General features: G+C 70.3%; 47 protein-coding genes and 1 pseudogene (2 of these 48 only partly in view). 16 read left to right on the top strand and 32 right to left on the bottom strand.

Going from position 1 to position 57,671, the window contains the following annotated elements; all coding sequences use genetic code 11:
- The 4 genes and pseudogenes from IPJ17_11710 to IPJ17_11695 form a co-directional block, all read left to right on the top strand.
- A pseudogene (locus IPJ17_11710) lies at positions 1-1,672 on the top strand (heavy metal translocating P-type ATPase) (it extends 845 nt beyond the left edge of the window).
- Positions 1,673-1,717: 45 nt separating this feature from the next.
- On the top strand, positions 1,718-2,671 hold the full coding sequence (gene corA / locus IPJ17_11705; protein QQR72192.1) for a magnesium/cobalt transporter CorA: 954 nt from the start codon (positions 1,718-1,720) through the stop codon (positions 2,669-2,671).
- Positions 2,672-2,674: 3 nt separating this feature from the next.
- On the top strand, positions 2,675-3,208 hold the full coding sequence (locus IPJ17_11700) for a hypothetical protein (protein QQR72191.1): 534 nt from the start codon (positions 2,675-2,677) through the stop codon (positions 3,206-3,208).
- Complete coding sequence (locus IPJ17_11695; protein QQR72190.1) at positions 3,205-3,573, top strand: hypothetical protein; 369 nt, start codon at positions 3,205-3,207, stop codon at positions 3,571-3,573. The genes IPJ17_11700 and IPJ17_11695 overlap by 4 nt, the downstream gene beginning before the upstream one ends.
- Before the next feature lie 78 nt (positions 3,574-3,651).
- Here IPJ17_11695 and IPJ17_11690 read toward each other — a convergent pair whose 3' ends face one another.
- Positions 3,652-4,818 carry a SpoIIE family protein phosphatase gene (locus IPJ17_11690; GenBank protein QQR72189.1) on the bottom strand — a complete coding sequence of 389 codons (1,167 nt, stop codon included), beginning with the start codon at positions 4,816-4,818 and terminating at the stop codon, positions 3,652-3,654.
- Between the two features lie 59 nt (positions 4,819-4,877).
- On the opposite strand from IPJ17_11690, the gene IPJ17_11685 reads away from it, so the two are divergent.
- Entirely contained in the window at positions 4,878-6,482 is a 1,605-nt protein-coding gene (locus IPJ17_11685) for a glucose-6-phosphate isomerase (GenBank protein QQR72188.1), read from the top strand.
- Positions 6,483-6,492: 10 nt separating this feature from the next.
- On the opposite strand, the gene IPJ17_11680 is transcribed toward IPJ17_11685, so the two are convergent.
- The 3 genes from IPJ17_11680 to IPJ17_11670 form a co-directional block, all read right to left on the bottom strand.
- Positions 6,493-7,650, bottom strand: coding sequence for a hypothetical protein (locus IPJ17_11680; protein QQR72187.1), 1,158 nt, complete (start codon positions 7,648-7,650; stop codon positions 6,493-6,495).
- 80 nt (positions 7,651-7,730) lie between these two features.
- Positions 7,731-8,708, bottom strand: coding sequence for a SpoIIE family protein phosphatase (locus IPJ17_11675; protein QQR72186.1), 978 nt, complete (start codon positions 8,706-8,708; stop codon positions 7,731-7,733).
- A complete protein-coding gene (locus tag IPJ17_11670) occupies positions 8,705-9,199 on the bottom strand; it encodes a DinB family protein (protein QQR72185.1) in 495 nt (164 codons plus the stop codon). Before IPJ17_11670 ends, IPJ17_11675 begins: the two co-directional genes overlap by 4 nt.
- A gap of 89 nt (positions 9,200-9,288) precedes the next feature.
- Here IPJ17_11670 and IPJ17_11665 point away from each other — a divergent pair, with 89 nt between their 5' ends.
- Positions 9,289-9,915 (top strand): ABATE domain-containing protein, encoded by a 627-nt coding sequence (locus IPJ17_11665; GenBank protein ID QQR76150.1) that lies wholly within the window; start codon positions 9,289-9,291, stop codon positions 9,913-9,915.
- Positions 9,916-10,077: 162 nt separating this feature from the next.
- On the opposite strand, the gene IPJ17_11660 is transcribed toward IPJ17_11665, so the two are convergent.
- From IPJ17_11660 to IPJ17_11625, 8 genes are all read right to left on the bottom strand, one after another.
- Positions 10,078-10,725 carry a uracil-DNA glycosylase gene (locus tag IPJ17_11660; GenBank protein ID QQR72184.1) on the bottom strand — a complete coding sequence of 216 codons (648 nt, stop codon included), beginning with the start codon at positions 10,723-10,725 and terminating at the stop codon, positions 10,078-10,080.
- Positions 10,722-10,985: a hypothetical protein gene (locus IPJ17_11655; GenBank protein ID QQR72183.1), complete on the bottom strand. Its 264-nt coding sequence runs from the start codon at positions 10,983-10,985 to the stop codon at positions 10,722-10,724. Before IPJ17_11655 ends, IPJ17_11660 begins: the two co-directional genes overlap by 4 nt.
- Positions 10,986-10,994: 9 nt before the next feature.
- Positions 10,995-11,417, bottom strand: coding sequence for a nucleoside-diphosphate kinase (gene ndk / locus IPJ17_11650; GenBank protein QQR72182.1), 423 nt, complete (start codon positions 11,415-11,417; stop codon positions 10,995-10,997).
- Between the two features lie 303 nt (positions 11,418-11,720).
- Positions 11,721-12,245: a peroxiredoxin gene (locus tag IPJ17_11645; GenBank protein ID QQR72181.1), complete on the bottom strand. Its 525-nt coding sequence runs from the start codon at positions 12,243-12,245 to the stop codon at positions 11,721-11,723.
- 54 nt (positions 12,246-12,299) lie between these two features.
- The gene (locus tag IPJ17_11640; GenBank protein ID QQR72180.1) at positions 12,300-12,971 is read right to left on the bottom strand and encodes a Type 1 glutamine amidotransferase-like domain-containing protein; all 672 of its coding nucleotides are present in this window, start codon (positions 12,969-12,971) and stop codon (positions 12,300-12,302) included.
- 12 nt (positions 12,972-12,983) lie between these two features.
- Positions 12,984-13,856: a succinate--CoA ligase subunit alpha gene (gene sucD / locus IPJ17_11635; GenBank protein QQR72179.1), complete on the bottom strand. Its 873-nt coding sequence runs from the start codon at positions 13,854-13,856 to the stop codon at positions 12,984-12,986.
- Positions 13,856-15,034, bottom strand: coding sequence for an ADP-forming succinate--CoA ligase subunit beta (gene sucC / locus IPJ17_11630; GenBank protein QQR72178.1), 1,179 nt, complete (start codon positions 15,032-15,034; stop codon positions 13,856-13,858). Before sucC ends, sucD begins: the two co-directional genes overlap by 1 nt.
- Before the next feature lie 140 nt (positions 15,035-15,174).
- Positions 15,175-17,064: a hypothetical protein gene (locus tag IPJ17_11625; protein QQR72177.1), complete on the bottom strand. Its 1,890-nt coding sequence runs from the start codon at positions 17,062-17,064 to the stop codon at positions 15,175-15,177.
- A 741-nt stretch (positions 17,065-17,805) separates the two neighbouring features.
- Here IPJ17_11625 and IPJ17_11620 point away from each other — a divergent pair.
- From IPJ17_11620 to IPJ17_11610, 3 genes are all read left to right on the top strand, one after another.
- Positions 17,806-18,426: a PepSY domain-containing protein gene (locus IPJ17_11620; GenBank protein QQR72176.1), complete on the top strand. Its 621-nt coding sequence runs from the start codon at positions 17,806-17,808 to the stop codon at positions 18,424-18,426.
- A 111-nt stretch (positions 18,427-18,537) separates the two neighbouring features.
- Positions 18,538-18,783, top strand: coding sequence for a type II toxin-antitoxin system PrlF family antitoxin (locus IPJ17_11615; protein ID QQR72175.1), 246 nt, complete (start codon positions 18,538-18,540; stop codon positions 18,781-18,783).
- Positions 18,780-19,175 carry a type II toxin-antitoxin system VapC family toxin gene (locus IPJ17_11610; GenBank protein ID QQR72174.1) on the top strand — a complete coding sequence of 132 codons (396 nt, stop codon included), beginning with the start codon at positions 18,780-18,782 and terminating at the stop codon, positions 19,173-19,175. Before IPJ17_11615 ends, IPJ17_11610 begins: the two co-directional genes overlap by 4 nt.
- Before the next feature lie 33 nt (positions 19,176-19,208).
- Here IPJ17_11610 and IPJ17_11605 read toward each other — a convergent pair whose 3' ends face one another.
- Positions 19,209-20,288 carry a M20/M25/M40 family metallo-hydrolase gene (locus IPJ17_11605; GenBank protein QQR72173.1) on the bottom strand — a complete coding sequence of 360 codons (1,080 nt, stop codon included), beginning with the start codon at positions 20,286-20,288 and terminating at the stop codon, positions 19,209-19,211.
- 99 nt (positions 20,289-20,387) lie between these two features.
- On the bottom strand, positions 20,388-21,479 hold the full coding sequence (locus IPJ17_11600; protein ID QQR72172.1) for a hypothetical protein: 1,092 nt from the start codon (positions 21,477-21,479) through the stop codon (positions 20,388-20,390).
- A 175-nt stretch (positions 21,480-21,654) separates the two neighbouring features.
- Between IPJ17_11600 and IPJ17_11595 the strand changes: the two genes are divergently transcribed.
- From IPJ17_11595 to IPJ17_11585, 3 genes are read left to right on the top strand one after another with little or no spacing between them, the layout of a single operon-like run.
- A complete protein-coding gene (locus IPJ17_11595; protein ID QQR72171.1) occupies positions 21,655-22,191 on the top strand; it encodes a DUF1697 domain-containing protein in 537 nt (178 codons plus the stop codon).
- A gap of 33 nt (positions 22,192-22,224) precedes the next feature.
- On the top strand, positions 22,225-22,722 hold the full coding sequence (locus tag IPJ17_11590; protein ID QQR72170.1) for a hypothetical protein: 498 nt from the start codon (positions 22,225-22,227) through the stop codon (positions 22,720-22,722).
- Entirely contained in the window at positions 22,719-23,525 is an 807-nt protein-coding gene (locus IPJ17_11585) for an MBL fold metallo-hydrolase (protein QQR72169.1), read from the top strand. Before IPJ17_11590 ends, IPJ17_11585 begins: the two co-directional genes overlap by 4 nt.
- A gap of 17 nt (positions 23,526-23,542) precedes the next feature.
- Here the strand turns inward: IPJ17_11585 and IPJ17_11580 are convergent, their stop codons facing one another.
- From IPJ17_11580 to IPJ17_11570, 3 genes are all read right to left on the bottom strand, one after another.
- Positions 23,543-24,367 carry an SDR family oxidoreductase gene (locus IPJ17_11580; protein ID QQR72168.1) on the bottom strand — a complete coding sequence of 275 codons (825 nt, stop codon included), beginning with the start codon at positions 24,365-24,367 and terminating at the stop codon, positions 23,543-23,545.
- 40 nt (positions 24,368-24,407) lie between these two features.
- Positions 24,408-25,979, bottom strand: coding sequence for an HD-GYP domain-containing protein (locus IPJ17_11575; GenBank protein ID QQR72167.1), 1,572 nt, complete (start codon positions 25,977-25,979; stop codon positions 24,408-24,410).
- Between the two features lie 162 nt (positions 25,980-26,141).
- Positions 26,142-28,562, bottom strand: coding sequence for a SpoIIE family protein phosphatase (locus IPJ17_11570; GenBank protein ID QQR72166.1), 2,421 nt, complete (start codon positions 28,560-28,562; stop codon positions 26,142-26,144).
- A 78-nt stretch (positions 28,563-28,640) separates the two neighbouring features.
- Here IPJ17_11570 and IPJ17_11565 point away from each other — a divergent pair, with 78 nt between their 5' ends.
- The gene (locus IPJ17_11565) at positions 28,641-29,036 is read left to right on the top strand and encodes a cytidine deaminase (GenBank protein QQR72165.1); all 396 of its coding nucleotides are present in this window, start codon (positions 28,641-28,643) and stop codon (positions 29,034-29,036) included.
- Positions 29,037-29,053: 17 nt separating this feature from the next.
- On the opposite strand, the gene IPJ17_11560 is transcribed toward IPJ17_11565, so the two are convergent.
- From IPJ17_11560 to IPJ17_11550, 3 genes are read right to left on the bottom strand one after another with little or no spacing between them, the layout of a single operon-like run.
- Positions 29,054-30,994 (bottom strand): hypothetical protein, encoded by a 1,941-nt coding sequence (locus IPJ17_11560; protein ID QQR72164.1) that lies wholly within the window; start codon positions 30,992-30,994, stop codon positions 29,054-29,056.
- Between the two features lie 49 nt (positions 30,995-31,043).
- A complete protein-coding gene (locus IPJ17_11555; GenBank protein QQR72163.1) occupies positions 31,044-31,745 on the bottom strand; it encodes an HAD-IA family hydrolase in 702 nt (233 codons plus the stop codon).
- Positions 31,742-32,584, bottom strand: coding sequence for an ABC transporter substrate-binding protein (locus tag IPJ17_11550; protein QQR72162.1), 843 nt, complete (start codon positions 32,582-32,584; stop codon positions 31,742-31,744). Before IPJ17_11550 ends, IPJ17_11555 begins: the two co-directional genes overlap by 4 nt.
- A gap of 168 nt (positions 32,585-32,752) precedes the next feature.
- Here IPJ17_11550 and IPJ17_11545 point away from each other — a divergent pair, with 168 nt between their 5' ends.
- On the top strand, positions 32,753-33,556 hold the full coding sequence (locus IPJ17_11545) for a hypothetical protein (protein QQR72161.1): 804 nt from the start codon (positions 32,753-32,755) through the stop codon (positions 33,554-33,556).
- A gap of 271 nt (positions 33,557-33,827) precedes the next feature.
- On the opposite strand, the gene IPJ17_11540 is transcribed toward IPJ17_11545, so the two are convergent.
- From IPJ17_11540 to IPJ17_11500, 9 genes are all read right to left on the bottom strand, one after another.
- Entirely contained in the window at positions 33,828-35,441 is a 1,614-nt protein-coding gene (locus tag IPJ17_11540; GenBank protein ID QQR72160.1) for a trypsin-like serine protease, read from the bottom strand.
- An 86-nt stretch (positions 35,442-35,527) separates the two neighbouring features.
- Positions 35,528-36,538 (bottom strand): D-alanine--D-alanine ligase, encoded by a 1,011-nt coding sequence (locus IPJ17_11535; GenBank protein ID QQR72159.1) that lies wholly within the window; start codon positions 36,536-36,538, stop codon positions 35,528-35,530.
- The gene (locus IPJ17_11530) at positions 36,535-37,974 is read right to left on the bottom strand and encodes an FAD-binding protein (protein QQR72158.1); all 1,440 of its coding nucleotides are present in this window, start codon (positions 37,972-37,974) and stop codon (positions 36,535-36,537) included. The genes IPJ17_11535 and IPJ17_11530 overlap by 4 nt, the downstream gene beginning before the upstream one ends.
- Positions 37,975-38,089: 115 nt before the next feature.
- Positions 38,090-39,118, bottom strand: coding sequence for an asparaginase (locus IPJ17_11525; GenBank protein QQR72157.1), 1,029 nt, complete (start codon positions 39,116-39,118; stop codon positions 38,090-38,092).
- A gap of 33 nt (positions 39,119-39,151) precedes the next feature.
- Positions 39,152-39,490 (bottom strand): STAS domain-containing protein, encoded by a 339-nt coding sequence (locus IPJ17_11520; protein QQR72156.1) that lies wholly within the window; start codon positions 39,488-39,490, stop codon positions 39,152-39,154.
- Positions 39,487-41,418 (bottom strand): hypothetical protein, encoded by a 1,932-nt coding sequence (locus IPJ17_11515; GenBank protein QQR72155.1) that lies wholly within the window; start codon positions 41,416-41,418, stop codon positions 39,487-39,489. Before IPJ17_11515 ends, IPJ17_11520 begins: the two co-directional genes overlap by 4 nt.
- 13 nt (positions 41,419-41,431) lie before the next feature.
- Entirely contained in the window at positions 41,432-43,807 is a 2,376-nt protein-coding gene (locus IPJ17_11510) for a von Willebrand factor type A domain-containing protein (protein ID QQR72154.1), read from the bottom strand.
- Complete coding sequence (locus tag IPJ17_11505; GenBank protein QQR72153.1) at positions 43,804-44,403, bottom strand: RNA polymerase sigma factor; 600 nt, start codon at positions 44,401-44,403, stop codon at positions 43,804-43,806. The genes IPJ17_11510 and IPJ17_11505 overlap by 4 nt, the downstream gene beginning before the upstream one ends.
- Positions 44,404-44,476: 73 nt before the next feature.
- Positions 44,477-44,842, bottom strand: a complete 366-nt coding sequence (locus IPJ17_11500; GenBank protein QQR72152.1) for a hypothetical protein — start codon at positions 44,840-44,842, stop codon at positions 44,477-44,479.
- A 249-nt stretch (positions 44,843-45,091) separates the two neighbouring features.
- Between IPJ17_11500 and IPJ17_11495 the strand changes: the two genes are divergently transcribed.
- Together IPJ17_11495 and IPJ17_11490 are read left to right on the top strand one after the other, a co-directional pair.
- Complete coding sequence (locus tag IPJ17_11495) at positions 45,092-45,499, top strand: hypothetical protein (GenBank protein ID QQR72151.1); 408 nt, start codon at positions 45,092-45,094, stop codon at positions 45,497-45,499.
- 114 nt (positions 45,500-45,613) lie between these two features.
- Positions 45,614-49,210 (top strand): hypothetical protein, encoded by a 3,597-nt coding sequence (locus IPJ17_11490; protein ID QQR72150.1) that lies wholly within the window; start codon positions 45,614-45,616, stop codon positions 49,208-49,210.
- Between the two features lie 141 nt (positions 49,211-49,351).
- Here the strand turns inward: IPJ17_11490 and IPJ17_11485 are convergent, their stop codons facing one another.
- From IPJ17_11485 to IPJ17_11475, 3 genes are all read right to left on the bottom strand, one after another.
- A complete protein-coding gene (locus IPJ17_11485; GenBank protein QQR72149.1) occupies positions 49,352-52,594 on the bottom strand; it encodes a diguanylate cyclase in 3,243 nt (1,080 codons plus the stop codon).
- Between the two features lie 59 nt (positions 52,595-52,653).
- A complete protein-coding gene (locus IPJ17_11480; protein QQR72148.1) occupies positions 52,654-54,660 on the bottom strand; it encodes an aconitate hydratase in 2,007 nt (668 codons plus the stop codon).
- Between the two features lie 184 nt (positions 54,661-54,844).
- Positions 54,845-57,671, bottom strand: the 3' portion of a protein-coding gene (locus IPJ17_11475) for a S8 family serine peptidase (protein ID QQR72147.1). 674 nt of this gene lie beyond the right edge of the window; 2,827 of the gene's 3,501 nt are visible here — the last part of the coding sequence; its start codon lies off the right edge, out of view; the stop codon is at positions 54,845-54,847.

Below are 57,671 nucleotides of genomic sequence, written 5' to 3'. Positions count from 1 at the left end.
CTACTTCGAGACCGCGGCGGCGATCCTCACCCTGATCAAGGTCGGCAAGCTCCTCGAGGCGAAGGCGCGCGGGCGCACCAGCTCGGCGCTGCGAGCGCTGCTCGACCTGAGACCGAAGACCGCCCGGCGGATCGACGACGGGGGCGACGTCGAGGTTCCTCTCGCCGCCGTGCGTCCCGGCGACCGGCTGCGGGTGAGACCGGGCGAACAGATTCCCACCGACGGCGTCGTCGTCTCCGGCCAGTCTGCGGTCGACGAGGCGCTGCTTTCGGGCGAGAGTCTGCCGGTCGACCGCGGACCGGGGGACCGCGTCGTCGGCGGCACGGTCAACCGCGAAGGGATGCTGGTGATCGAGGCGCGCGAGGTCGGCGCCGACACGGTGTTGGCGCGGATCGTCCGACTCGTCGAGCAGGCACAGGGAAGCCGGGCACCGATCCAGCGACTGGCCGATCGCGTCGCCGGGATCTTCGTCCCGACAGTGATCGCCATCGCCCTGGCGTCGTTCCTCTTCTGGTGGCTTGTCGCGGGAGCCGGCTTCACCGCGGCGCTTCTGCGTCTCGTCGCGGTTCTGGTCATCGCCTGCCCTTGCGCCCTCGGGCTCGCGACGCCGACCGCGATCATGGTCGGCACCGGCCGCGGCGCCGAGGCGGGCCTGCTGTTTCGCGACGCCGAGGCGGTCGAGCGCGCCGAACGGGTACGGACCGTCGTCCTCGACAAGACCGGTACCGTCACGACGGGGCAGGCCGCGGTCGAGCAGATCGTTCCGGCCCGCGGTTGGCATCTCGACCGTCTGCTCGCACTCGCCGCGGCGGCCGAATCCGGGAGCGAGCATCCGCTGGCCCGCGCGCTGGTCCGGGCTGCCGAAGCACACGGATTGTCGCTCGCCGCGCCGCAGGAGCTGCGCGCCGTGCCCGGCGCAGGCGTGGTCGCGCGGGTCGACGGGCGGCGGATCACGATCGGCAGCGAGCGCTTCCTGGCCGAACAAGGGACGGCCACGGAGGAGCTCCGGGCAGAGGCGGCCGCCTTCGAGGCCGCGGCGCGGACGTTGCTCTGGATTGCCGTCGACGGCGAGCTCGCCGGGCTCGTCGCGATGCACGATCCGGTCAAGCCGGGGGCGAAGGAGGCCATCGCGCGACTGGTGGAACGGGGCCTCGCGCTCGTCCTGCTCTCCGGGGACCGCACGGCGGTGGCCCGTGCCGTCGCCGCCGAGGTCGGGATCACCGAGGTCCTCGCCGAGGTGCGGCCCGAGGGGAAGGCCGAGGCGATCCGCTCGCTGCAACGGGACGGCCGCGGGCCAGTGGCGATGGTCGGCGACGGCGTCAACGACGCGCCGGCCCTCTCCAGCGCCGAGGTCGGCTTCGCCATCGGCAGCGGCGCCGACGTGGCGAAGGAGGCGGCCGACGTGACCCTCCTCGCCGCCGACCTCGCGGGTGTCGGCAAGGCGCTGGCACTCTCGCGCGCGACGATGCGGACGATCCGGCAGAACCTCTTCTGGGCGTTCTTCTACAACGTCCTGCTGATTCCGGTGGCCGCCGGGGCCCTGCATGGCATGACGGGCCTCCCGTCGGTGTTGCGCGACCTCCACCCGGCGTTCGCCGCCCTGGCGATGGCGACGAGCAGCGTCAGCGTGGTGGGCAACAGCCTGCGGCTGCGCCATCTCCGCCTCGACTGACGACGGCGCCCACGCCGCACCTGGGCTATATTGCGCCAGACTCCGATGCGCATCGTCCTCTCGCACCCCCCGGCTCCGGAGAGCGTCTCCGTCGAAGAGCTGCGCGCCCTGCTCGCCGACCCCGAGCGCGTCCTCTGGGTCGATCTCACCGGACCCGAGACCGAGCATCTCGAGTTGATGGAGAAGGTCTTCGGCTTCCATCCGCTGGCGATCGAGGACACCCGCAACCAGCGCCAGCGCCCCAAGGTCGACGAGTACGAAGGGCATCTGTTCCTCATCCTCAACCCGGTGGTCCGCGATGGCGCGGAGACGACCTTCCGCGAGCTCGACGTCTTCATCGGCCCCAACTACGTGGTCACCGTCCACCCGGAGCAGGAGTCGGTGGTCGCCGAAGTCGAGCTCCGGCTGCAGCGCCACTCGAACGGACGACCGCTCACCCCGGGGTTCCTGCTCTACGCCCTGGTCGACACGGTCGTCGACGGCTACTTTCCGGTCCTCGACACGATCGACGAGGAGCTCTCGGCGCTCGAAGACGAGCTGTTGGCGTCTCCGCGCGAGGCGATCCTCGAACGTCTCCTCGCTCTCAAGCGCTCGCTCATCGAAGTGCGACGCGTCGTCGGCCCGCAGCGCGACATGTTCAACGTCTTGACGCGCCGCGACCTCGGGCTGATCGACCCGGAGTTGATGCGGTTCCACTTCCGCGACGTCTACGACCACCTGCTGCGGATCACCGACACGGTCGACACCTTCCGCGATCTGCTGACCAGCATGGTGGACCTCTACATGTCGGCGATCTCGAACCGGCTGAACGTCGTGGTGAACCGGCTCACCCGGGTCACCGTGGTGATCGGCGCCTTCGCGGTGATCACCGGTTTCTACGGGATGAACTTCAACCACACCTGGCCGCGGCTCGACAGCCCCTGGGGGACGGGGTTCACCCTCGCGTTGATGGGCGCCGTCGCCTTCGGCCTGCACCGCTTCTTCTTGCGCGAGCGCTGAGCGATGCCACCGCGAAGGGGAGGGCCGCGCCGGGCGCTCGGGCTCCTGCTGCTGTGCGGCCTGGCGCTGGCCGGCTGCGACCTGGCTTCGCCGCCGAGCCGCGGCGAGCGGCGCTCGTCGGCGACGTCGGCTCGGGGCGAGGGCGGCGGTCTCGCCTACGACCTGGCGGCCGACGAGCGCGACGGCGGCCACACGCTGGCGCGCCACGTCGGTCGTTCGCCGGCCGATCTCGCCGACCGCCTGGCGCAGGAGCGCGGCGTCCGCACCGCGTCGACTTTCTCGGATCGCGCGACGGCCGAGCGCGCGGTCGGCCTCGCCCTCGATCGTTTTCGCGAGCGGATCGACAGCTGGTGTGCCCGCGGCCCACGGCGGCCGAACCTGGCCTTGACCGTGCGATCGCCCGACGGACGGCCGTTCGGCCTTTCTCTCTCCCGCGGCGACCGCTCACCGCGCGAGGCCTTCGCGGCGCGCGTCGTCCTCCGCGCCCGCGGCGACGGGTTCATCGTGCTGACGGCCTATCCCACGGAGGAGCGATGAGCGACTCGTCCCGCGACCGCCGAACGGAGGCGCGCCACGCCGCAGCCAGCCTCGACGCCGAAGCCTGCCCGGCGCTCGCCGCCTTCGCCGGAGGTTACCTGCACGAAGATCTCGCCCTCGACTATGGGTCGGCCGCCGAGGCGGCCTGGGCCTTCTGCCATGACGTCGAGCTCGACGAGGTCGCCGCGTTGGCGCGCGAGTGGGAGCTCCTCGAATCGATCGCCCGCCACCTGCCGATTCCCGAGGTGGCGGAACTGCTCGCTGCCCGCTTCGGCGCCGCCTGGCAACCCGTCAGCTTCGCCGAGATCAGCGCCGTCACGGCCGAGCTGCACGCCGTGCTGGCCGATCCTCTCGACGCCGACTAGGCCGGTGAGGCTTCGTTCCCCCCGCCAGCGCCGGCCGGGAACCGATCGGGAAGTGCCTCTCTGGTGGAGCGAGGCCTTTCAGGCCGAGGGGCTCTCCGCTTCGCGCGCCATGACCACCAGCGTCAGGTCGTCGGCCGGAGCCTCCGTGCCGTGGCGCGTGTCGAAGGCGGCGAGAATCCGCGCGTGGATCGCCTCGACCGTGCCGCCGAGCGCGACGAGCTCGCGCAGCCGCTCGAAGCCGAAGGCCTGACCGTCCCGTCCCACCCCTTCCGGCAGACCGTCGCTGTAGAACACCAGCACGTCGCCGTCTTCGAGAACGGCCTGCTCGGCGGCCAGCGGCAGGGTCGAACGCAGGCCGAGCGGCAGGCCGCCGCGGCCCAGCTCGACGAGCTCTCCGGTGCGGCGGCGCAACAGCGGGAACGGGTGGCCGGCGTCGACGTACTCGAGCGCGCCGCTCGCCGGGTCGAGCAGGCCGACGAAGAGGCTCATGAACGAACGCGCCCCCCCGGTCCGCGCCAGCACGTGATTGACCGTGCGGGCGACCGCCACCGGGCTCGGGTCGAGCTCGACCGCCGTCCGGATCGCCGCGCTCGCCAGCGCCATCACCAGCCCGGCGGCCATGCCGTGACCGCTGGCGTCGCCGACGACCACCGCGATGCGGCCGCCCTCGACCGGCAGGAAGTCGTAGTAGTCGCCGCCCACCTCGTTGGCGGTGCGATAGCCGTGCGCCACGCGAAAGCCGGGGATCTCGACCGTTCCACGCGGCAGCAACTCCGCCTGCACCGACCGCGCGACTTCGAGCTCGTCGCGCACCAGCACGCGGTCGGCGAGCTCGACTGCGAGCAGGTAGACGAGAAAGCTGACGCTGGCGAGCATCCAGAATGGCGACGCGTCCGCAACGACCCGGATCCCCTCCTCCGGCGAACCGAACTGCACGCGATGCGCGGTCAGGGCGAAGAACGCGAAGAGCAGGGCGAGAACGAAGAGCAGCCGCCGCGGCGGCGAGAGCTTGAAGGCGATGCCGCGAAAGAGGACCCAGGCGCGGTGCAGCCAGCGCTTCAGACCGTTCCGGGGCTCTTCCCCGACGGCGCGGTCGCGAGCCAGCACCGCATAGGCCTGGGCCGCATCCCGCTTGAACAGGCGCTGGACGTCCTCGGTCCGCAGACCGTCGGTGAACTCGCGGACGAAGTGCCCCAGTCGATCGAACGACGAGGGGCGGGGGGGCGGCGGGACGTTGGCGGACAAGGGGTCTCTCCCGCTTAGAATACGCTGGTCGTCGTCGAAGGTTCCCCCGGGAGGAATCCATGTCCCAGCCGTTTGCCGCCGCCTCTGCCGCCGCGCTCGCTGCACTCGATCGCGACCGCGTCCTTTCGCGCCTCTGGGACCGCGACCACACCGTCTGGAGAGAGGATCCGACCGAGATCGCCAACCGCCTCGGCTGGCTCGATCTGCCGCAGACGATGCGCGACCACCTGCCCGAGCTCGACGAGGTGGCGCGGGAGACACGCGACGAGAACGTCCAGGACGTCGTGCTCTGCGGCATGGGCGGATCGAGCCTCGGCGCCGAGGTCCTGCGCGCCGTGGCCGGACGTGGCCCGGGATTCCCCCGTCTCTTCGTCGTCGACAGCACGGTGCCCGACTGGGTCCGTCGCGTCCGCAGCATGATCGACCCGGCACGATCGCTCTTCCTGATCTCCAGCAAGTCCGGCGGCACGGCGGAGGTCTCGTCGCTGTTTCGCTACTTCTGGGCCGAGACGTTCGCGGCGGTAGGGCCGCGCGAGGCCGGCCAGCGCTTCCTCGCCATCACCGACCCCGGCTCGTCGCTCGCCACGCTGGCGGGTGAACGGGGTTTCCGCCACCTCTTTCTCAACCCACCCGACGTCGGCGGGCGGTTCAGCGTCCTCTCCCTGTTCGGTCTGGTTCCCGCCGCACTGCTCGGACTCGACCTGCGACAGCTGCTCGCCCGGGCGGGAGCGATGGCCGTCGCCTGCGGTCCGGAGCTTGCCGCCGAGAAGAACCCGGGAGCCGCGCTGGGAGTCGCGATGGCCGCCGGAGCCCAGACCGGCAGGCCGTTCCTCACGCTCCTCGCCGACGCCCGGCTCGCGCCGTTCGGCCTCTGGGCCGAGCAGCTGGTCGCCGAGAGCCTGGGCAAGGAGGGGGTGGGCGTCGTCCCGATCTGCGGCGAACCGCTGCGCGATGCCGACAGCTATCCCGACGACCGCGTCTTCGTGCGCCTCCGCCTCGCCGGGGAACGCGAGCTCGAGCTCGACCGCCTCGCCGCGGCGCTCGCCAACGACGGCCGGCCGGTGATCGAGATCGCTCTGCCCGCGCCCGAAGCGCTCGGCGCCGAGTTCTTCCGTTGGGAGTACGCGACGGCGGTCGCCGGACACCTGCTCGGCGTCCATCCGTTCGATCAGCCGAACGTCGAGGAGACCAAACGCGAGACGCGGAAGCTCCTCGACACCTTCCGCACCGCCGGCGCACTGCCGGGAGTCACCGCCCCCGACGACCTGCGGGCGATGCTGCTCGCCTCGCCGGCCCCGACCTACGTTGCCCTGCTCGTCTACACCGACGAAACCGACAGCGACACCGCGCTCCTCCAGGAGATCCGCTGGCGGATCGGCCGCGAGCTCGGCGTGCCGACGACTCTCGGCTTCGGTCCGCGCTACCTCCATTCGACCGGACAGATGCACAAGGGCGGGCCGGACGGAGGCCTCTTCGTGCAGATCGTCGGGCTGGGAGACGACCTCGAGATCCCCGGCGAGCCGTTCGGCTTCGCCACTCTGGCGCGCGCTCAGGCCGACGGCGACCTGCTGGCGCTCCAGGGGCAAGGCCGGCGTTGCGTGCGGCTCGAGCTCGGCGACGACGTCGCCTACCGGCTGGCGGCGATCCACCAGTCGCTCGACTGATCCTCGCCGCTCAGGCGAAGAGCTCGGGCACGTACTCGCCCTCGCGCATCAGCGCGAGGCGCTCCCCGCTCTCGAGGAGCAGGTCGGCGCTCGCCACCGCGACCCGGGGCTGGCACTCCCGCACGTAGACCCGGTCGATGTGCACGACCGCCTCGGGTCCACTGAAATGGCGCGGCGCCACCTGCCCCCCGAAGTGATCGCTGCGACCGAAAGCGATGTGCAATCCGAGCTTCTCGTCGAGCAGGAGCTCGCCGATCGGTCGCACGCCGAAGGCGGCGAGCACCCCGAGGCCGAGCTCGGCGAGATTGCCGTAGGCCGGCTCACGCTCGAGCCGTCGGGCCTCGTCGTCCGCCACCGCGCCGCCGGGAGCGACGGCAACCGCGCGGTTGGCCTCGATCCGGTAGAGCACGACCTCTTCCCCGAACTGCACCGGCAGCCACCCGTGGCTCCGGCTCGGCTCGCCTTCCCGCTCTCCCTCGTAGGGAACGATGTAAGCCTCTCCCGACGGCAGATTCCCCGCCACGCCCGGCTCGGGGAGCATTCCGCCGGAGGCGTGCGCCGAACGGAAACGCAGGTCGAGGTGGAGCACCGCCTCGCCACCGGGATGGCGAAAGCGAAGGTCGGCCCCGCGCGCACGATCGAGCAGCGACTTCAGCCGATCGACGCGACGATTGACCTCGCCGTAGTCGAGACGCAGGGCCGGGATCATCTCGGCCGAGAAGCCGGGCATCGTCGCCGCGCGGATCGGGAAGCTGCGCGCCGCGACCTTGAGCGGCGCGGTCGCGGAGAACTCGGTGACGGCGATCAGGATCGAGCACTGGGCATAGATCTCGGGGAACGATCGCCGGCCTGCGGGGTCGAGAGCCGAGGCGTCGTCGGGGAGCGAACCGCTGTCGACGATCCAGGCACCTGCGGGAAGATCGCCGTTGTTCGTGTGGACGTTGCCGTACACGATCAAATCGGTCCGCAGGCCGAGCGCCTCGCGTTGAGCACCGAGCTCGGCCGCCCACTCGGCGGCGATCGCCCGGCGCGCCGCCCAGGCCGGATGGTCCGGCACGGTTGCGTCGGGGAGATCGACGAGGATGGCGAGCCCCGTCTCCTCCGGTCGCGGCCGGAAGACTCGCCGCACCAAAGCCACCAACTCCTCACCGCTCATCCGCTCACCCATGGCGACCTCCGGCGAGATTGTCTTCCGAGTGGCACGGATCTGTCGAGCGCTGCGCGCCGGAACGACTCGACCGGTACGACTCAACCGATCCGTCGCACCGCTACCAGAGTGAGATCGTCGCCGCGTCGCGAGCCGGCAAGGAACTGTTCGACGTCGCTCCGACAAGCGGCAAGGAGCTCGGGCAGGGGTCGATCCGCCGCACGCCGAAGCGCCGCCGCTGCCCGGCCGATGCCGTACTCCTCTCCCGCGCGCTCCGCTTCGATCCAGCCGTCGGTGAAGAAGAGCAACGTCTCACCGGGCGAAAGACGGAGCTCGCGGCGCGAGTACGTCGCCTCGCCGAAGAGTCCGAGAGGGAGACCTGCGCCTTCGACCGGGCGCACGCCCCGGGCATCGGCGAAGAGCGGCCGAGGATGTCCCGCATTGGCGAGCTCGGCCCTCCCGTCCGGATGCAGACGAAGCGCCGCCAGCGTCGCGTAGCTGGCCGCCGCGGTCGCCTCGGAGAACAGCCGATTGGCGCGACCGACGAGCTCGACGAGCGGCATCTCGTTCGGACCGAGAGCGCGGAAGAGCGCATGCAGGTGCGATTGAAGCAGCGAGGCAGCCACACCCTTGCCGGCCACGTCACCGAGCAGCAGATGCAGCGACTCTTCTCCATGGCGCGGCAGGAGAATGTCGACATGGTCCCCGGAAACTGCTCCGAGCGGCTCCCAGAGGAACGCGATCTCCCAGCCGCTGTGTCGCACCTGGGTTTCGGGCAACAGGGCGCGTTGGACGCGCGCTGCGCTCTCGAGGTCGCGTTCGAGCTCCCGCCGGCCCGCTTCGGGCAGGCACTCGAGGCAGACGGTCACCAATGGATCGGCGGCCAGTCGATCGGCCGCGATCGGCGCACGGCAGACCGCACAGATCCCCCAGGTTCCGCTCTCGATGGCGCCCAACGCCGAATCGACGCGGCGCATCAGTTCCACCAGGCGCTCCTCCTCGCGGTGTTCCGCCAACTCGGCAAGCTCGGTCCGTCGGGCCAGCAAGCGGTCCCGCGCACGCATCGCACCCGCGGTCACGGTTGTCTCCCTTCCTCGAGCGCCTTACGCAGCAGGACGATCTGCCCCGCGTGATAGGCGTTGTGCTGCAACAGCCCGAAGAGCAACCCGCGGACCGTCGGATCGCTGCCGGCGACGGCATCGTCGAGCCGCTCGTCGTCGAGCGCCGAGACGGCAGCCACCAATCCCCGATGCGCCGCCTCGAGAGCAGCCACCGCTCCGTTCCAGTCCTCGTCGGTCTTCCCCGCGGGATGCGGCCAGTCCTCTGCCGGATCGAGGGCCGCGGCCTTCTCTCCAGCCAAGCGTCGCCGGGCGCCTTCGATCCAGAAGCCAACATGGCCGATCACCTCGGCGATGGTGTGAGCCGAGCCGAGCGGACGCTGGCCGGAGCTCGCCCCGTCAAGTGCGTCGATGGCCTCGACGAGCGCCGGCCCATGCCATGCGCCGCCCCGGAAGGAGCGCTCGAGCTGGTCGGCCAGGTAGCGGCATTCAGGGTTCCGAGCTTCCTCCATTTCTAACCTCCATGAATTATCTGTACGGTTAGATTAGCCCCGCCTCACTAACCTGTCAAGCCCTTCGAACGGGTTAAGATGAGGTCGTGATCCCCGGCTTCCCAACGAATTCGCCTGGTCCTTTCGAGCTCTCCGGAGGGGCCCTGTGTCTCGATTTCGCCAACACCTGGAGCAACCGGGGGAATCCGACGACCGACCACCTGGGGAGCTATGGCGACCTTCTGGCCTTCTCCAGGCAGGCGGGAGCTCTCGATCGACCGCTGCTCGAACGACTCGCCCGGGTCGCCGAAACCCGATCCGAGGAGGCAGTTGCAGCACTGGAAGAGGCAAGGGGAATTCGCGAGAGCCTCTTCCGGATCCTCTCTGCACGCGCGGTCAGCCGGCCGATCGAGGCCAGCGACCTCTCCAGGCTCGACAGCGCCCTGCGGGACGCCCATCTCCATCTGCGACTCGTCGAGGCAGCGCCTGCATTCGTCTGGAGCTGGGAGGACAGCGAGGTGTCCCTGCGGGCACCGCTCTGGCCGATCTCCCGATCGGCCGCTGCGCTGATGACCTCGACGGACCTCGCGCGCGTCCGCGAGTGCGCCGGCACTTCGTGTACGTGGCTGTTCCTCGACCGGAGCCGCGGCCGGTCCCGCCGCTGGTGCTCGATGGAGAGCTGTGGGAACCGCGCCAAGGCGAGCCGTCACTACCTGCGCAACAGGTCAGGCGGGTAGTCGTTCGAAACGCCCCGTTCGGCGCCAACCCGCACCGTGACCGCTCGACGCCCACCACGCTTCGAACCTCACCTCGGAGCGGCACACGAGCCGCGGCTCGTCGAAGCGGCTGCCGCGCCGAGGCCACGGAACACTGAGCGTCCGGCCTTTGCGAAGGGCATTTCAGGAAGAACGCGCGGGTGAGCTGCCGAGGTCCGGGAACGCCGCACGGAATCCCGGGCTTTCGCGCAGGTGCGCGAGCGCCTGGTCCAGCAGCTCGGCGTGCGCCGGTCGCGCCAGCCAGGTGCTGCGACCGCTCGGATGTGGCAGGGGGATCAGCTCGAAGCGAATCCCGGACCGGGAGAGGGAGAAGCGCTGGCCCACGAGGTCGGCGAGCGGTGCGGCAGGGACGAACTGCTCGATGGCGAGCTTGCCGACCGCCAGGACGGTGCGAGGCCTGATCAGGGCGAGCTCGCGATCGAGGTGGGGTCGGCAGCGGGCGATCTCGTGCTCGCCGGGTACGCGGTCACCGCCCGGAACGCGCCCGGGGAAACAGCGCAAGGTCGCCGCCATCCAGGCTCGTTCCCGGAAGCGCTCCTCGCTCAAGCCGATGCGCCCGAACCAGGTGAAGAGCCGCTGCCCGGCCGTGTGCGCGAAGAGGCGCCCGCGCCCCTCCTCCCGGGGGCCCGGAGCCTGACCGAGAAGGAGGAGCGGCGCCGGTCGAGGCGGCACGGCGACGACCGGTCGACCGGCCACCTCCGGGCAGAGCCGACACGCTCGCAGCGTCTCGGCGTGGGTCTCGAGCTCGGCGAGGAGCTCCGCGGGCCTCAACTTGCCGCAGGCGCCGGCGGAGGCGGCGGGAGGACCTCGACGGCGTCTTCCCACCAGGCAGCCCCCACTTCGAACGGCTCCCCTTCGTGCGAGCAGGTGGCCGAGATGTGGTCCTTGCCGAGCATCGGCTTGCCGGCGTGACGCGAGGCGTGCCGCGAGTAGACGCTGTCGCAGGTGTGGCAGAACCGCCCGAGGACCGCCCCACGCCGATCAGCGGGGACGCGACTCTGCGGCGCGGCGGAGGGCACTCGGAAGGTCATTGCCGCTCCTCAGCGCGCGGCGATCAGCTCGGTCTGCGCGAAGAAGAAGGCGAGCTCCTTCTGCGCGTTCTCGAGCGAGTCGCTGCCGTGAATCGCATTGCGCTCGATCGACGTGCCGTAGAGATTGCGGATCGTTCCCGCCGCGGCCTTGGCGACGTCGGTCGCGCCCATCACCTCGCGCAGGCCGAGCACGGCGTTGTCGCGCTCGAGCGCCACCGGGACACACGGCCCACTGGTCATGAACTCGACGAGGCTGCCGTAGAACGGGCGCTCCTTGTGAACCGCGTAGAAACCGCCCGCCTGCTCGGCGGTGAGGTGGATCATCCGCAGGCCGCGGATCGTGAAACCGGCCTTCTCGAGGTGAGCCAGGATGGCGCCGGTGTGGCCCGCCGCGACGGCATCCGGCTTGATGATGGTGAGGGTCATTTCCATGGCGTGAGGTCCTTTTCGGTTCGAGCGAGCTCGTTGAGGTGGAACGATGTCGATTCGGGGCCGACCTCGCCCCGGCCTCGCGATCCGATCCACCGCACCCGCAGACGGGCGGCGCCGTACGGCGGAGGCGCGAAGGCCTGGACTGGGATCGCGGGCAGGAGGTCGCCGGCGCAGGCGAATCCTAGCGCAGAGAGCCGGCGGCTTCATCCGTGCGCGACAGGGACCTCCGGCGCGAGCCCGGAAAAAGCGAACGGCCGCCGAAACCACCGGCGGCCGCGGGGTCCTGCCGATCCTGCGCGAGGGTCACAGGGTCTTGATCGCCTCGAGCACGTCGGCGGCCTGCTTCTCGGTCGATGCGGCGAGATCGCGCCAGACGAGCTTGCCGTCCTTGAACAGGAAGGCCTGGCGCTTGGCGTAACCTGCGGTGGTCGGCACGCCGAAGGCCGCCGTGACCTTCTTGTCGGAATCGGCGAGGAGCTCGAACGGCAGCTTGTACTTCAGTTGGAACGCCTTCTGCGCGGCGACGTCGTCGGTCGATACGCCGAAGACGCGGACCCCCTTCTCGCCGAGCTGCGCGTAAGCGTCACGCAGGCTGCACGCCTGCTTGGTGCAACCCGGAGTGTCCGCCTTCGGGTAGAAGTAGACGAGGGTGAACCCTTTTCCGGCCGCTTCGGCGAGCTGGATCGCCTTGCCGTCCTGGTCCGGGGCGGTCACGTCGGGGAGCGACGCTCCCAGGTCGAGCTCGGCGGCTCCGGAAATGGCCGAGAAGGCGAGAGAGCCGGCGAAAGCCAGACCGACCGTAGCGAGACTGAACAGTTTTCCGATCATTTTCACGAGATCCTCCAGTCTCTCTACGCTTCGCCGGGCGAGGCCGGATGAGGGTCACTCCGACTCGAGCTCCTCGAGCTCACCGTCAGGCGACGAAAGCAGGAAAACGGAGCCGACGGTCTCGAAGACCCCGTCCGGACCGAGCAGCAGGGCCCCCTCGGCCGGAATCCCCACGGCCCACTCTACCCCGCCGGACTGCAGGAGGCTGCGAAGCCGCCGGTCATGGTCGGGATCGAAGTTCGCCTCGACCGCCCCCCCCGGCAACCAGCCGAGACCGGGAATGGTCCGCCCTCCCGCGATCCCCCGGGTCGCCGCGCCGAGCGCCTGGGCCGCCGCAGCGATCGCCACCACGACGCCGCCGCCGCTCAGGCTGGCCTCGAGAGCGGCGAGCGCCGGACTGCCCGCGAGCGTGTCGATCAGGTGATCGGAGACCCCGCCGCCGAGGTAGACCGCCGCACAGGCGGCGACCCGCTCGGCGTTGCGCCCACGACGCGCGTCGCGCGGCCGGTAGAGCGGGAGCGTCTCGACCTCGCGCTCGAAGGCCTCCTGGAGGTACTCGGCGAAATGCTGCGGGTACTCTTCCGAGCCGCTGGCCGCCGGAACGAATCCGACGACCCCCGGCGGCGTCTTCTCCAGCCAGGCTGCGTCGGCCTCCTCGGTCTCGCCGAAGGAGAACTCGCCGCCGCCGAGCAGGGCCAGCCAGCCACCGCCGGGGAATCGTCGCATCGCGACTCCCGCCTACCGCCCGAGGGCGCGGGCGACCGTGGAGCCGAGGTCGCCCGGCGACTCGCAGACGTGAATGCCGGCGGCCTTCATCGCTTCCATCTTCTCCTTCGCCGTCCCCTTGCCGCCGGCGATGATGGCGCCGGCATGCCCCATGCGACGTCCCGGAGGCGCCGTGCGACCGGCGATGAAGCCGACCACCGGGCGGTCGAACTCGGCCTTGATCCACGCCGCGGCCTCTTCCTCGGCGCTGCCGCCGATCTCGCCGATCATCACCACCGCCTCGGTCTCCGCGTCGTCCTTGTACGCCGCGAGGACGTCGAGGAAGTTGGTCCCGTTGACCGGGTCGCCGCCGATGCCGACGCAGGTCGACTGGCCGAGACCGAGGTTGGTGAGCTGCCAGACCGCCTCGTAGGTGAGCGTTCCGGAGCGGGAGACGACGCCGACACGGCCCGGGCGGTGGATGTGGCCCGGCATGATGCCGATCTTGCCCTTGCCCGGCGAGATGATGCCCGGACAGTTCGGGCCGATCAGCCGCGTCGGATGGTCGCGCAGGAAGGCCTTGACCTTGAGCATGTCGTCGACCGGCACGCCCTCGGTGATCGCGACGACGAGCTCGATGCCCGCGCCCGCGGCCTCCATGATCGCGTCGGCGGCGAACGGCGGCGGCACGAAGATCATCGCCGCGTTGGCCCCGGTCTGCTGGCGGGCCTCCTCGACGGAGTCGAACACCGGGATCCCCTCGACCACCTCGCCGCCCTTGCCGGGCGTCACGCCGGCGACGACCTGGGTGCCGTAGTCGCGGCAGCCGAGGGCGTGGAACTTGCCCTCCTTGCCGGTGATGCCCTGGACCAGGAGGCGGGTCTTTTCGTTCAGCCAGATCGCCATCACGCACCTCCCTTGGCAGCCTGCACCGCCGCGACGACCTTCTGTGCCGCGTCGGCCATCGTCTCGGCGACGAGGAAATGGAACTCGCTCTCGCGCAGGATCGCGCGGCCCTGCTCGACGTTCGTCCCTTCGAGGCGCACGACCACCGGGATCTTCACCCCGCCGAGCGAGCGCAGCGCAGCGACGACTCCGGCGGCGATCCGGTCGGTGCGGGCGATGCCGCCGAAGATGTTGATCAGCACGGCCTTGACGCTCTCGTCGGAGATCAGGATGCGGAAGGCGTTCTCGACCGCTTCCTGCGAGGCGGAGCCGCCGACGTCGAGGAAGTTCGCCGGCTCGGAGCCGTAGAGCTTGATGATGTCCATCGTGGCCATCGCCAGCCCCGCGCCGTTGACCATGCAGCCGATCTCGCCGTCGAGCTTGATGTAGTTGAGGTTGAACTTCGAGGCCTCGACCTCGAGCGGGTTCTCCTCGGCGAGGTCGCGCATCTCCACCACGTCGCGGTGGCGGAAGAGGGCGTTGTCGTCGAAGTTCATCTTGGCGTCGAGGGCCAGCACGTCGCCGCCGCCGGTGATCATCAGCGGATTGATCTCGGCGAGCGAGCAGTCCATCTCGAGGAACGCCTTGACCAGGCCGCCGATCAGCTTGCCCGCCTTGGCCGCCGTGTCGCCCTTGAGACCGAGGCGGCGCGCGACCGTGCGCGCCTGGAAGGGCAGCAGGCCGAGAGCCGGGTCGATGTGGATGCGGGCGATGGCATCCGGGTCCTTGGCGGCGACTTCCTCGATCTCCATGCCGCCGGCGGCCGAGGCGATGAGCACCGGCTTGACCGCGGCGCGGTCGAGCGTGATCGCCACGTAGAGCTCCTTGGCGATGTCGAGCGCCTCTTCGATCAGGACCTTGCGGACCTTCTGCCCCTCCGGGCCGGTCTGATGAGTGATCAGCTGCATGCCGAGGATCTTGCCCGCCAGCGCCTCGGCCTCGGCCGGGTCCTTGGCGAGCTTCACGCCGCCGCCCTTGCCGCGTCCGCCCGCGTGGATCTGCGCCTTGACGACGCAGCGCCCGCCGAGCTCCTCGGCGATCGCCCGCGCCTCGCCGGCGGTCTCGGCGACCCGCCCGCGCGGCGTCACGACGCCGTAGCGGCGCAGGATCTCCTTCGCCTGGTATTCGTGGATCTTCAAGATTCCCTCCTCGAGTGGAACGTGGGTGGGAGCGCTGGGGCTCGCGACCGGGGCCCCGAGGGCCAAGTCTAGCGGAGCGGCGGCTCGGCCGCGATGCGCGGGATCGACGGGAGTCTGAAATCGCCGAGCTGCACTCGTCTTCAGGGAACCGCGAGCGAGCTCCGCGACCAGCGGCGCAGGTCGCCCCATTCGGACCCGTCCCGGAACGGCATACTCGGCTTCGGGTTGCTCAAATAGCCCACGACTCCGAAAGCGGTCGCTGTCACCACGTCCCGCCGCCGATCGCCGTCGAGATCCGCGAACAGGAGAGAGTCACGTTGGCCACTCGCAGGTGCCAGTAGGCCACTCCTCCAAATCTCATTCCCGGAGGCTCCGTCGAGGACGCGCAGCTGGCTCCGAAGAGATACGACGAAATCGCTCGCAGGGCTCCCGCTGACATCGCCGACGGCAAGCGCGTCCACTCTCGCTCCGAGGCTCAGAAGGATCGTCGTGGCGCCTCCCGCCACCGGGTCGACGACTCTGATCGTGCCGTCCTCGAGACCGACGAAGATCTCCTCCGCGAAACCCGGGCTGCGGGCCGCGACGTCCAAGGCGGTGATCGAAAGATCGAGCGGGACACGCGCAAGTTCGCCGCTTCGGCCATCGAGGAAGAAAAGGCCCTCCCCGGACTTGGCGACGACCAACTCCGAGCGGTCCGCCATCGCACGATGCCACGCCCGGAGGAGTGGGAGTTCTTCCCATGCACCTCCTAGCGCGGGAGACTGCCACTCGAGCTTGCCGGTCTCGCCATCAAAGCAGAAGACGGAGAGCTCCTTGGCTGAGGAGTTCCAGCTCCTCGCCCCGACGACGACCTCGGGACGGAGATCGCCGTCGATATCGCCGATCAGCATCGAGGCACCTGTCAGCCAGTCGGGCAGCGTGGCCTGCCATTGTTTCGCCCAGGAGAGTCCGTCGTAGCAGGTGATCAGGCCGCGGCGGCCCAACGTGTTGGCCAGGCAGAGCTCGTCCTGGCCATCTCCGTCCAGATTGCCTGAGGCGATTCTCGAGAGGAGTATCCAGGCGTCCGGGTAAGCTGGCGAACTGATCGGCACCGCTCGCTCCCGGTGGAGGTCGAAAGCCATCAGACCGCCTCGGGGGTCGCCATCGGGCGACGACCAGGCGGAGGCGAGGAGCGTCTTCTCGCCGTCGCCCTCGAGATCCGAGGCCGCAAGGGCACGGAACTCGCCTGTGGTTTCGCGGCTTCGCCACTCCACCGCGCGGGACGAGGAGTCGGCGACGATCAGCTTGCCAAAGCCGACCCCCGCTCCGCCGGAACCCCAGACAAGCTCGACATGTCCGTCACCATCCGTGTCCCCGGCCGCGACGCTCTGGATTCCCCAGTCGGGATTGGCCACGAACGACTCCTCCACGCCCGTCGATCCCGAGAGCACATGCAGTGCCCCCCAACCGACACCGCCGTAGATGACCTCCGCCTCGCCATCGCCATCGACATCGGCGACCTGCAGCGCGGTGACATCCACGCCGGGGACCTTCCAGAGCTGGCTCCCGGACTCGACGTCGAAGGCCCGGAGTCCCTCCCCTCCGGACCATCCCGTCACCAGCTCGGCGTGCGGGTCCGCGTCGAGGTTCCCGAATGCCACCGAGTCTCCGAGACCCTCTGTCCTTTCCCACTGAACGAGCAGTGAGCCCCCGTCGAGAACCCAGCCGGGAAGCCATCCGTTGATCACCGCGATCTCGAGGGGAGGATCGTCATCCGCCTGGCCTAGGCTCAGGGTGAACCCGCCGAATCCGTGCTTGACCGCTTCGAGCTCTTGACTTTCCAGGCCGTAGACGTAGAGGTCGTCGCGGTCGACCACCACCGCTTCCAACGCCCCGTCGGCGTCCACGTCGCCCACCGCAACGGCCATCGGCCAGACCGTCGTGATCGGGAAGCTCGCCTGGATCTGCCGCGTGAGCCCGTCGTGGATCTCCAGCAGGCCAGCCGCGGCCACGACGATCTCGAGCGCGCTGTCCTCGTCGGCCTGAGCCACGTCGATTCCGCCAAGACCGGTGGGGTAGAGCTCGGAGGCCCAGACCTGGTTGTAACCGAAGGCCGTCCACCGTAGGACCTGCCAGTGGCTCGACAGACCGTAGCTCGGAGTGCCGGCACCAGTCACCACGATCTCGTCGCGACCGTCGAGGTCGAGATCGGCCACCTCGAGACGCCGGGCGCCGATCGCGGACCCCATGCCTCTCCAGGTCCAGCGGCGCGGGAACGGCCCCAGATCCTCCGGCCCCAGACCGCCGCCGGCAGCCTCAGCCCCGGGAACCGACAAGGTGCTCGCAGTCCCGGTCGGCGACACGAGAGCCCCGCTCCCGGCCGTCGCGCGCGAAGCGGGTCCTCCGGTGCCTCTCGACGCCCGCTCCGCAGCTGCCGGGGTCGCAGGCGAGAGCGCTCCCTCGACCGCCTCCAGCGACCTCGGCAAGGAGCCGAGGATCGCGACTCCAACGATCAGCGCCATCGAAGCTCTTCGCATCACGCTCCCCCGCGGCATGAGCCGGGATGAGGACGGCCAACTTCCACGTTCTCGGAATCCTGCGGCGACCCGGCCGGTCACGCAAGCCCCTCTCGGCAGCGACTCGGGTACCATCCCCCCTTTCCCGGGAGGTCTTCCGATGAGCTGGCGCCGTCGCACCTACGTTCTCCACCGCTGGATCGGCTTGGCGGTCTCGCTGCAGCTCCTCGCATGGAGCGCCGGCGGGCTCTATTTCAGCCTCGTCATCCCGATACGGTGCACGGGAAAATCGACGCGCGCGAGCGCAAGCCGTCGCCACTCGACGCCTCGGGCGTGACGATCACTCCCGCCGAAGCGATCGACCGCCTGCGCCAGGCCGGGGGATCGGTCGACGGCGTTGGTGCGGTGACGCTGCGCGCCGGGCGCGACGGGGAGCCGCTCTACGAGCTGCGCCGCGAGGGCGACCCGATCGCGGTCGTCGACGCCCGGGACGGCACCGTGCGCCCGAGGGTGGACCGCAAGCTCGCCGAGGAGCTTGCCCTCGCCGACTTCGCGCAGCCGGTGAAGGTGGCCGCGGCCGTGCTGATCTCCGAGAACCCGCCGATCGAGGTTCGCGGCCGCCGCCTCCCCCTCTGGCGCGTCGAGCTCGATCACCCGCGGCATCCGCGCCTCTATCTCGACGCCATCACCGGCGAGGTCGTCGCCCGCCGCAACTCCTGGTGGCGGGTCTACGACTTCTTCTACATGCTCCACTTGATGGACTACACCGAGCGCGAGCGGATCCACCACCCGCTTCTGTCGATCGCCGCGGCGCTGGCGGTCCTCACTTCGCTCTCCGGCGTGGCGCTGTGGGGGTGGCGGGCACTTAGCCGGAGGCGCGCGCCAGCCGGCCGCTGACCGTGCGCCGCGGCCCGGGCCGATCGGGCCGACGAACCGTCGGCCTGCTCCTCCCGGATTGCCCGCGCGATGGGTCCCGGCTAGAGTAAGGACGAAAGTAAGGAGATCACCATGCCGGTCGCCACCCTCACCTCGAAAGGTCAGGTCACCATCCCGAAGGCGGTACGCGACGCACTGCAGTTGGCGACCGGCGACCAGCTCGAGTTCGCGCTCTCCCCTGGCGGTGGCGTCCACCTCGAAGTCCGGCGGCGCGACGCCCGCGAGCTCGCCGGGCTGCTCCACCGCAAGGGCGGACGGCGCCTCTCGCTCGCCGAGATGGACGTGGCGATCGCACGAGCGGCGGCCGGCGGACGATGAGGGGACTCGACACCAACGTCCTCGCCCGCTTCCTGTTGCGCGACGACGCGGCGCAGTTCCGGCGCGCCGAGCGGCTGGTCGCCGCACTCGCCACCGACGGCGAGGCGATCCACCTCGACGTCATCGTGCTCTGCGAGCTCGCCTGGGTGCTGCGGACAGGTTACGGTCGCGAGCGGCGAGAGATCGCCGACGCGCTCGACGCGCTGCTCGGAGCGGCGCCGTTCACCGTCGACGACCGCGAAGCGGTGCGCACAGCAATCGACCGCTACCGCGCCGGCCGTGGCGACTTCGCCGACTACCTGATCGCCCTGCGCAACCAGCGCGCCGGCTGCCGGGACACCGTGACCTTCGACCGCAAGCTGCGGCCGGAGGACGGCTTCACGACTCTCTGAGCCGCGCACCCGCAGCCGGGCCCTCCGGACGCCCTACCCCGCCGTGAGCCGGAAGATCTCGTGCAGCATGCGGACGGCTTTCTCCATGTCGGCGACGGCGATGTGCTCGGTGGTCGAGTGCTCGTCCTGGGCGCCGATGCCGACGACGGCCATTTCGATGCCGTGGTTGTTGTAGATCGAGGCGTCGGTGAATCCGGTCATGAACACGGCCTTGGCTTCGATGCCGACCTTGGCGAGGGCCTGCTTGGAGATCTGCACCGTCCAGGCCTCCTCGGGGATGACGCAGGCGCGGCACTTCTCGTCGACGACGATCTCGACCGTCGCGCCGGCCGCTTCGACCTCGCGACGGATGACGCCGACCATCTCCTCGGCGAGCGCGGCGGCCGTCGGATGGTCGGCCGAGCGGCACTCGGCGAGGAAGCTGCACGAGGCAGGTACGCCGTTGCGGATCATGCCGCCCTGGATGACGCCGACGTTGGCGGTGGTCTGGTGGTCGAGCCGTCCGAGACGGAGCGCCGCGATCGCCTTGGCCGCCGCGCGGATCGCGTTGATCCCCTTCTCCGGCTCCATCCCGGCGTGCGCCGAACGGCCAGTAACCGCGACATCGAGCGTGATGTAGGTCGGCCCGCCGATGATGATCGTGTCGAGCGTGTCGTTATCCATGAGGAAGCCGCGCTTCGCCCGGAGGCGCGCAAAGTCGAGCTGCTTGACGCCGAGCAGGCCGACCTCCTCCTGGCGACTCACCGCGAACTCGATCGGCGGCCGCACCGTCGCGGTGCGCAGCGCTTCGAGGACCTCGGCGATGCCGGCCTTGTCGTCGGCACCGAGGATGGTGTCGCCCCCGGAGCGGATGATCCCGTCCTCGCCGAGCCGCGGCTCGATCCCGACCCCGGGTCGCACCGTGTCGGCGTGACAGGAGAGCAGGATCGGCTCGGTCGCGGCTGACCCAAGCGGCGGGAACGAGGCGATCAGGTTGCCGTAGCTGTCGAGATCGGCCGTCGCACCCATCGAGCGCAGCTCACCCATCAACCACTCGAGGAAGCGGGCCTCGTTGCCCGACTCCGAGTCGATCCGCACCATCTGCATGAACTGCTCGATCATCCGCTGCGACACCGGTCACCTCCCTGCCCGACGTTGGGCCGGACCAGCGTAGGACGTCCCGGAGAGCGAGGCAAGCGCCCGCCGGCCGGCGCGAGCCCAGCTCGAAGCGTGTCAGCTCGCGCCGAGCCAGCAGGTGTCGACCGCTCCGTCCTCGAACGAGGCCCAGCCGAGCAATGGCACTCGCGCGATCGAGCGACCGCTCGACGGCGAGCTGCCGCCGTAGTTGGCCGACCAGAGCCAGCCGCGAGTCGCGGCGAGCCCGACGGGCGTGGCGTCCGGGCCGAGGACGGAGAAGGTGGCGTTCCCCCCGTCGCGCGGGATCTGCTCGAGCAGGTCGTTCGTGCCGTCGGCGGCGAAGAGGAACGGCCCGGCGGCGGCCAGCGCCGTGACGTCGAGAGGGTTGATCGCCGGCAGGTCGATCCAGCCGTCGAGGGCGAGGACGCGCCCGAGGCAAGGCCCCCCTGGCGTCCCACCCGAGACACGGTAGCGCAGCAGCCGGCGCGCCGCCCGGTCGCCCACCCAGAGGTACGGTGAGCTCCAGAACAGGCTGCGGGCGTCGGTCACGACCCCCAGGTCGATCGTCTCGACGAGTAGGGGCGACCCGTCGCCCGCCACGCCGAGCTCGTAGAGACGATCGCTCGGTCCGTTGAGCGCCCAGAGACAGATCCCGTCCCAGGCGAGCTGCTGCACGCCGCCCGCCGAGTCGGTGAGGTCGAGCGTTCGCACGCCGCTGCCGTCGCTCGCCAGGAAGCGGGTCACCTCGTTGGTCAACCGGTTGCTCACCCAGAGGTGCGTGCCGTCGAAGGCGAGGCCGCTCGCCTCCGAGCCCACGTCGGTCTGGTAGGTCACGACGGCATCGGCGCGACGCACGCGGAACACGCCGCCGTCGCCCTGGCTGGCCACCCAGACATTCTCGCCTTCGAGCACGAGGTCGCGTCCGTCGAGGATCGGCGGCCCACCGGCCACGGTCGTGTCGAGGAGGATCGCCGCGCTCACCGGATCGAGCGCCAACAGCCGGTCCCCCTGGAAATCGGTCGCCCAGAGCCGGGCTCCGTCGAACGCCAGGGCAAACGGGCGGACCCCGGAGAGCGGGATCTCCGCGGGCGTCGAGGTCGACGGACAGGGCGCCGCCGCGACCACGCCGGCCAGGGCGAGAACACCGAGGCCGGCAGAGAGCAGCCTCGGAGCAGGGGAGATTCGCATCGGCAAGACCCTCGCTGTCGTCGGTTGGCTCGCGGCGACACGCCGCGACCCCTTCACTCTACGCGGCCCGGCGCCACAGGTTGCCGTTCGTTCCTTGTGGCAGCTGCGACCGCCGGTCTCGTCGCCGGTCGGCTTCCGCACTAGACTCGCCACGTCCGAATCGGAGCCTCCCGTCATGCCCCGCTACGTCGCCTTCCTGCGCGCCATCAACGTCGGCGGTCATACGGTCAAGATGGCAACCCTTCGGGGGCTCTTCGAGCAGGCGGGGCTCACCGGGGCCGAGACGGTCATCGCCAGCGGCAACGTCCTCTTCGAGTCGGCGTCGCGCGACACCCCCGCCCTCGAGCGGCGGATCGAGGCGTTTCTCCGCAAGGGGTTGGGGTACGAGGTCGCGACCTTCGTGCGCACCCCCGCCGAGCTCGCAGCGATCGCTCGCGCGGAACCCTTCGCCGACGCGGCTGCCGGTGCGGTTCACGCCATCTACGTCGGCTTCCTGCCGAACGCCCCCGACGCCGAGACGATCCGCCGCTTCGAGGCGTCCGGCACACCCGACGATCTGCTGCGCGTCGTCGGGCGCGAGGCCTGGTGGCTCTGTCGGAAGCGCTTCTCCGAGTCGACGCTGTCCGGCGCCCACCTCGAAAAGACGCTCGGCATGCCGGCGACGGTGCGCAACCGGACGACCGTGACCAAGCTCGCGGCGCGTTTCACCTGACCCTCCGCCGAAGACGAACGGGAGACCTACGCCATGGAACGAGAGGTCGATCGATCGCACCGTGTCGCCGGCAGTCGGTGGGGAGTGGTCTTGGCCCTCGCCCTGCTCGCTGCGCTCGCCATCGGCCCGATCGTCGCCGAGGAGGCCGACGCCGACCTGCTCGCCTACTTCGCCGGACACTACGAGCTGATCGGCCGCGCCCCCGGCGGCGGAGCGGCCTACTCGGGAGCGATGGAGGTGGCCGTCGACGGCGGTCGCCTGCGACTCGTCCGGACGATCGGCGCCGCGCGTTCGACCGGGACGGCGCGAATCGAGGAGCGCACCGCCGACCGGATCCGCATTCTGACGGTCGACCTCGAAGGAGGTCCGACCAGCGACAGACCCCTCGAGGCCTGGTGCGCCATCGGCTCGGACCTCGACAACGGCCCGCGCCTGACCTGCCTCGTCCGGCCGCGCGGCGTCGAGACGGCCCAGCCAGGGCTCGAGGCCTGGTTCTGGTCCGACACCCCACCGCGAAAGGGCGCCTCGTGACCGCTCTCGCGCCCTGCCGGATCACCCTGATCGGCGCGGCGACCACCCTGATCGACATCGGACCGTTCCGCCTGCTGACCGACCCGGTCTTCGACCCGCCCGGCGGGCGATACGTCCTGCGCGCGCTCGGCCTCGTCCCCCTGGTCATGACCAAGACCACGGCACCGGCGATCCCGATCGAGCGGATCGGCCCGCTCTCCGCCGTGCTGCTCAGTCACGACGAGCACCAGGACAACCTCGACACCGCCGGACGCGCCCTGCTCGGCCAGGTGCCAGCCATCTTCACGACGCCGGTTGGTGCGCGCCGGCTCGGCGGTTCGGCTCGCGGCCTCGCCACCTGGGAGCAGGCCGAGCTGCGCGCCGACGACGGCACGACGCTGCGGATCACTGCGACGCCGGCGCGTCATGGCCCACCCGGCAGCCTGCCGCTCGTCGGCGCGGTGACCGGCTTCTTCCTCGAGTGGGACGGTCAGCGCGACGGCGGGCTCTGGGTCAGCGGCGACACGGTGCGCTTCCGCGGTCTCGACGAGATCGGCCGGCGACTGCGGGTGCACACCGCGCTCCTCCACCTCGGTGGTGCCCGCTTCGCCCTCTCCGGACCGGTGCGCTACACGATGCGCGCCCGTCAGGTCGCGCGCGTCGCCATCGCCGTGGGTGCGAAGGTGGTCGTGCCGATCCACTACGAGGGCTGGGGGCACTTCTCCGAGCCGCCGGCGACGGCCCGCGCGACGCTCGCCACGGGCGAGTTGCCGTGCGACGTCCGCTGGGTGCTTCCGGGCGAGACGATCGCCCTCGATCTCTGAGCGGCTGATCGCGCGGCTCAGCGGCGCGTCGCGCCCGGCCGCCGCATCATCCGGCGAGCCGCGAGCCGAACGCTCCACGAGTAGAGCCGGAACGGCAGCAGGCGCTTGCCCATCCAGGCGAGACGACCTTCGGGATGGGTGAGGATCCAGAAGTCGCCGCGCTCGACGCCGCGGAAGACCTGCTCGGCGACTTCGTCGGCGCTGCGGCGCGCCTTCGTCACCAGCTCACCGGTGAGGCCTTCCAGGCCGGCGTCCGCAGCCCGCATCGTCTCGGTCAGGCGGGTGCGGAAGAACGCCGGGCAGACGACCGACACCACGATGCGGTCCGCCGCCAGCTCGAGCCGCAGCGACTCGGAGAGCGCCACCACGCCGGCCTTCGTGGCGCAGTAGGCCGACATGAGCGGCGGGTGGACGAGCCCAGCCATCGAGGCGACGTTGACCAACTGCCCGCCGCCCTGTCGCCGCAGCCGCGGGACGAAGGCGCGGCAGCCGCGCACCACCCCGAGCAGGTTGATGTCGACGATCCACAGCCAGTCGGCGAGCGGCAGCGCCGCGATGTCGCCGGCAGCGGCGACGCCGGCGTTGTTGATCACCAGATCGACGCCCCCCCAGCTTGCCTCGAGCTCGGTGGCCGCCGCCTCGAGATCGCTCTCGTGCCGCACGTCACATCGCAAGAAGACGGCCTCGGCACCGAGGTGGTGCAGCGCGGAGAGCGCCTCGGCGCCGCGCTCCGCGTCGAAGTCGCCGATCGCCACCCGGCAGCCGGCGCGGGCATAGCGCTCGGCGAGAGCGCGCCCCAACCCCGAGGCGCCGCCGGTGATGAAGACACGCCGGGGCCTCACGGACGCCCTCGAGACCACCCGCCCACGAGCACCACCCGACCTACGCCCAGGACTGCTCGTCGAGTCCGCTCAGGAACGCCTCGATCACCCGCGGGTCGAACTGTCGACCGGTCTCGCGCCGGAGCTCGGCCACCGCGTCGCTGAACGAACGCTTCCGGCGATAGGGCCGGTCGGTGGTCATCGCATCGAAGGCGTCGACGACCGCGATGATCCTCGCGCCGAGCGGAATCTCCTCCCCGGCAAGCCCGTGGGGATAGCCCGGGAACTGCCCGTCCCGCCGCCCGTCGAAACGCTCCTGATGGTGCAGGACGAAGTCGGCGACCCGTTCCATCCCCGAAACGTTGGCGAGGATCCGCGCTCCGAGCTCGGCGTGACGCTCGATCGCCGCCCGCTCCTCCCCGTTCAGGGCTCCCGGCTTGTTCAAGACCTGCTCCGGCACGCCGATCTTCCCGACATCATGAAGAATGCTCGCCCAGCGAAGCGCCTGCTGCTCCGCCTCCGGCAGGGCCAGGCAACGGCCGACCGCCTCGGCATAGCGCTGCACCCTGCCGACGTGCCCCTCGGTATAGGCGTCCTTGGCCTCGATCGCCGCGGTCAGCGCGCGCACCGACCGCTCGAGGTCCTCCCGCAAGAGCCGATTGGCTCGCTCGAGCGAGCGGTTGAGCGCCAGCTCCCGGTCGCGCAGGGCACCGACGACGGCACCGAGCAGACAGAACATCAGCAGCGCCGGGAACAGCGCCATCGCCTCTTGATGCGACTGCCCAGCCTGTCCGCCCGGCACCAGCAGCGTGCGCGCGAAGACGAAGACCAGACCGACCAGCGAGCCGCCGTAGAGACCGCCCTGCAGGCCAGCCACCGCGGTGCCTCGCAGAATCGGGAAGACGAAGAGCAGATTGACCCAGGGCTCGGCCTGCGGCAGGGCGCGCACGGCGAAGAGCGCGACCGCGGTCACGGCAGACAACGCCAGGGCGCCGGCGACGATCTCCCGCGGCGAGGGCAGCGACGACACGGCCGAGCGCTCCGCGTCCGGCCCCGCGATTGCCGCGTGATCGGCGAGGAGACGAACCGCCCAGGGATGACGGATCCTGCCGGCGAAGGCCGCGACGGGAGGGACGATCAAGAGGATCCCGGTGGCGATCCCCGCGCTCCAGATCCAGCCGGCCTGCGGGTGCCAGAGGCCGAAGGTCACCCGCGTCGCCAGCCAGCCGGAAACGGCTCCGCCGACGATCGCCACGAGCGCCAACGCGAGGTAAGAACGAAGGTCCGGCAACCAGCGAGCCAGGCGCCTGCCGTGCGAGAAGACCAGGATCACCGCCACCGCCGGCAACGCCTCGGCGAGGGGTCCGAGCGAGGCCATCGGCCAGAGGCCGATGCCGCGGGAAAGCGCCACGGTGATCTCCGCGCCGAGGCTGCCGACGAGCCCGGCGATGCCGAAGAGATGCGCCAGCAAGACGTGGGTGGCCGTCGTCCAGTCGATGGCCGCGAGGGCACCGCTGGGGGCGACATGAAGACTGGCGAGGTTGGCGGCCAGGCTGGCCGCCGCGGAAAGGAGGAGGCGCAACAGGCGAACGGAGAGGTTCGTCTGGCCGATCGACGAGAACGAGATAGACATGGACTTCCGGCGGAAGCGCCGGCTGCGGTCCCCCCCCGAGCCGACCTCCGACAAGAGCCTACGACAACGGACCCCGATTCGGCTCGATTCTGCCGGATCGAAGTGCCAACTGGGCGCGCCGGGCCCTCTCCCCGGTGGTATCGGCTCGCCGGAGGCGGCGGATCAGGGGACGCGCAACACCAACAGGGTGAGGTCGTCTTCGCGCGGAGCGTCGCCCACGTGCCGGGCGAGGTCGGCGAGCAGACCGTTGCGCACCGCCCCGGCGCTCTTGCCGGCATGCCGGGCCAGGCTCTGCTCGAGCCGTTCGAACCCGTAGAGATCCTCGCTCGCCTCGGGACGCGCTTCGACCACTCCGTCGCTGAAGAGCACCACCAGGTCGCCCGCTTCGAGCCGCGCCATCCGCGGCGTAACCTCGATCGTCGGTCGCACGCCGAGCGGATAAGCGATCGACTCCAGTGCATCCACCTTCCCCACCGACGAGACGCGGTACGGGAAGAGGTGTCCGGCGCTGGCGAACTGCAGCTCACGCCGGCGCGGATCGAGCACCGCGTAGCAGAGCGTCGCGAGCAGCCGCTTGCGGGCGCTCTGGAAGACCATTCGATTGAGCGTGGCAAAGACTGCCGCCACTTCCGGATCGAAGGTCACCTGCACGGCCAGGGCCGACTTGGCCATCGACATCACCAGACCGCTCGACACGCCGTGCCCGGCGACGTCGCCCACCGCCAGCGCCAGCCGGCCGTCCTCGAGCGCCAGCACGTCGTAGAAGTCGCCGCCGACCTCGGTCGCGGGACGGTAGGCGTGGGCGATCTCGACTCCGTTGAGCTGCGGCGGCAGCTCCGGCAGGATCGAGCTCTGGATGTTGCGGGCCGTTTCGAGCTCCACGCGCTGACGCTCGCGATCGGCGATGCGGCGCACGTGCGGCGGTACGTCGTCCCAGCGATAGACGAATTCGACGCCGCTGCCGAGGTGCCGCAGCGACAACAACAGCGGCACGGCGCACGAGGCGAAGGCGAGCGCGCCCTGGAGCTCGAGCGACGGGTTCGCCGCGGAGAGGAACGGCATCGCCCCGAGAGCGACGCGCGCCGTGTAGCTCGCCACCATCGTCGTCAGCAGATCGAAACGCAGGAACAGGAAGGTGAGCGCACCGGCCCAGGCCAGCCAGAACGGCAGCGACCAGCCGAACGGCAGCACGGTGATCGGCGGGAAGAACAGCACCGCCGTGAGGACCGTGACCAGCAGACCGGCTCCAATCTTCCCCAGCCGCCGCGCGAAGGCCGAGAGCAGGAAGAGGCGGCCGAAGAGCTCGAAGTAGAGCGTGAACGCGACGGAGAAGAGCACCAGCGCCACACCGGGCAGACTGGCGTCGTCCCACCACGGGCCGAGCTGGAATCCGGAGGGCCCCGAGACGCCGAGCCGCTGGAGCGGGAGCTGACCGACCGTCGTCAGACCGGCCAGCACCAGTCCGGCCGCGAGGCCGCGCAGCGAGGCGTCGGCGACCGTGGCATTGCCCCACTGCCGCTGCCAGAGCGCGTCGAACGCGGCGAGCTTGGCGCCCCACCGCTCGCGGCAGAACGACTCGCCGACCGCCCAGCTCACCCCGCTGATCAGTCCCTGGGGCAGGAAGAAGACGAAGATCATCTGCGCGCCCCAGATCCAGGCCACCTGCGATCGGGAGAGCGCACCGAACTGGAAGCCCTGGGTCGCCGGGCCGAGGCAGATCGCCAGCATCGCCGCACTGGCGATCAGGCTGAGGACGAAGATCTGCACCGCCCGCTGCACGCCGACCTCGCCGGCGTGGTATCGCCGCATGAAGAAGAAGCCGATGACCGGCATCACCAGGAAGATCGAGAAGAAGTTCAGATTGGCGAAAAGCGTCGGCACCTGGAGGAGTTGCTCGAACGCCGACTTGTCGGGATCGTCGATCCAGCTGCCGAAGCCGGCGAGGCGGTCGCCGGCGAAGACGACGTCGATCCCGTAGCGGACGCGCGGACCCGCCGAGCGCTCGCGCATGGGATAGCGCAGCGTGCGATCGGTTCGCGCCGCGAGCTGCTCGCTCCGGACTTCCGGCTCCTCGAACGCCGTGAGATCGAACCCCTGGGCGCGCAGGAGCTCGTCGGCGCGAAGCCGAGCGGCTGCCGGATCGACCGCCTCGCCCTGCTGATCGCGCGGCAGTCGCAGGCGCATCTCCACCAGGCGCCCGTCCGACGCGACCCGCACGCGGTAGGTCCAGTCGTCCGGCCGCGCCGCCGGACGGTACACAGTCACTTCCCAGATCACCGCCTGGCGAGCCGGCCAACTCGCCAGGACCTCCTGGCGCGGGCGCTCCGCGAAGGCGAGAAAGAGCCGCCGGTCGACGAGCGGGTCGTCGTCGAGACGAGTGACGACGTACGGGTGATCCGGAAGCTCGCCGAGGTCGCGCAGTCGCTCGAGGGCGATCCCGGTCGCCTGGCTGCGGGAGATCGTCCAGTCCTGCGGGAAGAAGGGGTAGGCACGGGGGAAACCCCAGGCGAGAAGCAGGGCACCGACGACGCCGGCGAGCAGCCAGCCGGCAATCGGGCGCCACGAACGATCGGCCGTCGTCATATTGGGCACCTACGAGGTCTGCAGGCTCAAGGTTTTCGACCCTACCACGCGGTCATCCCCATGCTAGATTGACCGTTCATGGACTGGAAGCCGCTCCTCGACGCCGCCTTCGCCGCACGCCGCAACGCCCATGCCCCCTACAGCGGGTTCAAGGTGGGTGCCGCGCTGCTCTGCGAGGACGGCACCATCGTCGCCGGATGCAACGTCGAGAACCGCAGCTATGGCCTGACGATCTGCGCCGAGCGCAACGCCATCACCACCGCTGCGGCCACCGGACATCGCCGCTTCCGCGCCGTCGCCATCGTGGCCGACTCCGATCCGCTCACCCCGCCCTGCGGGATGTGTCGCGAGTCGCTCCAGGAGTTCTGCGACGACCTGCCGATCCTGCTCGCCAATCTCCGTGGCGAGCAGCGCGAAACGACGTTGCGAGTCATCTTCCCCGAGCCCTTCGTCTTCGCGCCGCCGGCAGGCTGAGACGGTCGCGCGCCCGGTCAGCGGCGCAGCAGGTAGAAGCCGTTGCGGCCGCTCTCCCGATCCGGACAGGAAATCACCTCGAGACGATGCTCCCCGGCAGGGAGCGGGAGATCGAGGATCGCCCCCTCGCCGAGGACCGCGCCGGACGAGCCGTTCAGCGCGACGACGCTTCGCCCGTCGACGTCGAGGGAGGCCGGGCCGTAGGGAGCGAGCTCCCACCTCGTCGTCCCGTCCGCCGGCACGTTCAGCGCGCCGACGAAGCGCGCGCAGGTGCCGGCGAGACCGATGCGGCCCGCGTCGACGAAGCCCTCGAGCTCGGCCGCGGCGCCCGGTGAGGCCCGGGGATAGGCCACCGCGATGCCTCCCGCCTCGGCCCCGAGCGGCGCGGCTGGACCCACCGACCAGTCGAGCAGGAACGCCCGGTTGCGGCCCCTGTGGACCCGGTAGAGCAGGTTGTATCCGGCGTAGACCCTCTCGAAGCGGGGGTCACCTTCGGCTCGCGCCCTCAACCGCGCCGGCGCCGCGAATCGCGAGAAGGCCAGATACTCCGAATCGAGGCCGAGGCGGATGGCGAGCGCCAGGTCCGGCTCGCGACCGGCGAAGAGCTCTCGCTCCAGCGCCGATTCGCGAGGGAATGGCATCGCCATCAGGATCGGATCGAGGAAGTTGAGGTAGCGCCCCTGCGGCGCGAACCAGAGGTAGGCCTCCGCCTGAGCCCAAGGGGCCGCGACCCGCACTCCCTCCGGGACGGCCCGTCCGAAGGCCGCCCATTCCAACTCGCGTGGCGGCCCCGGAGCCGAGCGGTCGAGGAAGTAGCGCCCCATCGCCACGGCAGAAGGCAGCGACACCACGAGGCACGACGCGAGAGCAACCCGAGTCGGGATCTTCCCCAACCCGATCGGCGAGAGATCTCGCGCCAACGGTCGCCGTGCGATGTCGCCGGCCAGCGCCAGGGTGGCGAAAGGAAAGAAGTAGACGCCGAAGCGCCACATCGCCACGTACATCAGGCCGAAGACCAGCGCCCCGACGGCAAACGGCGAGAATTCGTGCCGCGACGATTCCGGATCCTCCGCGGTCGTGCGGCCGCGCAGCGCAAGGACGAGCGCTGCGGCGAGCCACCATCCGAGGTTCTTCGTCAAGAGCTCCGCGGAGGTCGCCGAGCGCAGCTCCTGCCCCCCGGCGCCCAACTTCTCGACGAAACCGAAGAGGAAGACGTTCTGCACCGCCCAGAGCTCGAGGTTGCGCGGGAAGGCCGGATGCACCAGGAGACCCAGGCCCGTCCCCAGCCCCGCGTAGAGCGGTAGGGCCCAGCTCCATCGACGCGCGACCAGACCCCGCCAGAGGAACCAGAGGGCGACGAGCGCCAGCAGCAGGTGGAATGCGGTGTAGGAAAGCACGTAGAGGAAGGCGACCGCGCCGACGAGTCGGTCCCGTCCCCGGGCGGTGAGCTCGGCGGCCAGCAACAACAGGAGCAGCGACAGAAGCTCGGGTCGCAGCCGCATCAACCGATCCGGCACGTCGAGCGCGAGCAGGACGAGCGCGAAGGGGAGAGCCAAACCGACCGGACCGACGAGACGCCGCGCCGGCACGGCGATGGCCACCGCGATGGCAGCAGCCAGGAGGGCAAGACCCAGCCTGCCGCCGGCGGTCGACGGCCCCTCCCCGACCAAGGGGGCCAGGAGGAGATGGAACAGCGGCTCTTTGTCGGGAAAACCGCCCGGTGGACCGAGCAGACTGAGACGAGCCCAGCGGAACTCCGCCGGCCAGCCTTCGAATCGCAGGACGCGGGCGACGGCGAGGTGGTAGTACGAGTCGGTGTCGACGAGAACCGGCGCGCGCGCGGCGAAGAGCCAGGCCCCGAGAAGCGCCAGGAGAAAGACGGCAACGAGTGCCAGGCTTCGCCGCCATCCCGCCACGGCTTGGACGACGCCCACCGACCCTGGATCTCCGGTCTCCATCGAGCTCTCCCGACCTGCGCCCAGACGCTCCCCGCCCGGACCCTCGGGACTAGATGGCTCCGGCGCTGGCCACTCGCCGTTCGGCGAGCAGGCCGGTCAACTGCTCCGCCATCCGCTCCGGGTCGTCGAGACCGCCGAGCGCCCCGACCTCCTCCGCAGCCTGGTTGCGCCCGTATCCCCAACGAACGTGAACGAAAAGCGACCCGGCCTGCGCCGCGGCCTCGGCGTCGATCCGGCTGTCACCGACCATCAAGATCCGGTGCACCTCCACCCCCAACGAGCTCGCGACATGGCGCAGCGTCGCCGGGTCGGGCTTGCGCACCGCCAGCGAATCGCCACCGACCACGGTCGCAACGTACCGCCCCAAGCCGAGCGCCTCGACGATCCGCACGGCGAATCGCTCCGGCTTGTTGGTCAACACGGCGAGCGGACACTGAGCCGCCAGGGTCGCCAGCGCCGGCTCCACCCCCGGGTAGGGCCGCGTCGTCGCGAGGCAGAGCCGGTCGTAGTGCCGGAAGAACTCGTCGATCGCCGGGTCGAGGACCGACTTGCGGCGCTCGCCGCCCAGCGCCCGCTCGACGAGGAGGCGCGCCCCCTCCCCGACCATCGATTCGATCGCCCCGGGCGCGAGAGGGGGCAGGCCCAGGCCGGCGCGCACCGCGTCCACTGCGGCGGCGAGATCGCCGCGCGAATCGACGAGGGTACCGTCGAGGTCGAAGACGATCGCTTCGATGCCCCGCGTCGCGTTCACTCCGGGAGGAACTCGGCGGTGATCGCGTGCGGCAGCAGGCCGGCAGCATGGGCGCGGTCGAGCAGCGCCTGGACCGCAGCGCGGCCGGCGTCGCCGTACGCGCGCGTCCAGTCGTTGACGTACATGCCGACGAAGCGATCGCTGCGCTCCGGATCGGCCTCGAGCTCGCGGGCGTAGCGCACCGCGTAGGCCAGCGCCTCCTGGCGGTGCGCCAGGGCGTACTCGATGCTCTCGGTGAGCAGGCGGCAGAGCCGGAGCTTCAGCGGCTCGTCGAGGTCGCGACGGATGCCGTTGCAGCCGAGCGGCAGCGGCAGTCCGGTCTCGCTCTTCCACCAGGCCCCGAGGTCCGTCACGGCGGTCAACCCGGCTTCGGCGAAGGTGAGCTGTCCCTCGTGAATGACCACCCCGGCATCCACCTCGCCCGCGGCCACCACGTCGAGAATCCGGTCGAAGGGAACCAGGACCGTCTCGACGTCGCGCTGCCAGAGTCGCAGCGCGAGATGGGCGGTCGTCAACTCGCCGGGGATCGCCACCCGGGCTCCGGCCAGCGCTGCGCGCGTCGATGCCGTGCGCGACACGACGACCGGTCCGTAGCCGTCGCCGAAGCTCGCCCCCGAGGGCATGATCTGGTAGCGATCCGCCAAGCGGGCATACGCGTGGAACGACAGCGCGGTGACCTCGTAGGTCCCGGCGAAGGCCGCCTGATTCAGCGTTTCGATGTCGGTGAGCAGGTGGTCGATCTCGAGGCCTGCGATGTCGAGCCGCCCCTGGGTGAGGGCGTAGAACATGAAGGCGTCGTCGGAGTCGGGGCTGTGGGCGATGCGAATGCGGGTCGACATGGCGGAGGCGAAGGCTATCAGAGGGCACGGTACCGAGCGGGAAGTGCCTCCCTGCCTTGCACTTGAAGGACATCTTCCCTTACTCTCGGCGGCGACAACGGCAACCGGGCCCCCGCAGGCTGACTGCGCGGCAGGACCCCAGGACCTGTAAGGGAGCAGATACCGCCCATGAGAACGACCTCCTCCATCCTCGCCCTGGCGATCGTCGTCACCGCCGCGCCGCTCGCTGCCCAGGCGACCGTCGAACTGACCCAGAAGCCCGCCGAGATCGAATCGCAAGGGATCTCCACCTCGGCCAGCAGCAGCGTCGAACAGACCGTCGAGCTGGGTGGCGGAACGTCGGCTTCCGGCGGTGTGGTCTTCCAGCTCCCCGGCGAGTACCTGGTGACCGGATACAGCAACAACAACTGGCGCTACACCATGCGGTTCGACGGCGAGCAGACCTTCCGCAAGATCGTCATCGACTTCGACTTCGTGATGGGGCGCCGTGGTCCCGGCACCGACGAGAACTACGACTGGGGCAACCTCTACTACTCGATCTTCTGGCTCAACAACGGCAGTTCGTGGGACAACATGATCGCTTACCCGAACCTGCGGTCGAGCGACCATCTGTGGAACGAGACGAACGCCGGCGGGTACTGGAACCCCAATTACGGTGAGTACGGCCTCCAGGAGCAGGTCCCCTGTCACCTCTCCGAGGGCGGGCAGTACCACATCTACTTCATCTACGACACGGTCGACCGCTACCTCGAGATGAAGATCAGCCAGGGCAGCAGCGTGGTCTGCAACCTCAGCTCCGAGAACGGCATCGACCGGATCGACACGACCTGGATGTTCATCGAGTTCGGCACCTCCTACGCCGCCGAAGGACCCGAGGGCTGGACACTCGGCTGGCGCTACTCGAACTTCAAGATCCAGTTCCTCGGCTCCGAGCCGATCCCGCCTGCTGGGCGAATTCCCCGCCGTCGCTAGGCTCCGCTCGAACGAATCGAATCCCGGAACGGCGAGGGGCTCGCTCCCCTCGCCGTTTTCGTTTCTCGCCAGAACGGACCCGCTCCTCCCTCCTCGGATCATTCCGTCGTCCGATCGGACCCGCCGAAGCGAGGCGGTTCGTCGTCCCCGGCGGCCTCCCAGCGCGTCACGCTCCGCCGCCAGCGAGATCCCAGAAAGAGCACGGCGGAGAGGATCGCTCCTCTCCGCCGTGAAGAACCGCCCGCTCGCCTGCTGCGAGCGGAGCTCGCGGTCAGTTGCAGGCGAAGGCGTTGACGTCCTGCTGCGGCTGGGCCGGCGAGCCGTCGCGGTTGCTGTACGAACGCGACAGGCCGGTGAGCGTGTCGGTGATCTGCACCACGTACCCGACGTCGGTCCCGGCCGTCAGGTAGACCCAGAAGTGGTTGTTGGTCGTGCAGCCGTTGAGCACCTTGACGAGGAGCTCCGGATTGTCGGCACCGAAGAACCAGAAGAGGCCGCCGCGCGTGACGCCGAGCGAGTCGAGGGCGATCGCCTTGCCGGAACCGGAGAGCTGCCGCGGCGGCGAGGCGAACTCGACGGTGACGCGGAAGCGCTTGTCGCCCGCCGCGTCGTTGAGGCAGAGCGTGGTCGGCCCGGGAGTGCAGACCGTCGGACTGGTGTTGAACTCGGTCGAGACCAGCTGGTAGGTCCCCTCTCCTCGAGCGCGGGTCACCAGGACGTTCCAGGTGCCGGCGTCGGGGTTCTGGATCTCACAGAACTCGAGGAGTCCCGGACCGGCGCTCCTACAGTCGAACACGGACGTCGTCGGCTCACTACCGAAGCGCGCGTAGAGGTCGAAGTCCGGGTCGGGATCGCCGCTGAACTCGGTGCCGTTCATCGCCAGGCGCAGCAGCGCCGTGCCGGCCGGGACCACGATCGAATAGCGATCCTCCGGGTTGTTGGCGCCGAGCAGCGCGCTCGCCGCGTGAATGGTCGTCCCCGACTGGCCGGCCTGCGGCAGGAAGCCGCAGGTGGTCGCCGTCACGTCGTTGCCGGCCTTCGCTTCGATCCAGTTGCGATCGACGAAGACGTCGGTATTCCATGACTGGTCGGGAGCCGAGCAGTCGCCCTTCTCGCCCGACGACATGATCCCGGCAACCCGCACCCCCTGACCGAAGTCGACCAGCAGCGGACCGCCGGCGTCGCCGTTGCAGCTGTTGCTGTCGGTGCCCGGGGCGCCGATCGGATCCTCGTACTTGAAGCAAAGGTTCCGAGCGGCCGGCACCGTGGTGCAGGCGGCCGTCTTGACCAGGCCCGAGCGCCGGAGGCCGAAGTCCGCGGCGTCGGCACCGCGACCGAAACCGGCGATCTGCGCCGTCGTGTCCGCCGCCGGCGACTGCAGGCGGTTGATCGACAGGGGCGGCACGCCGTCGGGAATCGTCGAGAGCGTGACCAGCGCCATGTCGCTGCCCTCGCCGAAGGTGTAGCTCGGGTTGATCTCGATCTTCTCGACGCCGTAGATCCCACCGTGCTGCAGGAACACCGAGAAGCGTCCCGGGGCGAGCAGGTCGGTCCGGGCCTGGCAGGCAGTTCCGGTCAGCTCGGTTCCGGTGGCCGAGTCGTAGCAGAAGCAGTTGGCAGCGGTCAGCAGCGTGCGGCAGCCGATCATCGTGCCGCTGCAGAGCGTGCCGATCTCGTCGCGCACGGCGGCGAGCGCCGGCAGGAAGTTCTCGAGGCTCCCGTTGACGATCCGGTCGGAGATCGGTCGCGACCCATCCACCACTCGCATCGTCGCGCCCGGAGCGCTCGCGGAGTCGGCGGCGGCTTCAGCGCCGCGGAGACGCGAATGGGTGGAAAGCAGCGCCAGGACGGCGAACGGCAGAGCGAGACGGCGAGCGACAATCATCGGCGTCCTCCAATTGGCGGCGGCGGGCCTGGGCCCGTCGCCGGGGTCAGTCGTCGGGCGAGTCTAACCGAATCGCCGCCCGGCCCTCAGTGGACCGGTCGACTCATCGCCTGTCGCACGATCGCCTCGCACAGGTCGGCGAAGTCGAGGCCGAGCACCCGGGCAGACTGCGGCATGAGGCTCGTCCGCGTCATCCCCGGCAAGGTGTTCGCCTCGAGCACGTGCGGGGCCCCGGCCTCGTCGAGCCGGAAGTCGACGCGCGAGAAGTCGCGCAGCTTGAGGCAGCGGTGGGCGGCGAGCGCCAGCGCACGCATCCGCTCCGTGAGGCCGTCGGGGATCGCCGCCGGGAAGATCTCCTGCGACATGCCCGGGGTGTACTTGCACTCGTAATCGAAGATCTCGTGCTGCGGCACGATCTCGCCGACGCCGAGGGCGCGGTCGCCGAGCACACCGACACTGAACTCTCGTCCCGGCAGGAACCGTTCGGCCATCACCTCGGGATCCACTTCGGCCGCCGTGGCGATCGCCGCTGGCAGGTCGGCGAGGGCGCGGACCACCGAGAGACCGACGGTGGAGCCCGCGGCGAGCGGCTTGACGATCAGCGGGAGCCCGAGCGCCGCGAGGTCCGCATCGGTCGCCGGCAGCATCGCCCAATCGGGCGTGGGAATCCCGCCGTCGCGGAAGAGGCGCTTGGCGACCTCCTTGTCCATGGCCAGGGCGCTTCCCACCGGGCCGGACCCGGTGTAGCGCAGGCCGGCCATCTCGAGGAGCGTCTGCACTTCGCCGCCCTCGCCCTGGCGCCCATGGAGCACCAGGAAGACGAGGTCCGCCCGACCGAAGGCGGAGGTCTTGAGCAGGCTCGGCAGGTTCTCGCGCTCGGCGAGGCGCTCGAGCTCGGCGGGGGTGGGGGGCTCGCTCCGGACCGCCGTGGCGAGCAACCGGTTCTCGCCGCCCTCGTCGAGCACGCCTTCCACCGTATCGGCCACCGCGACCTCGTGGCCGCGGTCCCGCAGCGCTCCGACGACCTGGGCGGCACCGGCGAGCGCGACGTCGCGCTCCGGAGTCGATCCACCGGTGAGAACGATGACGCGGCTCATGCGTAGCGGATGAAGCCGGGGGCGAGCAGGTGGTCTGGGTCCCAGCGGCGCTTCGCCGCACAGAGGCGCGACCAGGTCTCTCCGTAGTGGGCGGCCCAGCGCTCCGGGGTGTCGAAGGTCACGTATCCCGAAAGATAGCGCTTCCCGCCATAGGCGATGGCGAGCTCGGAGGCCATGTCGAGCTGCGCCAGCATCTCGTCGAGCTTGGACGGCACCACCGAACCGAGGATCCCCCAGCCGAGCACGACCTCGCCCCCCGGGTGCTTGAACAGCGGCACGCTCGAAGTCACCGTGCGTGCCGGCCAGAGCAGCACGTGACCGCCCGGCCCGAGCGCCCCCGGAGGCAGGTTGGCGAGCACCGTCTCGATGTACTCGCGAGCGACCTCCCAGGGCAGCGTCACCTCCATCCAGGGGTGAGGCTGGTCCCAGTAGCCCGAGAGCTTCCACGCCTCGAACATCGGCTCCATCCGGCGGGCGAACTCGAGGGCGGTCATGTCCTGCGTCTGGACGTGGCGCCACGGCGAGAGCCCCGACAGGACCTCGCGGTCGTTCGGCTCGGCGCCCGGCGCGTACTCGACCGTGAGGTACATCGGATACAGCCAGAGCCCGTAGCCGATCATCCCCTTGCCGAGCTCCATCCCCTCGCCGATGCGGCGGAAGCCCATCGGCGCGGGCGAGCAGATGCCGCCGAGCGTGGCGAACGTCGAGTCGGCCGGGTCCATGACGCGCCGCGCGTCGTCCATGAAGCGCCCGAGATCGTCGTAGACGAGGGTGTAGAGGCGGACGCGCGGCTCGACCGGGCGGAGGCGGGTGCGAACGCGAGTGATGACGCCGATCTGTCCGAGGCTGCAACGCACCATGTCGAAGAGCTCGGGCTCGCGCTCGCGCGAGCAGCGGTGGATCTCGCCGTCGCCGGTGACGCACTCGATCTCGAGCGCGTTGTCGGCCTGCGTGCCGTGCCGGAACGACGCCACGCCGAGCCCGGCGACCGAGGTCGTGCCGGCGACCGTGACACTGAGGTTGTTCGTCAGCACCGGCGGGATCAGGCCGCGCCCGGTCGCTTCGACGACCAGGTCGCGCCACACCACACCGGCCTCGCAGTCGGCCCACCCGCCCGCCTCGTCGATGGCGAGGATGCGGTTCATCGCTGCGCTGTCGATCAACACGCCGGCGGTGAGCGACTGGCCGCTCTGGGTGTGCCCCTGACTGCGCGGCGCGATCGGCAGGCGGTGTTCGCGGCAGAAGCGGACGACGGCGGCCACCTCGGCAGCCGTGCGACAGCGCGCCACCGCCGCCGGCACCTGGGTTCGCCAGCGACCGAAATCGGTTTCGAAGGCTCGCCGTTCGCCCTCCTCGAGCGAGACGAGCTCGCCGAAGTGGCGCGCCAGGGCTTGAACGCCGGCGGCGATCGAAAAGGAGTCGGAAGATTCGCTCATTGCAACGGAGAGTTCCCGGGTGACGGCCACGACGACAGGCCGCGGCGCGGCGATTCTCTCCGAGCGCACGCGGAGGGGCAAGGGCGATCGCGGCTCGCGCCGCTTCTGCACCCGGTCACTGGGGAGGCTCGAGCTCGAGGTCGGGTTCGATCGTGCCCACGAGGATCCCCCGATGGTTGCGCTGCGGCAGGCGACGGAACGCCGCCAACCGCTCGAGCTCCTCGCCCGACACCGCCCCGAGCTGGGCCAGCAGCTCAAGCACGACGGCGTCGCGGGCACGTTCGCCGCCGTCGGCGATCTTCAGCAGCACGCCGAGGGCCACCGGTCCGCGGATCGCCAGGCCGTAGACCCCCTCCGCACCCTCCTTGCCGAGGATCCGCCCGCCGGTCTCGCGCATCAGCGCGGTGGTGAACCGCCGCGGCCCGGCGACCATCTCCGGCACCGCGGTCATCGCCTCGGCGGCCCGCGCCAGGCCGCGCGCGAGAGGTTCCCGCAGACCCGCCGCCGGAGGATCGGCGAGCGCCGCGTAAGCCCGCGCTCCTGCCGCGAGGCTCAGGTAGAAGGCCGGGGCGCTGCAGCCGTCGACGCCCGCCTGGATCTCACGCTCCTCGAGCCCGGTCACGGCGGTGAGCACCGCGAGGATCTGCCGCTGCAGCGGGTGTGCGAGATCGATGTAGTCGGCGGTTGGCAGCCCGAGGGCTCGACAGGCGAGCAACATGCCGGCGTGCTTGCCCGAGCAGTTGTTGTGGAGCGGCGTCGGCGTCCCGGCGACCGGGCCGCGCGCGGCAAGCGCCGCAGCCACTTCCGGGTCGAGCGGCGGATGGGCTCCGCAGAGCAGGTCGGCGACGGTGAACCCGCCGCGTTCGAGCAGTGACAGCGCGCGCGCCGCGTGCTCCTCCGTGCCGCTGTGAGAGGCACAGATCAGCGCGAGGTCGGCGTCGTCGAGAGCGAAGCGCATTTCCCCGTCCGCGGCGAGCAGCGGCTGGATCTGGAACGGCTTGGCCGACGAACGGAGGTAGACCGGAAGCTGCGGGTCGCCGATCCGGGCGACGAGCTCGCCGCCAGGTCGCGCCACGGCGGCGGCGCCGAGATGCCACGACTCGGAGAGCTGGTTGCGGACGAGCCGGGCGACCGGCGCGAACATCGTGGGTCTCCGGCGCGCCAGCGCGACGCCAGCCTAGGGCTCGGCGGCGAGCGCCGCCTCGAGGCTGTCGTAGGTCGGGAACAGGCTGTCGAGCTGCGCCACGTGGAGCAGGCGGCGGATCCGCTCCGACGGATTGATCAGGATCAGCTTGCGGTCGAGGTCGCGGAAGCGGCCGAGGTAGCCGACCAGCTCGCCGATCCCCGTCGAGTCGATGTAGTTGATCTTGGCGAGGTCGACGAGCACGTGACCGCTCCCCTCGCCGAGCACCCGCTCGAGCGTCTGGGCGAAGAAATGTGCGCTCTCACCGAGCTTGATCACGCCCTCGACCGAGAGCAGGGTGAAGTCGCCGACGCGTCGTTTCTCGACGATCATGAAGTGATCCGCAGGACGCCGGGCAGTGTAACAGCGGCCCGTGGGAGGGTCAAACCAAGTGTCGCTCGCTCGTAGACGCGCAACTCGAGCCCGAGCTCGGGGAACGTCCGCCGCGCCGAGAGCCGCCACGCGGGAGCCGTCTCCAACGCCGCGACGAGCTCCGCCTGCCAGGCGTTCTGCTGGCGGTAGTCGCGGCTCAGGCCGATCGCGCTCGTCTCCTCGATCGCCAGCGCGAGCACGCGTTCCGGCCGCTCCTTCGCCAACCAGTCCCCCAGCCGCTGGTCGACCGGCCGGTCTCTCCGAGCCGCTCGCGACCGCGCCGGGCCGTCGACCAGATCCACGGCGCCCGCCCGTCCCGCCTGTGCGATCCGCCACCGCAGGAGGCTCGGCGAGAGCTCGTTCGACACGCCGAGGAAGGCCACCCGTCGCTGTCCGTCGCGCGGCGCGATCGCCGCCTCGACGAGCGCGCCGAGCGGCTCGGCGAGTCGCGGGTCGCTCGAATGCGCCGCGTGGTCGGCGGCGAGCCGCGTCCTCGCCTGCTCGTCCCCGACGATCAGCGGCGCGGTGGCCCAGACGAGCGCTCCCGCCGTCGCCAGGGCGGCCCCCACCGAGAGCAGAGCGCCGCCGCGAGCCGCGAACCGGCGAGCGATCGCCAACGGCGACAGCATCGCCGCCAGCATGATCAACGGCGCGACCGGCGTGAGAAAGCGCGGCTCGTGGTACGGGTGGAGCGCCACCATGGCGAAACCGACGCCGCCGACGAGGGCGAGGGCGCGACAGCCGGTCGGCGTCGAACCCCAGGCCAGGGCGGCGAAGAGCGCCGCCGCGACGAGCGCCGACCCGCCGAGCACCGTGGTCGCGGCGTGATCCCGGGCAAAGGCGGTGAGATAGAAGCCGGGGTCGAGCGAGCCCCCGCCGGGGCGGTTGACCAGGAACGCCCAGACCGTCCGCGGGTGGATCGGCTGCGGCGACAGCCACCAGCCTCCGAGCGGCAGCGCGACCATCTCGACGAGCGCCCGCTCGCGCGGAGCCAGCCGTCGGATCCAGCCGAACGGCGAGCTCCGCCGGCGCCAGGCCACCACGGCCGCACGGATCGCGCCGCCGAGCAGCAGCACCCAGAGCGCTACACCGGGATTGATCCTCAGCGGCACGCAGAGAGCGAGGGCGACGACCGACGCCGCGACCCCCTGGGTGCGCCGATCGCCACTCGACAGCGGCCAGAGACGCCGCCACCACGCGCTGACGAGCTCGCGCCGGCTCGCCGCGGGTCGCGCCAGCAGCCGATGCAGTCCGAGGCCGACGACCACCACCAGGGCGTAGTTGTACTTGACGAGCACCAGCGCGAGGAGCGCGGCCCCGGCAAGGCGCCAGGCGACGAGGCTCCCCCGCTCCTCCGCCCGCAGCTCGAGAAGCACGACCAAGAGGATGAGCGCCGCGCCGGTCGTCTCGCGCATCACCAGCGACGCGAAGAGCCGCGGCAGCGGTGCGGCGAGCCAGAAGGCTCCGGCGGCGAGGCCGCCGAGCAGCGCCGTTGCCGACCGGTCGATGCTCCAGGCGAGCAGCACGAGGAGCGCCGGGACCACGGCGAAGGCGACGAGCGCCGGGACGGTGGCCGACGCGACGCTCTCGCCGCCGAGCGCCAGGCTCGGCAACAGAAGCAGTGAGAAGCCGAAGGGCCACTTGTCCTGCCCGTTCAACTGAGCGAGCAGCGTCAACGGCCGCCCGGAGGCGATCGACTCGAGCAGCTCCACCCCGCCCCAGGCGTGGCCGGCCATGTCCCAGAGCGGGAGTCGATCCGACGCGGCGACGTGCGCCCCGATCGGGCGAGAGGCAACCGCCCCCGCCGCCAGCGCGACCAGGGTCGCGACGACGGCGAGGGCGGACGAGAAGGAGCGAGCCCCGGCACGAGGCGAATCGGAGGGGATCACGTCGCGGGTGAGTCTAGCGCTCGCCCGGACCTCCCTGCCCCTCGTCGCGCGGAGCGAGGCGATGGGCGTCGCTTGGCGGCGGATCGTCGCCACCGCCCGGCTCGACCTCGCGGCGATCCGGCCCCGCCAGCGCCGCCGCCCGCTCGACCAGGCGCGCGAGGTCGCGCGCCTCCGGACGCTCGCGGGCAAGCGACCGGGCCTCGGCGAGGAGCGTCGCGAACGGCGCCTCCTTGCGCCAGATCGAGCCCTTCAGCCGCTCGGCGAGCTCGGCGGCGACGGCGGCGAGACGCAGGTTGGTCGACGAATCGTTCCAGCGCGCGGCGATCGCACCGCGCTCGAGGTCGTAGGCGCTCTCGCGCACCGCCCCGCTCGCCGCCTCGCGATAGCGCAGTCGCAACGTCGCCAGGCGCTCGCCGCCGAGCCAGGAGCTGGCCCCGTCGCGCAACTTGATCTCGTAGAGCGCGGTCACCGCATGGCCGGCGCCAATCTCGCCGGCGTCGACCCGGTCGTCGCGGAAACGCTCGTCGGCGATGTCGCGATTCTCGTAGCCGAGCAGGCGGTAGCGCTCAACGGTCCGCGGGTTCCACTCCACCTGCGCCTTGGCATCGCGCGCCACCGTCGGCACGGTCGCCGCCGCCTGCTCGACGAAGAGCCGCTCCGCTTCGGCAAGGTCGTCGACATAGGCGTAGCGGCCGTTGCCCTGATCGGCGAGCTGCTCGAGCAACGCGTCGTTGTAGTTGCCCATGCCGAAGCCGAAGCTCGACAGCTCGACGCCCTCGCGCGCCGCCGCACCGATGCGCGCCAGGATCGACTCGGGACCGGTCGCCCCGACGTTGGCAACGCCGTCGGAACAGAGGATGAGGCGGCGCACGGCGCCGCGGCGGAACGACTCGGCGGCGAGGTCGTAGGCGAGACGCAACCCCTCCTCGGCGTTCGTCGACCCCTCCGGCACGAGCTGGGAGAGGGCGCGACGCACCGCCGCGTGGTCTCCCGTCGGCGCGAGCAGCACGCGGCCGCGGGTACCGTAGACCACCAGTCCGACGCGATCGTCTTCGCGCAGCCGGCCGAGCAGCAGGCCGAGCGCCTGGCGAACGAGCCCGAGCCGGTCGTCGCGCCCCATCGAGCCGGAGACGTCGACGACGAAGATCAGGTCGGCGGGACGCCGGTCCTGTTCGGCGATCGGCCGCGTCTGCACGTGGAAACGGACGAGCCGTACGCGCTCGCCGCGAGCGAACGGTGACGGGGCGCCTTCGGCGTGGACGGTGAAGTCGCGCCGGCGGTCGGCTCGCTCGGGATAGTCGAAGGCGTTGACGAACTCCTCGACGCGGATCGCCTCGGGCGGCGGCAGATGACCGCCGTCGAGGTAGGTCCGCGCCAACGTGTAGGAGCCGGTGTCGACGTCCAGCCCGAAGGTCGAGAAGCGATCGTCTTCCGTGTCGATGAACGGATTGACCCCGGTCGCACGGAAGAACATGTCGCCGACCGGCTGGTCGTTCGGCTCGGCGGTTCCTCCCGTCGACGGCGCTTCGTTCGCCCGGAACGCATCGGCTCTCCCTGCAGCAGCAGGGACCTCGACCGGCGCGACGATCTCGTTCCGACGCTCCTCGCGGAGCGCCCGACCGACCGCCGGAGCGGCCACCACCCCACCTGGGGAGCCACCGGCGACGCCACCGGGAGCTCCGCCAACCACGCCGCCCGGGACGCCACCCTCGACACCTCCTTCGACACCTCCCTCGACTCCTGCCTCGACACCTCGATCCAGTCCGCCTTCGGCACGGCCGCCGGCCGCGGAGGTGACGGTCGCCCCGGCGCCGTCGTCGGCGCGAGGAGGCACGGCCGGGGACGCCGCCGCCACCCGGCTCGCTGGCGCCTGACGCTCTTCTCGAGGCGTAAGAACCGTCGAAGCGACGCGCGACGGGGCCACGGCGCCGAGCTCGGCAGACTTCTCGGCGAGGTTGGTCGCCCCCGCCGCGACCGGGACCGGCAGCGCTCGCGGCGACGAAGCCGGGCGGGCGCTCAAGGTCTCCGGCTTCGGTTCCGCCGGCGCGGCCGGGGCTGCCGCGGACTGGGCGCGTGCGGGCTCGATCGTGTCGACCGGCACGAGCTCACGAGCCGCGGGGCGCGGCGCGATCGACCGCTCCCGCGCGACGCGCACGGCAACGTAGGTGCCGCTGACAGCCAGGGCGAGCGTCGCGGCGAGCGGCAGGAAGCGACGAATCGGCGAGCGGCGAGCGGGAAATCGCGCGACCGAGCCGCCGGCAACCGCCGGCAGGTTCTCGGGGATCTCGCGACGGATGCGGTCGAGCAGATCGGGCGGCGGCGGCGGCACGGAAGTCGCCGCGAGCTCGCGCTCGAGCTCTTCCCGGGACGGACGTGGAAGGGGGTTCATGACTTCGGCTCCTTCAGCGCGGCGGCGAGCGTCTGGAAGGCGCGAGCCAACCGCTTGCGGACGCCCATCGCGGTGACCCCTTCGAGGCGGGCGATCTCCTCGACGGGCAATTCGGCCCAGTAGCGCGCGGTGACGGCGAAGCGCAGCGTGTCGTCCAAGTCCAGAACGGCCCGGCGCAGCCTCCGGCCTTGCTCCTCGCCCGAAAACAACTCCTCGCTCGACGGCTCGCCGTCCGCCATCAGGTCGTCGAAACCGTCGGCGAGCGGCACCAGGCGTATCGGACGCCGCTTGTGGTTGACGAAGGTGGTATAGGCGATGCGGAAGAGCCAGGTGGCGAGCCGCGCCCCACCGCGGAAGCGGCCGATCGACTCCCAGGCCTTGCGATAGGTCTCCTGGGTCAGGTCGGCGGCGAGATCGAGGTCGCCGCCGCAGAGTCGCACCAACACCGCCCAGGTCTGGCGATAGGTGGCTTCGGCGAGGCGCTCGGCGGCGCGGCGATCGCCGCCGGCAAGCGCGGCGAGCAGCTCGCGCTCCTCGGCAGCGTCGAGAAGGGCCGGATCGGGGCTCCGGCTGGCCGGGGGTCGGGTCGCTGGCATGGCGTCCATGCCCCTTTAGACAACGCCGGGCGAAAAAGCGCAACTCGGCGCGGCCGCTGGCCCCCGAACGAGGTCAGAACACGATCGCCGTCCCGACCACGACCCGTTCGTGGAAGCGACCCGCCCCCTCAGGGGTAATCGCCGTCCGACGCCGCGTGGTGGTCTCCTCGATCACCACGGCATCGGCGCCGGCCGCCGCGGCTCGCTCCTGGATACGACGGACCATCGAGGCCCGGCTCTCTCGCCAACCTCCATCGGCCACCTCGATCCGCGCCAGGGAGAGGTACGGCCGATCGGACGGAAACGCCGCGATCACCGCCACCGCGCTTGCCGGCCGAGCCGCGTGCGGCGTCCGGTCGAACCAGGTCAACTCGAGTGCCGGGGCACAGGCGGCGGAAAGGACGGCGACCAGCGCGAGACCCAGCATCTGGCTCTTCATGGCACCATTTTCTCCGTGTCACGTCGGGTCGGCAACCCGGCGAGTCGCCCCGCCGAAGGGCAGGCCCGAGTGGACGATTCTCACGCTCCGGTTCTTCTTGATCTTCCCTCGTTTCGGCACCTCGGCGTAGGATCCGCGCCATTCACGGTTTTCAAGGGTCGTGCCGGTCATCCCCGCCGCGGGGGTGCCGATTTCGCGACCGATCGACCACCGGGTCGTCTCGACGACCCGGCCTCCAAGGAGATGCCGATGAACGCCAGGACTCGTCTCGCCGCCGCCCTCGCCCTGCTGCTCGCCGTCGTCCTCGCCAGCTCCGCCAGCGCCGGACCGCGCCGCGGCTGGGAGCTGATCGGCGAGCGCACCGTCAACGACGCCGTCGATCACGACACGATCCTCGTCACCCGCGCCGAGGGGACGTTCCGCGCCATCCGCATCAAGGTCTTCGAACGCGCGGTGCAGTTCCGCAAGGTGACGATCCACTTCGCCAACGGTGCCGACCAGGAGGTCGAGCTGCGCAACGTCATCCCCGCCGGTGGCGAGTCGCGCATCATCGACGTCAACGGCGGCGATCGGGTGATCCGCTCGATCGATTTCGTCTACGACGCCCAGTCTGTCGGCGGGCACAAGGCGCTGGTGCGGGTGTTCGGCAGGAACTAGAGCGCTCACGGCGGCATCGGACTCGACAAGCGTCGAGACCGACCGTCTTGATTTTCGTAGCACTTTCGCGCACAGTCTTCCGGCAAAGGCCCTTCTTCTGCCGGGAGGTCCGTCGTGCGGAACACCCCCCTCCTGTCCACCCAGCTCTGCGCCAGGGCCACGGCCCTGGCGCTCGCGGTTCTCGCCAACCCGTTGGCAGCCGAGGCGATCGGTCTTCCGCGTCTGGTCGCCGATCAAGCGACCGACATCCAGCAGCGCTCGTCGCTGCCGAGCGAATTTGCCCGTGTGGGCGACCGCATCGTCTTCGCCGCTTCGGACCCGCTCCACGGCATGGAGCTGCGCGGCACCGACCTCGACGGGTCCCGTGTCGAGCTGCTGAGCGACGCAGAACCGGGGACCCAGGGCTCGTACCCGCGGTTGCTCGAGCAGATCGGGAGCGTGGCCTTCTACGGTGTGCAAGTTGCAGGCGAAAGCAGGCTCTGGGTCTCCGATGGAACTCGTCTCGGAACGCGCGCGGCGCGCGACGAAAGCGGCTCGATGATCCGAGCTCGCCCGAGCGACTTCTTCTCGAGCCGCGCCGCCACGGACCGTTTCCTTGCCGTTGCCGGCGTCTCGTCGACGAGTCGAATCGACGGCCTCTGGAGCGTCTGGCCCGGCGGGTCAGCAATCCTCCTGCATCGAGGTGAGCCGAACCGAAGCTGGATCTACTACGGCGTTCGAGTCGTCGGCGATCGAGTCTTCTTTCTCGCCGAGGATCCGGAACGGAGGAGGTGGCTCGGGCAGACCGATGGAACCGCAAGTGGAACACACTTGGTCGTCGCGGTTCCGGGCTTCTCGGACGACTCAGCCGGCACAACGAATCGCTACTTCTTCGCAGGGTGGTCGGAAGGAAGAGGTTACGAGCTCTGGGTGTCCGACGGTACTGCAATCGGCACACGGGTCCTCGTGGCCTTCGGTGACTGGCCACACTTGGCCCCCCTTGGGTTCATCGCGGGCAGGTCGCGAGTCTATTTCCTCGAACACGTCTTGGGCAGCTCCGACCACTTCTGGGTTTCCGACGGTACGGAGAGTGGCACCCATCGGCTCATCGAACCGGATCTTCGTCCCACCGACTTCTGGGGGGTCTCAGGCGGATGGATCGGAGAGTCCTTCGTGTTCCTCGCGTTGCACAGCGGACGACCCGGGCTTTGGGTGCAATCGGCGGCCTCCTCGCCGCCGTTGCCCTTGGTACCCGATCTTCCCGAGCTCACGATCCGCTCGGGGTTCTTGGCCCTGGGGGATCATCTCCTCTTCCTTGCCAGGAGCACGGCTGACGAGGACATCGAGATCTGGCGGACTGACGGAACTGCTCATGGTACCCGAGCGATCAGTGGAAGCTGCGTGGAATGCGACTTCACGTACGCAGGTGACGGGGTCGTAGTGGAAGACCGCGCCCTCTACCAGAACACCTATCGCAGTTCGATGTTCGGATCGTCTTGGACGACGATCGTCACCGATGGCACCGAATACGGCACACGTGTCCTGAATGACACCGAGGTCGACCCTGTCACCGTGCACACGCAGTACCGCGGACAGGTTGCCCGCGCCGCTGGGGCGTTCGCGCTCGCTGGAGTGAGCGAGGCGAGCAGCACCGAACCCTGGTTGCTCGGGGACTTCGACGGGAGCCTGCGCCTGCTCGGCAACCTCGAGCCGGAGTCCGCGCCAGCCCTGCCTGCTAGGCTTGCATGTTCCGGAGAGGACCTCTACTGGGTCGTGCTCGGCACATCCGCGAGCCAGGAGCTGTACCACGACAGCTCTTGGAGTCTCGACACGAGCACGGGGACATTGCGCCGGATTCCGCCGTATGCCTGCGGCTCCAACATCGTGGAGGCCGTAGCGGACCTCGGCCACCACCGGCTCTTTCGTGAGTCGCAAGGCTCGAGTGCAACGAGCCCATGCCTTGCGAGCTTCGATCCACTGACCGATAGCTGGACGAACCTGACCTCCGACGCGTGGGCGTACACCTTCCTACCGTTCGTGTCGCGCGGAGGATTCCTCTTCTTCGCGGTCGAAGAAGCCCACGACGACGGCCGACGTCGAATCTGGCGTTCCGATGGCACACTCGGCGGCACCTCGCGAATCGCGGTCGACGGGCTGCCGCGGAGCTTCGAGCTCATATCGGCGACCTCGACTCATCTCTTCGTGCGCCAAACCTATGCCGGTGGAGACGTCTTCTCCCTGCCGCTCGCCGGCGGCACGGCGAGCCCGATCGCGACACCGACACAGGTCGTCAGCCACGACTCCGACCTCGAACAGGTCGTGGTCGACGATCGGATCTACTTCACGGGGCGAGAGCTGCCCACCCGCGAACGTCTCTATGTGTCCGACGGAACGCAGGTCGGGACCTCGGTCCTGTGGACTTCTCCCGAGGAGAGCGAAGACCGCCTGCTGGACCTCTTCGCCTGGGGCGATCAGCTACTGTTCCTCGTGGCTTCCGATCGCCTGACGCTCTGGCGGAGCGACGGTTCGGCGAACGGAACGACGGCGATCGCCGATCTCGGCTCGCTCTCGGTCGACCCCGACGACAGCAGTCCGCGGCAGGCGATCTCTCACGCCGGCCGTCTCTACTTCACCGCCGAGACCGAAGAGACCGGCGCCGAGCTCTGGGCCACCGACGGCACGGCGGCCGGGACGCGGTCGCTCGACCTCGTGCCGGGAGGGGTCGGAAGCGAGCCTCGATTCCTCGCCGTGGCCGGCGGAAGGCTCTTCTTCGCCGCCGAGGCCGACAACAGCGGGCGAGAGGTCTGGACTACGGACGGGACCGTCGCGGGCACGCGCCGCGTCTCGGACATCGCCGCCGGCAGCGACTCCGCGGCGCCCGAAGAGCTGGTCGCGGTCGGCGACACTCTCTACTTCTCCGCGGACGATGGGTTTCGCGGGCGCGAGCTCTGGGCGATCGACACGAATGGCGATGGTCGTTGTATCCCCGAAGCGCATCGGCTCTGCCTGCAAGACGGTCGGTTCAGCGTCGAGATCCAATGGCACGACGAGCGCGGCCACTCGGCATCGGCTTCGGCCTTTCCGCTTTCGAGCAGCTCTGGCGCCTTCTGGTTTTTCGATGCCGACAACATCGAGGCGGTCGTGAAGGTGCACGACGGCCGCGCGTTGAACGATCACTTCTGGCTCTTCGCCGGCTCGCTCACCGACCGCGGCTACAACCTGCAGATCACCGATACGGCAACGCGCACGACCCGTCGCACCACCAACCCTCCTGGCCAGCTCACCTCGTTCTCCGACATCGAAGCGTTCGCGGCCGGCTCCTCGCAGCCACCTGCAAAGCCACTCGTCTCGACCGCCGCGCGTTCCTCAGCTTCGGCTGCGCACACGCCCCCAGGCGCATGCATCCCGAGCGCAACCCGCCTCTGCCTGCAGCAGGGGCGCTTCGCCGTCGAAGCGAGCTGGCGCGATTTCCTTGGCAACGAAGGCACGGCGCAGGCTGGCCCGCACACCCTCGACTCGGGGACCTTCTGGTTCTTCGACGACGACAATCCCGAGCTCGCGGTGAAGATGCTCGACGGTCGCGCCCTGAACTCCCACTTCTGGTTCTACTGCGGAGCACTCTCCGACGTCGAGTACACGCTCACCGTCACCGACACGCTGACCGGCGCGAGGCGCCAGTACGCGAACCGTGCCGGGCAGCTCGCATCGTTCGCCGACGTCGACGCGTTCTGATCGCTCAGCCGCGTACGCTCGCGCTGGGCCGAGAGAGCGGGAAAACTGCACCCGGAGTGCCGTCCAGGTCGCAGAGAGCTGTCGCCCTGTCGCGGCGTTCGCCTCCTATGACTCCGGAAGCAGGTTCCGCCAGGACTGAACCTACTCGGCGGTCTCGACGCGATTCCGCCCGTTGGCCTTGGCTCGGTAGAGAGCCTGATCGGCGGCCTTGAGCAGAGCTTCCGCGGTCTCGCCGTGCAGCGGATAGACGGCCACGCCGGCCGAGACCGACAGCTCCGGCGGCAGCCCGCGCACCCGGTCGGCAGCGAGCGCGAGCACCGCTCGCCGCAGCTCCTCGGCGCGATGGGTGGCCGGCGGAACGGTCGCCTCGGGCAGGAGCAAGACGAATTCCTCGCCACCCCAACGAGAAGGTACGTCCGAAGCCCGCAGCCCCCGCTGCAGCGCCGACGCCACCTCCCGCAGCGCGACGTCCCCCACGGCGTGACCGTAAGTGTCGTTGATGCGCTTGAAACGATCGATGTCGACCATGACGATCGCCAGCGGCCGACGATGGCGCCCCGAGCTGTGGATCTCACGCGTCAACGTCTCTTCGAAGTAGCGTCGGTTGAACAGACCGGTCAGCGGATCCCGGGTCGAGCGGTACTCGAGGGTTTCACGCAGCCCAAGTGCGGCGATGCGAAGGCTCAGGTGCCCGGCCACCATCTGCGCCAGCTGGAGCTCGGAGGACCATGCGTTCTCGGTCGCCGAAGAACGGATGAACTTCCTCAGATGCAAGAGCCCCAGCAGCTCTCCCTGCGCCAGCAGCGGTGCACAGATGCTCGCGTTCCCACTCCCGCGCTCGACGTGCTCGCAAGCCACGCTCGAGGTCTCCGGCCCGTGCAGGTGGGGATGCCCGAGGCGGAGCCCCCAACAGCTGGTGCGCGCCAAGCTTTCCGAACCGAGGCCCCCCCAGGTGAGCACGCACGTCATCGTGTCGGAGCCGGCATCTGGCCGGAAAAGCTGGCCGGCGTCGGCGGCAAAGAGAGGCGGAAGCGACTTCTCCAACACTGCATACGCTTCGGTGAGGTTTCGGCAGGCGTGGAGCAGATCGTCGAGCTCGTTGAGCTTCTGCAGTTTTCCCACCCAGCTCTGGAGCGTCTCGAGCGCGGCCGCCTTCTCGCGCTCGGCGCGCCGTCGGTCGGTGACGTCGGCGGCGATGGACCAGGTTCTCCAGCCCGCGATCGGGAACTGCCGTGCGATGCTTGACCAGGAAGTGACCTTGCGACTCCCGTCCTTGCAGACGATCTCCATCTCCCAATCGCGGAACTCCCCTTCTCGCGCCGCCCATTCGTGCCGCAAGCGGTCGAGATCGACTGGATCCGGGAACAGGCGAGCCATCGACGTGCCAACCTTCTCGTCGGCCAGCTCTTCCAGCGAATACCCGGTGACTCGCTCGCATTCGCGGTTCCATACCGCATAACGGCCGTCCTCGCCCACCGCCGAGAGCATCACCGGCATGTGCTCGAGAACGCGCTGCAGGCGAGCGCGGGACTCGGCGAGCTCGCGCTGGACCCGCCGGCGCTCGCGAATGTCGTGCGCCACCACCAGGAACGAGAAATGCCCGTCGGCGGACTCGAGGGGCGAGGCCCAGACCTCGACGTCCAGCCACTCCCCCGAGCGACTGGCGAGCCTCGCCTCGAGTCGGGGCCGCGCCGTTCGGTCCTCGCTCATCAGGCGGATCATCCCGCGCGCCAGGCCTGCGTCGTCGGGATGGACGAACTCGATCGCCGACCGACCGACGATCTCGCTCGCCGGCCAGCCCATCGCATTCTCGGCACGCGGATTGGCGTACTCGAGCCGCGCCTGCGGACCGAGCACGAAGATGAGATCGAGGCTCCCCTCGATCATCGCGCGGAAACGCGCCTCGCTCGCGGCCAGGCGAGCCTGCGCCTCCCGCAGGCCGGTGATGTCGTGGACGACGCCGACGAGGCCGAGCACCCGTCCGCTCTCGTCGGCGAACGACCGCTTGTGGACCTCGACCCGGCGCGGCGGTAGCCCCGGCCGTTCGACCGTCGTTTCGAACCGAACCCCTTCGGAACCAGCGAGCGCCTCGCCGTCGAGCCGCTCGTAGGTGGCGATTTCGGGGTCGCTCACCCGCTCCCGGTCGGTGTGGCCCAGGAGCGTCTCGCGCGGGACGCCCAGGAGCTCCTCGTAGGCGCGATTGAGCGCCGTGTAGCGACCTTCGCGGTTCTTGACGAAGACGGGACTGGCGATCGTCTCGCCCATCCGCTCCATCAGGTCGAGCTGACGGCGCACCGCCCGCTCGGCACGCTGCCGGGCCACCGTCGAGCGCGCCTCGCCGAGCGCTGCCACGGCGAGGACGAGGAGCACCGCCGCGAGCGCGAGGAGCAGAAGTCGAGTCGAGCTGCCGCGAACGGCGCTGACGGCGGAAGGCGGCATCCACGAGACCAGCCACCACGCCTCTTCGGCGCCGCTCGCCCCCCAACCGCCCGCCCGCTCGCTCCACCCGGAGCGGGCGAGCGCTGCCGGCCGGACCTTGCGGAACTCGAAGAGCCCGTCCCGCGTCGCGACGGAACCGAACTCGCGCGTCGAGAAGGCGTGCCAGAGCTCGGGAAAGGCGGAGCCCACCGTCTCCGCCACGCGCTCGGGAAGGCGGAAGCCCCACTCGCTGCCCACACGCGGCCCGACCAGCCAGAAGCCGCGATCGTTGGCCACCAGGACGCGCTCGTCGGCAGCGACGAACGGACGGCCGAGTTGGGCGAGGAGCGGCTCGACGAGGAGGCTCAGCACGAGCGTCCCGCGCCGCACCTTCTCGGCGTCGAAGAGCGGCAGGGCGAAACGCAGGACTGGCCGCACTGGCCGGATCACCTGCCCGTCCTCCACCGCCAGGTCGAGCGGCGCGAGGTAGAGCTGTCCCGGATTCAGCCGCGCGATCGCGTCGGCGTCGTCGCGTGCGCATCGGGAGGCAGCGGCCGCGGCGACGGCGCCGATCCCCCCCGCCTCGCGACGCACGACGATCCGTTCGCATGCCGACTCGTCGAGCCACTGGAGTTGGTCGAACGAGGGCTGACCGGACAGCAAACCGGCCATCTCCTCCTCGACCGGCCGGCGCTCGAGCTCCCCAGGATGGCGGAGATAGACCTGGATCTGCGGGGTCGCGGCGAGGTGGCGAATGGTGCCGAGGATCGGTTCGAGTCGCAGCTCGACGAGGCTCTCGAGCAGGGCGAGGTGGTTCGCCTGTCGCCCCCGCAGCGACTCGCGACGGGCGCGCGAATCCTCCGAGAGGATCCACCCGGCCCCGGCGACCACCAGCAGGGCAACGGGAAGGAACAGCAGCAGGAAGCGGCGTACGACAGCGTGGCGCAGCTCGGCTCGACGGATCACCTCACGGCCCCCGGGCTGATCTTCGCACGATCCCGGACCGTGCCCGCCCGACCCGGTCGTCACCGCGGACCGGAAGCTCCCCCACGGGCGAACATCCCGGGCTCGAAGGCGCTGATCCGCCCGGTGAACGCCGACGCCGCGACGGTCAGCGGACTGGCAAGCCAGAGCCTGCCGGGACCGGAGCGCCCCTTGTAGTTCCGGTTGATCGCCGACACGGTCACCTGGTCGGCGCGCTCGGAGACGCCCGGGCCGCAACCGATGCAGGCGCCACAGCCGGGGCGAATCAGACGCACGCCGGCGCGCGCGAAGGTGTCGAGGAATCCCTGTTCGCGCGCGTAACTCTCGACCGCCTCCGAGCCGCACTGGATGATGAACTCGACGCCGGTCGCGACCCGCCGACCCGCGGCGACCGCCTCGGCACAGACCTGGTGGTAGAACGCCAGGTCGTCGATCTTCCCGGCCGTGCAGGAGCCGCCGTAGGCGATGTCGATCGCCACGTCCCCGACCTCGGCCACCGTCGCGCCGTTCGTCGGGTCGGACGGAATGCCGTGGTCCGGGTCTCCCGGGTGCGCGACCATCGGCACGAGGCGCGAGAGGTCGACGACGTGCAGCCCGCCGGCGTATTCGGCGCCCTCGTCGGGAGCGACCGCGCGGGCGCGCCAGCGCGCTCGCTCGTCGTCGCTGCTTTCCGGTCGCCAAGCCGCGAGCCAGCGGAACGTCGCCTCGTCGGCCGCCACGATGCCGCTCCGTGCGGTGCACTCCGTGGCCATGTTGGCGAGCGTCGCGCGCTCGTCCATCGACAGCGAAGCGAGCCCCGGACCGGTGAACTCCATCACCCGGTTGAGCGTCGCTTCCGGCTTGGCGAAACGCAACAGGATGTGGAGCATCAGGTCCTTGGCGGTGACGTTCGGCGCCAGCTCACCGACGAGCTCGAAACGGATCGACTCCGGCACCTCGACCTGGGTGAATCCGGCGTGGACGAGCGCGGCGTACTCCGTCGCGCCGACGCCCCAGGTGAGGGCGTTGTTCACTCCGCCCATGCAGGTATGCGAGTCGGTCGCCTGGACGAAATCCCCCGGCGCGATCATCCGCTCGCGCGCCACCTCGTGACAGATCCCGGGCGAGACGCCGTCGCGCGCCGAGAAGTCGCGCACTCCGGTGCGCCGCTGGAACTCCCGCTGCATGGCGCGGAGGATCTCGATCTTCGGCAGGAAGGGGCGCATGCGCGCCACTTCGTCGGCGTAGATGAGGTGATCCTCGAAGACGGCGAAGCGCTCGGGATGGCGGATGGTGTACTCCTCCCCGTACTCCGCGGCGAGGAAGGCATGGACCTGGGCGGTGGTGAACTCGTGCGAGTAGCCGCCGTCGACCTCGACGATCACCGCGTCCCCGGCGCGCACGAAGCCCGTGCCGCCCACCTGGTGCCGGGCGAGGATCTTCTCGGCCATCGTCATCGGGCGCGGCCCGGTGGCCGTCGCCGGCAATTCCACCTCGCCGGCGGCGAGCGCCTTGCTGAACGGGAAGAGGCCGCCCTGCTCGATGACGCAACGGGTGATCGGATCGTGACCGGCGCAGAACTCGACGAGCGGGACCCCTTCGCCGTCCTGGAGTCGCCGCAGGATCTCGTAACCGCCCATCAGCGTCCCGAGGTTGATGTTGTTGCGCGCGTGGATCGGCGCGAACGACGAGGCGATGGCGATGCGGATGCCGGCGAAAGCCTCCGCCTGCGCCGCCGTCTCGCGCGACGAGCCGGTGCCCTTGCGCTGGCCGGAGACGATGACCTCGAAGTTGCCGTTGGCGAGCGCGTCGCGCTCGATCACCCGCCGGCCGTCGACGATCAGTCCCGCATACGCCTCGCGCGCGATCTCCGACGGCTTCCAGTCGAAGCAGACCCAGGCGGGAGTCATCACGTCGGTGTTGATGTCGTCGAGCAGATCGGTCGGCGTGAGCTCCTCCATCCGCAGGTCGAGGCCCTCGTGCAACTGCCGCCTCACGAGCTCGGCATCCTTGGTCAGGAAGAGCACCCGCTTGCCGGGAGACAGGCGGACGATTTCGGGTGGCTTCATCGCACGCTCCTCGTAGATGGCGCGCGCCAGCGCGGCCGCAGACGAGGCGCGATTCTAGCGCTCCCGGGCTCGGCGCTCCGGAGCGTTTCCGACTCGGCGTGTCGAGAAGCACGCCACCCCGGGGGGCCGGTCGCGTTCGCCGAGGACCGGTCGCCGGCAGGGGAATCGACCCCCCTCGAGCCGGTCAGGGCTCGCGTGCGCTCCACGCCGACAGATCCCCTGACTCGAACCCGTCGACGGCGAGTCGAACGAAGCACACCTGGACCTTCACGTCGTCGATGTTCCAGCCGTCCGGAGCGCGCCCGGCGGAGGTGTCGGTGCCGACGCGGAAGCGGAACTGCACGGTGTCGCCGGCATGGGCCGAGAGGTCGATGACGGAGCTCAGCCAGCCTTGGGGATCGCCACACCAGGCCTCGAGGTTCGCCAGCGGATTGGAGTAGCTCGCCGACACCGGGCCGTCGTAGGGGTCGGTGAGCAGGGCGGGGGCGACGAGCTGCGTCCAGGAGGCGCCTCCGTCCGTCGACACCTCGACGATCGCTCCGTCGTAGCAGCCGCCGGTGCGATCCTCGAACGACTGGTAGTTCCAGAACTGCAAGGTCAGATCGGCCCCGGCCGCCGGCAGGACGATCGGCGGCGAGACCAGCCGCTGATCGGAGACGCTCGTCGCGTCGACTCCGAGGTACGACGTCGTCCCGCTGTGGCTGCGCAAGGTCGAGAGCGCCCAGGTGTCGCCCGTCCCGCCGTGCGTCCAGCCGGTCACGGCTCCGTCGAAGCTCTCGGCATAGACCGGAGCGGCCGCCGACCCGAGGCTGCAGTCGCCTGGCAGAGTGACGGTGGCGAAGGTGTGGACCGCCGAGGCGACGCCGGGTCCGCAGGCGTTCGTCGCCGTGACGCGCCAGAACAGGCGCGCGCTGCTCGGCAGATCGCTCGTCGGAGTGAAGCTCGTGCCGGTGAGGCCGGACTCGTCGACGAGCAACGGGGTGAAGTCCACCGAGGTCGAGACCTCGAGGCGGTAGGAGGCAGCCTGGGCGGCCCCCTCCCACTGCAGGGTCGGACGCACCGCGACGCCGAGCGCTCCATCCGCCGGCGCGGTGAGCGACGGCGCCGGCGGTACTGCGCTGTCGATCGACAGGGAGAGCGGGAAGCTCTTCGGGTCGGCGCCGTCCGCCGCCCCGACCAGCGTCATCGCGTATGTCCCGGGCACCGCCGCCTCGGTGTTCGCCAGCGTGAGCGTCGATGTCGCGGCCGGATCGGCCGGCGTCACCGGATTGACCGAAAAGCCATCCGAGGCCCCGATCGGCTCACCGATCAAGCTCAGGGTGACCGGATTCACGAAGCCCAGCAGCGAACCGACCTCGACGGCGAAGGCGGCCTCGGTCGGTGCGCAAACCGCCTGGGAGGCGGGCACGGCGCGCAGGGTGAAGTCCGCCTGCTCGGCGCAGTTGGTGCAGACCAGCGCGAAGTCCTGGTCGGTCGCGTCGGCATTGTACGGAACACCGTCGCCGTTGATCGCCGTCGCTCGCACACGGATCGTCGCCGCGCTCGACGGCGGCGACTGCACGAAGACGTTCTCGAGGTTGTTGCGGGCGTCCGGCGTGCCGCCCGGCGTCGACCAACCGGCGGCGAACTGGTTGCCGAGGTAGGTCGTCGACCCGAATACCACCTCGAGGTCGAGGTCGTTGACCAGCGCCGGATTCGCGCCGACGGCCCCCGCAGCATCGGTCCACGCGACCGTCACCTTGAACGGCTTGGCGAGATCGGGGACACCGACCGTCATCTCGTAGACCTCGCCGGCCGACGCGAAGGTCCGTGCCGGATCCTGGTCCTGGTCCACGCGGGGCACTCCGGGTGCGAGCAGGCGGGTGATGTCGATGCGGCCCCACCCCTCGTTGAAGTTCGGGATGTCGGCCGCTCCCATGTCCACCGCACTCGCCACCAGCAGCGCCTTGACCAGCGCCGGACTCGGCGTCGCCCCCGCGTGCAGGTCCCGCCACCGATCGACGGCGAGCACCGCAGCGCCCGAGGCATGGGGCGCGGCCATGCTCGTCCCGGAGCAGAAGGCGTAGCGGTTGCTCGTGCCGGCGATCGCCGTCGAGCAGTCGCCTCCGGTGTCGTTGCGGGTCGAGGCGATCTCCTCGCCTGGAGCGGCGAGCGTCGGCACGATGCGGCCGTCCGCCGCCGGTCCGCGTGACGAGGAGCTGGCGATGCTGTCGATCGAGCCGACGCGGTAGTTGGCGCTGGAGGCCACGACGATCAGGTTCTTGGCCTCCTTCGGCGCCGTCAGCGTGCTCGCTCCGGGGCCCGAGTTGCCGGCCGAGAAGACCTCGATGAACGGCTCCGCCACCGTGGTGGTGTCGAAGTTCCCGTCGCGGACCATCAGGTCGTGGGCGCGCTCCGAGGCCTGGTAGCCGTGGTTGCTCCCTTCGCTGGTGGTCCACGAGTTGTTGCCGCCCACGGCGCTGCCGAGCACCGCCCGCTTCGAGTGCTCCTGCCAGCCTCCGGCCGGCGGCCAGGCAGCCGCCGAGAGCGAGTTCATCGCGAAGAGACCCACGCTCGGGGCGACCCCCAGACCGTAGAGGAACCCCGACGGATCGGCGAAACCGGCGGCGGCGGTTCCGCCGACGATTCCGGCGACGTGGGTCCCATGTCCACCCGCGGCACAGTCCGATCCGGGCTGACCCGCGATGTTGCAGGACCCGGGGAACTCGTACCCACCGACGATGCGCGAGGCGAGGTCGGGGTGGTCGTAGTCGATGCCGGTGTCGACGATCGCCCAGGTCACTCCCGAGCCATCGACGCCGAGTGTCGCCAGGTGCGCGTTGTAGCCGGTGACCGGCACACCACCCGGGTGATTGCCCGCCTGGATCTGGTCGGACATCTCGTCATCGAACACCGGCCGCGGCCCCTGGAAGCCGAGGAAGAGCACCGACGGAAGGCGCGCCATCGCGGCGAGCGCGCTCGCCGGGAGCTCGGCCACGATCGAATAGAAGGTGCGATCGGGCTGCGCCGGC

The sequence above is a fragment of the Holophagales bacterium genome, from assembly GCA_016699405.1.
GTDB lineage: Bacteria > Acidobacteriota > Thermoanaerobaculia > Multivoradales > JAGPDF01 > JAAYLR01.
Note: the sequence above shows the minus strand (reverse complement) of the source record. Positions and strands in the feature narration are given on the sequence as shown.

Bases quoted from the DNA above. Each gene is read 5' to 3' on its own strand.
- IPJ17_11700 (QQR72191.1), top strand. From the start codon at position 2,675: ATGCCACCGCGAAGGGGAGGGCCGCGCCGGGCGCTCGGGCTCCTGCTG.
- IPJ17_11655 (QQR72183.1), bottom strand. From the start codon at position 10,985: ATGACCTTCCGAGTGCCCTCCGCCGCGCCGCAGAGTCGCGTCCCCGCT.
- IPJ17_11570 (QQR72166.1), bottom strand. From the start codon at position 28,562: ATGACGACGGCCGATCGTTCGTGGCGCCCGATTGCCGGCTGGCTGCTC.
- IPJ17_11530 (QQR72158.1), bottom strand. From the start codon at position 37,974: ATGAGCGAATCTTCCGACTCCTTTTCGATCGCCGCCGGCGTTCAAGCC.
- IPJ17_11510 (QQR72154.1), bottom strand. From the start codon at position 43,807: ATGAACCCCCTTCCACGTCCGTCCCGGGAAGAGCTCGAGCGCGAGCTC.
- IPJ17_11640 (QQR72180.1), bottom strand. From the start codon at position 12,971: ATGCGACGATTCCCCGGCGGTGGCTGGCTGGCCCTGCTCGGCGGCGGC.
- IPJ17_11680 (QQR72187.1), bottom strand. From the start codon at position 7,650: ATGGGTGAGCGGATGAGCGGTGAGGAGTTGGTGGCTTTGGTGCGGCGA.
- IPJ17_11685 (QQR72188.1), top strand. From the start codon at position 4,878: ATGTCCCAGCCGTTTGCCGCCGCCTCTGCCGCCGCGCTCGCTGCACTC.
- IPJ17_11575 (QQR72167.1), bottom strand. From the start codon at position 25,979: ATGTCTATCTCGTTCTCGTCGATCGGCCAGACGAACCTCTCCGTTCGC.
- IPJ17_11595 (QQR72171.1), top strand. From the start codon at position 21,655: ATGCCCCGCTACGTCGCCTTCCTGCGCGCCATCAACGTCGGCGGTCAT.
- IPJ17_11505 (QQR72153.1), bottom strand. From the start codon at position 44,403: ATGCCAGCGACCCGACCCCCGGCCAGCCGGAGCCCCGATCCGGCCCTT.
- IPJ17_11500 (QQR72152.1), bottom strand. From the start codon at position 44,842: ATGAAGAGCCAGATGCTGGGTCTCGCGCTGGTCGCCGTCCTTTCCGCC.
- sucD (QQR72179.1), bottom strand. From the start codon at position 13,856: ATGGCGATCTGGCTGAACGAAAAGACCCGCCTCCTGGTCCAGGGCATC.
- IPJ17_11590 (QQR72170.1), top strand. From the start codon at position 22,225: ATGGAACGAGAGGTCGATCGATCGCACCGTGTCGCCGGCAGTCGGTGG.
- IPJ17_11565 (QQR72165.1), top strand. From the start codon at position 28,641: ATGGACTGGAAGCCGCTCCTCGACGCCGCCTTCGCCGCACGCCGCAAC.
- IPJ17_11560 (QQR72164.1), bottom strand. From the start codon at position 30,994: ATGGAGACCGGAGATCCAGGGTCGGTGGGCGTCGTCCAAGCCGTGGCG.
- IPJ17_11545 (QQR72161.1), top strand. From the start codon at position 32,753: ATGAGAACGACCTCCTCCATCCTCGCCCTGGCGATCGTCGTCACCGCC.
- IPJ17_11495 (QQR72151.1), top strand. From the start codon at position 45,092: ATGAACGCCAGGACTCGTCTCGCCGCCGCCCTCGCCCTGCTGCTCGCC.
- IPJ17_11615 (QQR72175.1), top strand. From the start codon at position 18,538: ATGCCGGTCGCCACCCTCACCTCGAAAGGTCAGGTCACCATCCCGAAG.
- ndk (QQR72182.1), bottom strand. From the start codon at position 11,417: ATGGAAATGACCCTCACCATCATCAAGCCGGATGCCGTCGCGGCGGGC.
- IPJ17_11480 (QQR72148.1), bottom strand. From the start codon at position 54,660: ATGAAGCCACCCGAAATCGTCCGCCTGTCTCCCGGCAAGCGGGTGCTC.
- IPJ17_11695 (QQR72190.1), top strand. From the start codon at position 3,205: ATGAGCGACTCGTCCCGCGACCGCCGAACGGAGGCGCGCCACGCCGCA.
- IPJ17_11520 (QQR72156.1), bottom strand. From the start codon at position 39,490: ATGATCGTCGAGAAACGACGCGTCGGCGACTTCACCCTGCTCTCGGTC.
- IPJ17_11610 (QQR72174.1), top strand. From the start codon at position 18,780: ATGAGGGGACTCGACACCAACGTCCTCGCCCGCTTCCTGTTGCGCGAC.
- IPJ17_11540 (QQR72160.1), bottom strand. From the start codon at position 35,441: ATGATTGTCGCTCGCCGTCTCGCTCTGCCGTTCGCCGTCCTGGCGCTG.
- IPJ17_11600 (QQR72172.1), bottom strand. From the start codon at position 21,479: ATGCGAATCTCCCCTGCTCCGAGGCTGCTCTCTGCCGGCCTCGGTGTT.
- IPJ17_11645 (QQR72181.1), bottom strand. From the start codon at position 12,245: ATGATCGGAAAACTGTTCAGTCTCGCTACGGTCGGTCTGGCTTTCGCC.
- IPJ17_11550 (QQR72162.1), bottom strand. From the start codon at position 32,584: ATGTCGACCCGCATTCGCATCGCCCACAGCCCCGACTCCGACGACGCC.
- corA (QQR72192.1), top strand. From the start codon at position 1,718: ATGCGCATCGTCCTCTCGCACCCCCCGGCTCCGGAGAGCGTCTCCGTC.
- IPJ17_11670 (QQR72185.1), bottom strand. From the start codon at position 9,199: ATGGAGGAAGCTCGGAACCCTGAATGCCGCTACCTGGCCGACCAGCTC.
- IPJ17_11525 (QQR72157.1), bottom strand. From the start codon at position 39,118: ATGTTCGCGCCGGTCGCCCGGCTCGTCCGCAACCAGCTCTCCGAGTCG.
- IPJ17_11535 (QQR72159.1), bottom strand. From the start codon at position 36,538: ATGAGCCGCGTCATCGTTCTCACCGGTGGATCGACTCCGGAGCGCGAC.